Source organism: Paenibacillus sp. YPG26 (assembly GCF_023704175.1).
Classification (GTDB): Bacteria; Bacillota; Bacilli; order Paenibacillales; family Paenibacillaceae; genus Fontibacillus.
Map to the genome: position 1 here is coordinate 3,813,700 of NZ_CP084530.1, position 56,976 is coordinate 3,870,675.

Annotated in this window: 58 protein-coding genes (2 of these 58 cut by a window edge); 16 read left to right on the forward strand and 42 right to left on the reverse strand. The window is 49.5% G+C overall.

All coding sequences use genetic code 11. The annotated features are described in order from the left end of the window. The 4 genes from LDO05_RS18080 to LDO05_RS18095 form a co-directional block, all read left to right on the forward strand. On the forward strand, positions 1-172 hold the final stretch of the coding sequence (locus tag LDO05_RS18080) for a helix-turn-helix transcriptional regulator (protein ID WP_251376694.1). 791 nt of this gene lie to the left of the window's left edge; the window shows 172 of its 963 coding nt (coding positions 792-963); its start codon lies off the left edge, out of view; it ends in the stop codon at positions 170-172. 22 nt (positions 173-194) lie between these two features. Next, on the forward strand, positions 195-947 hold the full coding sequence (locus LDO05_RS18085; RefSeq protein WP_251376695.1) for an SDR family NAD(P)-dependent oxidoreductase: 753 nt from the start codon (positions 195-197) through the stop codon (positions 945-947). A 186-nt stretch (positions 948-1,133) separates the two neighbouring features. Then, positions 1,134-1,571: a VOC family protein gene (locus LDO05_RS18090; RefSeq protein ID WP_251376696.1), complete on the forward strand. Its 438-nt coding sequence runs from the start codon at positions 1,134-1,136 to the stop codon at positions 1,569-1,571. 14 nt (positions 1,572-1,585) lie between these two features. Next, a complete protein-coding gene (locus tag LDO05_RS18095; RefSeq protein WP_251376697.1) occupies positions 1,586-2,170 on the forward strand; it encodes a TetR/AcrR family transcriptional regulator in 585 nt (194 codons plus the stop codon). Positions 2,171-2,198: 28 nt separating this feature from the next. Here LDO05_RS18095 and LDO05_RS18100 read toward each other — a convergent pair whose 3' ends face one another. The 3 genes from LDO05_RS18100 to LDO05_RS18110 all read right to left on the reverse strand — a co-directional run bounded on the left by LDO05_RS18100 (position 2,199) and on the right by LDO05_RS18110 (position 4,864). Then, positions 2,199-3,188, reverse strand: coding sequence for a BtrH N-terminal domain-containing protein (locus tag LDO05_RS18100; RefSeq protein WP_346657598.1), 990 nt, complete (start codon positions 3,186-3,188; stop codon positions 2,199-2,201). After that, positions 3,185-3,742 (reverse strand): helix-turn-helix transcriptional regulator, encoded by a 558-nt coding sequence (locus LDO05_RS18105; RefSeq protein ID WP_251376698.1) that lies wholly within the window; start codon positions 3,740-3,742, stop codon positions 3,185-3,187. Before LDO05_RS18105 ends, LDO05_RS18100 begins: the two co-directional genes overlap by 4 nt. A gap of 159 nt (positions 3,743-3,901) precedes the next feature. Further along, positions 3,902-4,864, reverse strand: coding sequence for a helix-turn-helix transcriptional regulator (locus LDO05_RS18110; RefSeq protein WP_251376699.1), 963 nt, complete (start codon positions 4,862-4,864; stop codon positions 3,902-3,904). Positions 4,865-4,974: 110 nt separating this feature from the next. Here LDO05_RS18110 and LDO05_RS18115 point away from each other — a divergent pair, with 110 nt between their 5' ends. Together LDO05_RS18115 and LDO05_RS18120 are read left to right on the forward strand one after the other, a co-directional pair. Next, on the forward strand, positions 4,975-5,454 hold the full coding sequence (locus LDO05_RS18115; protein WP_251376700.1) for a GyrI-like domain-containing protein: 480 nt from the start codon (positions 4,975-4,977) through the stop codon (positions 5,452-5,454). Positions 5,455-5,497: 43 nt separating this feature from the next. Then, on the forward strand, positions 5,498-5,962 hold the full coding sequence (locus LDO05_RS18120; RefSeq protein WP_251376701.1) for a phage tail protein: 465 nt from the start codon (positions 5,498-5,500) through the stop codon (positions 5,960-5,962). Positions 5,963-6,055: 93 nt separating this feature from the next. Here the strand turns inward: LDO05_RS18120 and LDO05_RS18125 are convergent, their stop codons facing one another. From LDO05_RS18125 to LDO05_RS18135, 3 genes are all read right to left on the reverse strand, one after another. After that, positions 6,056-6,829 (reverse strand): SDR family NAD(P)-dependent oxidoreductase, encoded by a 774-nt coding sequence (locus tag LDO05_RS18125; protein ID WP_251376702.1) that lies wholly within the window; start codon positions 6,827-6,829, stop codon positions 6,056-6,058. Positions 6,830-6,901: 72 nt separating this feature from the next. Beyond that, positions 6,902-7,471: a TetR/AcrR family transcriptional regulator gene (locus LDO05_RS18130; protein ID WP_251376703.1), complete on the reverse strand. Its 570-nt coding sequence runs from the start codon at positions 7,469-7,471 to the stop codon at positions 6,902-6,904. 42 nt (positions 7,472-7,513) lie between these two features. Beyond that, a complete protein-coding gene (locus LDO05_RS18135; protein ID WP_251376704.1) occupies positions 7,514-8,554 on the reverse strand; it encodes an NAD(P)-dependent alcohol dehydrogenase in 1,041 nt (346 codons plus the stop codon). A 225-nt stretch (positions 8,555-8,779) separates the two neighbouring features. On the opposite strand from LDO05_RS18135, the gene LDO05_RS18140 reads away from it, so the two are divergent. Beyond that, complete coding sequence (locus tag LDO05_RS18140) at positions 8,780-9,193, forward strand: MerR family transcriptional regulator (protein WP_251376705.1); 414 nt, start codon at positions 8,780-8,782, stop codon at positions 9,191-9,193. A 253-nt stretch (positions 9,194-9,446) separates the two neighbouring features. Here the strand turns inward: LDO05_RS18140 and LDO05_RS18145 are convergent, their stop codons facing one another. From LDO05_RS18145 to LDO05_RS18190, 10 genes are all read right to left on the reverse strand, one after another. Then, positions 9,447-10,358 carry an ATP-binding protein gene (locus LDO05_RS18145; RefSeq protein ID WP_251376706.1) on the reverse strand — a complete coding sequence of 304 codons (912 nt, stop codon included), beginning with the start codon at positions 10,356-10,358 and terminating at the stop codon, positions 9,447-9,449. Positions 10,359-10,420: 62 nt separating this feature from the next. Beyond that, the gene (locus LDO05_RS18150) at positions 10,421-11,086 is read right to left on the reverse strand and encodes an AlbA family DNA-binding domain-containing protein (RefSeq protein WP_251376707.1); all 666 of its coding nucleotides are present in this window, start codon (positions 11,084-11,086) and stop codon (positions 10,421-10,423) included. Between the two features lie 243 nt (positions 11,087-11,329). Continuing rightward, positions 11,330-11,752, reverse strand: coding sequence for a VOC family protein (locus LDO05_RS18155; protein WP_251376708.1), 423 nt, complete (start codon positions 11,750-11,752; stop codon positions 11,330-11,332). Between the two features lie 12 nt (positions 11,753-11,764). Then, positions 11,765-12,190 carry an SRPBCC family protein gene (locus tag LDO05_RS18160; RefSeq protein ID WP_251376709.1) on the reverse strand — a complete coding sequence of 142 codons (426 nt, stop codon included), beginning with the start codon at positions 12,188-12,190 and terminating at the stop codon, positions 11,765-11,767. Positions 12,191-12,265: 75 nt separating this feature from the next. Further along, entirely contained in the window at positions 12,266-13,306 is a 1,041-nt protein-coding gene (locus tag LDO05_RS18165; protein WP_346657599.1) for a sigma-70 family RNA polymerase sigma factor, read from the reverse strand. 17 nt (positions 13,307-13,323) lie between these two features. Beyond that, positions 13,324-14,331 (reverse strand): alpha/beta hydrolase family protein, encoded by a 1,008-nt coding sequence (locus LDO05_RS18170; protein ID WP_251376711.1) that lies wholly within the window; start codon positions 14,329-14,331, stop codon positions 13,324-13,326. After that, positions 14,328-15,137: a GNAT family N-acetyltransferase gene (locus LDO05_RS18175; RefSeq protein ID WP_251376712.1), complete on the reverse strand. Its 810-nt coding sequence runs from the start codon at positions 15,135-15,137 to the stop codon at positions 14,328-14,330. Before LDO05_RS18175 ends, LDO05_RS18170 begins: the two co-directional genes overlap by 4 nt. Further along, positions 15,134-15,931 carry a helix-turn-helix domain-containing protein gene (locus LDO05_RS18180; RefSeq protein WP_346657600.1) on the reverse strand — a complete coding sequence of 266 codons (798 nt, stop codon included), beginning with the start codon at positions 15,929-15,931 and terminating at the stop codon, positions 15,134-15,136. The genes LDO05_RS18175 and LDO05_RS18180 overlap by 4 nt, the downstream gene beginning before the upstream one ends. 125 nt (positions 15,932-16,056) lie before the next feature. After that, positions 16,057-16,728, reverse strand: a complete 672-nt coding sequence (locus LDO05_RS18185) for a DUF4386 domain-containing protein (RefSeq protein WP_251376713.1) — start codon at positions 16,726-16,728, stop codon at positions 16,057-16,059. Positions 16,729-16,883: 155 nt separating this feature from the next. Beyond that, positions 16,884-18,941: a winged helix-turn-helix domain-containing protein gene (locus LDO05_RS18190; protein ID WP_251376714.1), complete on the reverse strand. Its 2,058-nt coding sequence runs from the start codon at positions 18,939-18,941 to the stop codon at positions 16,884-16,886. Between the two features lie 274 nt (positions 18,942-19,215). Between LDO05_RS18190 and LDO05_RS18195 the strand changes: the two genes are divergently transcribed. Then, positions 19,216-19,869, forward strand: coding sequence for an NADPH-dependent F420 reductase (locus LDO05_RS18195; RefSeq protein WP_251376715.1), 654 nt, complete (start codon positions 19,216-19,218; stop codon positions 19,867-19,869). Here LDO05_RS18195 and LDO05_RS18200 read toward each other — a convergent pair. From LDO05_RS18200 to LDO05_RS18255, 12 genes are all read right to left on the reverse strand, one after another. After that, positions 19,866-20,714 (reverse strand): LysR family transcriptional regulator, encoded by an 849-nt coding sequence (locus LDO05_RS18200; RefSeq protein WP_251376716.1) that lies wholly within the window; start codon positions 20,712-20,714, stop codon positions 19,866-19,868. The two genes, LDO05_RS18195 and LDO05_RS18200, sit on opposite strands and share 4 nt — an antisense overlap. Positions 20,715-20,834: 120 nt before the next feature. Then, positions 20,835-21,215 carry a VOC family protein gene (locus LDO05_RS18205; protein WP_251376717.1) on the reverse strand — a complete coding sequence of 127 codons (381 nt, stop codon included), beginning with the start codon at positions 21,213-21,215 and terminating at the stop codon, positions 20,835-20,837. Next, positions 21,212-21,676 (reverse strand): SRPBCC family protein, encoded by a 465-nt coding sequence (locus tag LDO05_RS18210; RefSeq protein ID WP_251376718.1) that lies wholly within the window; start codon positions 21,674-21,676, stop codon positions 21,212-21,214. The genes LDO05_RS18205 and LDO05_RS18210 overlap by 4 nt, the downstream gene beginning before the upstream one ends. A gap of 39 nt (positions 21,677-21,715) precedes the next feature. Further along, entirely contained in the window at positions 21,716-22,285 is a 570-nt protein-coding gene (locus LDO05_RS18215) for a TetR/AcrR family transcriptional regulator (protein ID WP_251376719.1), read from the reverse strand. A 125-nt stretch (positions 22,286-22,410) separates the two neighbouring features. After that, positions 22,411-22,605 (reverse strand): Mas-related G-protein coupled receptor member D, encoded by a 195-nt coding sequence (locus LDO05_RS18220; RefSeq protein WP_251376720.1) that lies wholly within the window; start codon positions 22,603-22,605, stop codon positions 22,411-22,413. 21 nt (positions 22,606-22,626) lie between these two features. Further along, positions 22,627-23,361, reverse strand: coding sequence for an ABC transporter permease (locus LDO05_RS18225; RefSeq protein WP_251376721.1), 735 nt, complete (start codon positions 23,359-23,361; stop codon positions 22,627-22,629). After that, positions 23,345-24,097, reverse strand: a complete 753-nt coding sequence (locus tag LDO05_RS18230; protein WP_251376722.1) for an ABC transporter ATP-binding protein — start codon at positions 24,095-24,097, stop codon at positions 23,345-23,347. The genes LDO05_RS18225 and LDO05_RS18230 overlap by 17 nt, the downstream gene beginning before the upstream one ends. Before the next feature lie 181 nt (positions 24,098-24,278). Further along, positions 24,279-25,631: a sensor histidine kinase gene (locus LDO05_RS18235; RefSeq protein WP_251376723.1), complete on the reverse strand. Its 1,353-nt coding sequence runs from the start codon at positions 25,629-25,631 to the stop codon at positions 24,279-24,281. Next, a complete protein-coding gene (locus tag LDO05_RS18240) occupies positions 25,628-26,302 on the reverse strand; it encodes a response regulator transcription factor (RefSeq protein WP_251376724.1) in 675 nt (224 codons plus the stop codon). Before LDO05_RS18240 ends, LDO05_RS18235 begins: the two co-directional genes overlap by 4 nt. A 170-nt stretch (positions 26,303-26,472) precedes the next feature. Continuing rightward, positions 26,473-27,654 carry an amidohydrolase gene (locus tag LDO05_RS18245; RefSeq protein WP_251376725.1) on the reverse strand — a complete coding sequence of 394 codons (1,182 nt, stop codon included), beginning with the start codon at positions 27,652-27,654 and terminating at the stop codon, positions 26,473-26,475. A gap of 18 nt (positions 27,655-27,672) precedes the next feature. Next, positions 27,673-28,164 (reverse strand): DinB family protein, encoded by a 492-nt coding sequence (locus LDO05_RS18250; RefSeq protein WP_251376726.1) that lies wholly within the window; start codon positions 28,162-28,164, stop codon positions 27,673-27,675. 24 nt (positions 28,165-28,188) lie between these two features. After that, complete coding sequence (locus LDO05_RS18255) at positions 28,189-29,211, reverse strand: aliphatic sulfonate ABC transporter substrate-binding protein (RefSeq protein ID WP_251376727.1); 1,023 nt, start codon at positions 29,209-29,211, stop codon at positions 28,189-28,191. A 116-nt stretch (positions 29,212-29,327) separates the two neighbouring features. On the opposite strand from LDO05_RS18255, the gene LDO05_RS18260 reads away from it, so the two are divergent. From LDO05_RS18260 to LDO05_RS18275, 4 genes are all read left to right on the forward strand, one after another. After that, positions 29,328-30,245: a LysR family transcriptional regulator gene (locus LDO05_RS18260; RefSeq protein ID WP_251376728.1), complete on the forward strand. Its 918-nt coding sequence runs from the start codon at positions 29,328-29,330 to the stop codon at positions 30,243-30,245. Positions 30,246-30,348: 103 nt separating this feature from the next. Further along, positions 30,349-31,119, forward strand: a complete 771-nt coding sequence (locus LDO05_RS18265) for an ABC transporter ATP-binding protein (RefSeq protein ID WP_251376729.1) — start codon at positions 30,349-30,351, stop codon at positions 31,117-31,119. A gap of 24 nt (positions 31,120-31,143) precedes the next feature. Next, positions 31,144-31,917, forward strand: a complete 774-nt coding sequence (locus LDO05_RS18270) for an ABC transporter permease (RefSeq protein ID WP_251376730.1) — start codon at positions 31,144-31,146, stop codon at positions 31,915-31,917. 248 nt (positions 31,918-32,165) lie between these two features. Next, on the forward strand, positions 32,166-38,144 hold the full coding sequence (locus tag LDO05_RS18275) for an S-layer homology domain-containing protein (RefSeq protein WP_251376731.1): 5,979 nt from the start codon (positions 32,166-32,168) through the stop codon (positions 38,142-38,144). Positions 38,145-38,312: 168 nt separating this feature from the next. Here the strand turns inward: LDO05_RS18275 and LDO05_RS18280 are convergent, their stop codons facing one another. Continuing rightward, entirely contained in the window at positions 38,313-38,990 is a 678-nt protein-coding gene (locus LDO05_RS18280) for a TetR/AcrR family transcriptional regulator (protein ID WP_251376732.1), read from the reverse strand. A 138-nt stretch (positions 38,991-39,128) separates the two neighbouring features. Between LDO05_RS18280 and LDO05_RS18285 the strand changes: the two genes are divergently transcribed. Next, entirely contained in the window at positions 39,129-40,481 is a 1,353-nt protein-coding gene (locus LDO05_RS18285; protein ID WP_251376733.1) for an MATE family efflux transporter, read from the forward strand. Positions 40,482-40,727: 246 nt separating this feature from the next. Here LDO05_RS18285 and LDO05_RS18290 read toward each other — a convergent pair whose 3' ends face one another. From LDO05_RS18290 to LDO05_RS18310, 5 genes are all read right to left on the reverse strand, one after another. Beyond that, the gene (locus tag LDO05_RS18290) at positions 40,728-41,135 is read right to left on the reverse strand and encodes a DUF3021 domain-containing protein (RefSeq protein ID WP_251376734.1); all 408 of its coding nucleotides are present in this window, start codon (positions 41,133-41,135) and stop codon (positions 40,728-40,730) included. Next, positions 41,125-41,583: a LytTR family DNA-binding domain-containing protein gene (locus LDO05_RS18295; protein ID WP_251376735.1), complete on the reverse strand. Its 459-nt coding sequence runs from the start codon at positions 41,581-41,583 to the stop codon at positions 41,125-41,127. The genes LDO05_RS18290 and LDO05_RS18295 overlap by 11 nt, the downstream gene beginning before the upstream one ends. 339 nt (positions 41,584-41,922) lie before the next feature. Beyond that, positions 41,923-42,900, reverse strand: a complete 978-nt coding sequence (locus LDO05_RS18300) for a diaminopimelate dehydrogenase (RefSeq protein WP_251376736.1) — start codon at positions 42,898-42,900, stop codon at positions 41,923-41,925. A 34-nt stretch (positions 42,901-42,934) separates the two neighbouring features. After that, entirely contained in the window at positions 42,935-44,206 is a 1,272-nt protein-coding gene (locus tag LDO05_RS18305; RefSeq protein ID WP_251376737.1) for a Glu/Leu/Phe/Val family dehydrogenase, read from the reverse strand. A 529-nt stretch (positions 44,207-44,735) separates the two neighbouring features. After that, entirely contained in the window at positions 44,736-45,974 is a 1,239-nt protein-coding gene (locus LDO05_RS18310; RefSeq protein WP_251376738.1) for an acyl-CoA dehydrogenase family protein, read from the reverse strand. Between the two features lie 135 nt (positions 45,975-46,109). Between LDO05_RS18310 and LDO05_RS18315 the strand changes: the two genes are divergently transcribed. Further along, positions 46,110-46,667: a TetR/AcrR family transcriptional regulator gene (locus tag LDO05_RS18315; protein ID WP_251376739.1), complete on the forward strand. Its 558-nt coding sequence runs from the start codon at positions 46,110-46,112 to the stop codon at positions 46,665-46,667. Between the two features lie 207 nt (positions 46,668-46,874). On the opposite strand, the gene LDO05_RS18320 is transcribed toward LDO05_RS18315, so the two are convergent. After that, positions 46,875-48,509, reverse strand: coding sequence for an S-layer homology domain-containing protein (locus LDO05_RS18320; RefSeq protein ID WP_251376740.1), 1,635 nt, complete (start codon positions 48,507-48,509; stop codon positions 46,875-46,877). 72 nt (positions 48,510-48,581) lie between these two features. Then, complete coding sequence (locus LDO05_RS18325; protein ID WP_251376741.1) at positions 48,582-50,909, reverse strand: family 14 glycosylhydrolase; 2,328 nt, start codon at positions 50,907-50,909, stop codon at positions 48,582-48,584. A gap of 586 nt (positions 50,910-51,495) precedes the next feature. Between LDO05_RS18325 and LDO05_RS18330 the strand changes: the two genes are divergently transcribed. After that, on the forward strand, positions 51,496-52,086 hold the full coding sequence (locus LDO05_RS18330) for a TetR/AcrR family transcriptional regulator (protein WP_251376742.1): 591 nt from the start codon (positions 51,496-51,498) through the stop codon (positions 52,084-52,086). A 16-nt stretch (positions 52,087-52,102) separates the two neighbouring features. After that, a complete protein-coding gene (locus tag LDO05_RS18335) occupies positions 52,103-53,239 on the forward strand; it encodes an FAD-dependent monooxygenase (protein ID WP_251376743.1) in 1,137 nt (378 codons plus the stop codon). Positions 53,240-53,357: 118 nt separating this feature from the next. Here LDO05_RS18335 and LDO05_RS18340 read toward each other — a convergent pair whose 3' ends face one another. From LDO05_RS18340 to LDO05_RS18365, 6 genes are all read right to left on the reverse strand, one after another. Continuing rightward, entirely contained in the window at positions 53,358-53,720 is a 363-nt protein-coding gene (locus LDO05_RS18340) for a DUF6463 family protein (RefSeq protein ID WP_251376744.1), read from the reverse strand. A 37-nt stretch (positions 53,721-53,757) separates the two neighbouring features. Continuing rightward, positions 53,758-53,985 carry a hypothetical protein gene (locus LDO05_RS18345; RefSeq protein ID WP_251378784.1) on the reverse strand — a complete coding sequence of 76 codons (228 nt, stop codon included), beginning with the start codon at positions 53,983-53,985 and terminating at the stop codon, positions 53,758-53,760. Then, positions 53,985-55,169 carry an ArsA family ATPase gene (locus LDO05_RS18350; protein WP_251376745.1) on the reverse strand — a complete coding sequence of 395 codons (1,185 nt, stop codon included), beginning with the start codon at positions 55,167-55,169 and terminating at the stop codon, positions 53,985-53,987. The genes LDO05_RS18345 and LDO05_RS18350 overlap by 1 nt, the downstream gene beginning before the upstream one ends. 65 nt (positions 55,170-55,234) lie before the next feature. Continuing rightward, positions 55,235-55,711, reverse strand: coding sequence for a MarR family winged helix-turn-helix transcriptional regulator (locus tag LDO05_RS18355; RefSeq protein ID WP_251376746.1), 477 nt, complete (start codon positions 55,709-55,711; stop codon positions 55,235-55,237). 131 nt (positions 55,712-55,842) lie between these two features. Next, positions 55,843-56,700: an alpha/beta hydrolase gene (locus LDO05_RS18360; RefSeq protein WP_481857003.1), complete on the reverse strand. Its 858-nt coding sequence runs from the start codon at positions 56,698-56,700 to the stop codon at positions 55,843-55,845. Between the two features lie 116 nt (positions 56,701-56,816). Further along, positions 56,817-56,976: the 3' portion of a DUF4386 domain-containing protein gene (locus tag LDO05_RS18365; protein ID WP_251376747.1), read on the reverse strand. 527 nt of this gene lie beyond the right edge of the window; only the last 160 of its 687 coding nucleotides appear in the window; its start codon lies beyond the right edge, outside the window — the gene reads right to left on this strand; its stop codon occupies positions 56,817-56,819.

Below are 56,976 nucleotides of genomic sequence, written 5' to 3' on the forward strand. Positions count from 1 at the left end.
GGATGGACAGCTTATTGTGCGAACGACCTGCTCAAGCGAACGTTGGCTGATCCGTATGGTGCTCCATTATCTAACCGATGTGATTGTGCTTGAGCCTGCTTATATTGCCGCGAGGGTGAGGCAGACCGCCCTGGATATTGCGCGGCGGTATGGCGCCGTGGATAAGGAATAAATTCAGGGAAGGGGGACTGCTAATGTTGTCTTTAGCTGGAAAAGTGGTCATCGTCACCGGAGGCGCCCGGGGTGTCGGGAGACTGACATGTATTCAATTGGCCAATCAGGGGGCGAAGGTGGTTGTGACCGACCTGGGACATGAGCTGACCGATGAATCCATTACGTCCGAGATTATTACGGCTGGTGGTGAAGCCGTGGCGATCCCGGCGGATGCCCGGAGTCCGGAGCAGATGGAACAGCTCGTGGAAGCAGTTATACAGGAATTCGGACGTATTGATGTTCTTATATGCAATACAAATAATAGGGCCGCAGCCGCGTCCTTCACCGAGCTGACTTGGGAGTCGTTCGAACGGCAGCTGACCGATGAACTAAGGGCAGTGTTTGAGACAACCAAGGCAGTCATCCCGGCCATGATGGCACAGCAATCCGGCCGGATCATCTATTTGTCCAGCACGGAGGGCAAAGACCCCACCCCGCAGTATATCGCTTTCGGTACGGCGAAAGGCGGACTCAATACGTTCGCACGATATATTGCTCAGGAATTCGGCCCCTATGGGATTTCGGCCAATGTCGTCGCTCCCGGCTACATTAGAAATGAGGGGCCTTATATGATATCTGAGGAAGAGAGCCGGGTGGTAGGCAGCTTCACACCACTTGGCCGGATCGCCGAGCCGGAGGATGTGGCGGGGGTTATTTCTTTTCTCGCCGGAGATGGCGCACGCTTTCTGACAGGAACCTACACACCGGTTACCGGCGGGCTTGTCATGGAATGAGTCTTGCCACACGGTCAGCAGCAGTAAGTTTTTGGGCTATCCTTTGCGGGGTGGCCCCTTTTTTCTGAAAAAAATTAGCTTCTTAATGTCAAATAAAATTACTCTACGCATAAGCAATTCTCGTTTACAAACATACAGTATGTATGTTAAGTTAAATACATCAAACAGGAGAGGGGAATCCGCCTTATGAGAGTAAATAGCTTTTACCCCGTTATTTTGACCAAGCAGGTTGAGGAAAGCTCTAGATTTTACACTGAATATTTTGGGTTTGATATCGTGTATCAAGCGGACTGGTATGTTAGTCTAAAGAAATCGGGTGGGAACATTCCTTTTGAATTGGCGCTTCTGGATGCCTCACATCCCACGATCCCTGCGGCTTACCAGAAATCAGTCCAAGGCTTGATCCTGAACTTTGAAGTGGATGATGTGGATCAGGAGTACCACAGGCTCATTATTGCCGGAGAACTCCCATTACAGCTAGATATCCGCAATGAAGAATTCGGACAGCGGCATTTCATAACAAGTGACCCTAACGGTGTTCTAATTGACGTCATCAAGATCATCCCGCCCTCAGATGAGGAAAGTGCTCAATACGTTGAGAATATATGGTCTGATAGCAGATAGGAGTATCCAATTTCGTGAAAAAAACTAAGGAAGAGACTAACGAGACAATCAGCCAACTCAAAGAAATAGCCAGAAAGCATTTTACCGAGCATGGCTACGCTGCTGCTGTACTCGACGAGATCGTTAAGGAAGCTGATTTAACGCGGGGGGCAGTCTATCACCATTTTGGAAGCAAAAAGGGGCTCTTTCTCGCTGTACTGGAATCTGTCCAACGTGAAGTTGCCCTGAAGGTTGAAGCTGAGGCAGGCCAGAGCGAAGACGTATGGGACCAGCTCATTCTCGGATGCCACGCCTTTGTCAGCACTGCCGTTGAACCCAGAAATAAGCGAATCATGCTAATAGATGGACCAGCCGTATTGGGTTGGGAAGCTTGGCGAAGCATGGATGAGCAAGGCTCTATGCGGCTGCTGCACGAGCAGCTCCAATTGATGCAGCAGCAAGGATACTTTCAATCCGTATCCATTGATGCGCTAACCCATATCCTCTCAGGAGCGCTGAACGAATCCTCTCTATGGATTGCACAAATGCCAAATGTAACGGAATCGGTGGAGGATACGATGAACATCATCTCCCAGCTGCTGGAAAGGTATAGATCTTGAACGGAGCTTAGCCAAGCTTCCCTCCACCTTATTTATCGATATCCAAAAGCAGCTCCATAGCCTCCCGTTCCTTCCGGGCGGTCTGCATCAATAACTCGGAGGTTCGTCTCAGCTCGTCCAGGTTCCCTGACCTTCCCGCATGATCTATCGAAGCTGATACCTCATTCCATAGCTGAGCGATCCCGATGAACTGCTGGTACGCCTGTTCTATCCTTGAGTCACCCAGAACCTCCAGGCTCTCCAGCAGAAAGTCTCTGTACAGATTGCGGAACAGCGCGCCGCCTGTCCCTCCTCTCTCCATCATTAAGGCGGTCATACCTAAGTGATGGGCTAAATTGGGGTCATCTGATGTTGGCCACTTAAGGACTGCCTTACTCATGGTCTCGATTCCCCTTATGCCAATATTGCGGATCGGCGGGTTCAGATATTGATAAGCATTGCTTGAAATAGAGGCCCGGAGGAGGGAGTCCAGCTGGGGAAGCGCGGAGGTCTTGTCGATGGTGTAGGAGAGATTCCGGGAGCTCATGGGTCCTCTCTCAGATCTGGCGAGAGCCAATGTAGAGAGGCGTGTCTTGGTCATGTCCCCCTGTTGAGAGGTGTCCGCCACATAAGCATACTCCTCATCGTATCCATACATGGCGATATAATGTGCCGCGAAATGCACTTTACTGTTGAAATAATCCAAGTGGTAACAATCTAATTTCAGACCTACAGGAATGCCGCGATCAATGCTGCCCTTGACATGTAACCATGCTTTCGCAGATGAGGTCGTCTCTGATACATTAAGCTGCAGATTGAGACGCTGTGCAATACGGGTGGTCAGTTCATCGGGCTTAACCCTTCCGCCAATGAACGGAAAGTCCATGCCTTTACTGTTCCAATAAATAAATCCCAGGCCTTCACCAATGCCAAACAACATGGGCTCGGACAGCCGGATGCCCGCATGGGACAGCAGGTTGCCCATCGCCGTAGTCTCACAATGCTCTCCTCTGAACGGTACATAAGGGTCAATGATCACCCTTCCATCTCTCCTTCCAATTCATGTATCACATGATCAATAAATTGCAGTTCTTTCTCAATCAGACTCAGCGGATGAAGAAACAGCACCCGAACATGCAGCGGAAGCCCTTGTCCGCCTTGAGCTTCATATTTCTCCTCTAGCTGGAGTGACGTATTGCTCAAAAAATGATGCCGCTCCCTGAGTGCCTCCTTGGCCTTCTCTTTAGGAATAAAAGGCAGCGCGGCTAGGCCGAGATCAAATCGAATGTCTCGCTCGCGTGTGGATGATAAGCAGTCCATCACTTCACCCTGCATGATTTGCCGCCCGTCCTCAGTAATTGTAAATTTGACGGGTAATGGTCCCTTCCCCATTTTCCCACCCAAGTCCTCGGATCGGATCAGCCGCTTTTCATTCAACTTTTGCAAGCCCGTATAGATAGAAGTGGTCCCAATCTTGGTCCATGCCCGGTAGCCTCTCTGGTCGATGAGCTTATTGATCTCATATCCGGACAATCGTTCTGTCTCTGCAATAATTTGCAGCAGCACTAATTCAACGGTTGTAAGCTTACTCACAAGTCTCCTCCATCCACTCAGACACTTAATATTCCACATGTGTAACATTACATAACTGAAATTAAAAAGCAACCTATTTTTTCCCATCATACAGGTGAGAATGCCTTAGAACTTCCAGGCTCCGCACCAGCTTATCCTAAGGCCTGCGCCATCTTCTGGTTATGGAAGGTACATCCCTACCCTCGCTTGAAGACTTGCCCGAACCTCCTCCGGCATCTCCCTAACCTTGATATCCCCACCCAGAAACAGCAGCCAGCTTGTGATTTCGTTCAATTCTTCGGATCTGTCAACATCGATATAAGTCCTAAGTATGGCTGTGGTTTGGTAGGGATTCGTATAGGAAATAGTGATCTTTAGAGGATGGTACTTTCTAAATTGGGCAATGGCCTTAGGACCAAGCTCAAGGACGAGGTTGATTACCTCCTCCCGCTTACTCAGTTGTTCCAAAATCTTTTTCCTGCTTAATCTCTTCTTGGAAGGGTACGGTTCTACATCGGTAAGATTGTCGACAGGGAAGATCCGCCTCTTCTCTTCCTCCAAATCAAAGCCCTCCACCAGCCATACGCTTTTCTCACGATAGAGGTGCAGGAGATAAATCGGACAAGACTGTATGTCATTTCCCTCCGTAAGGGTCACTTGCAGATAGTTGTCTGAGAGTAGAATCTGGATAAGCCTCTCCAGCATCGGATGTGGAAGGTCCGACAGGTCAAGCAGGTCGGGATTATTGGGGTTGGTGCCTTCAAATAACAGGATTTGATTCAAGACAACAAGATCATCCTGCTGGTTCTCCGAGATCAGTCCAAGCAGCTTCTCAGCCAAGGACTGACGACTCTTGAGATAAGGAAGCTGTTGATTTCTTGTAGCCATGAAGGCTATAAAGAGAGCTTTGATCTCATTATCGGTGAAGCGGACCGAGGGAAGGACGGAATTACTCATGACAAAATACCCTCCATCCCTTCCCACTTCAGCTACCAGCGGCACTCCCATAGCCTCAATCTCTCTAATATCTCTAATCGCGGTTGAACGGGAGATATTGAATTCCCGCATGATTTCAGAAATAGTGAAATGGGCACGGTTGTTGATGTACCGCATCATGATATTGATCCGTTCAACTTTCTTCATCAGGGCCTCCTAAACAGTATCATTTTTTGACACAATTTAAGGTTATTATAAACCCATCAAGTGAATGACACATCATTTAAAATATCTAAGAAAAGGAAGGTTTGATCACAATGGCACAATATAATTTGGTTGAAAAAGACAGCTTTACCGTATTAGGAATCGGAACGGAGCTCAAAAGCGCTTATACCGACTATGCGGGCATCAACAAGGAAAAAGCGGACTTCTGGACGGCCGCCGAACAGAATGGCAGGCTGGACACCTTGAAATCTATTGCGGTAAATGACTACATTTTTGCCGTGAGCGAAGCGGTGAATAACAAGATGATGTATTATGCCGGTGTTATGACCGAAGCGTCAGTGCCGTGGGAATCAAGACTTATCCAGTTCCCTAAGGGGGAATACCTGGTTGTTGAAGGCGAAGCGAAGACAGCAGAAGAGCTCAGCAATCAGCTGGCCGGAATTGCCTTTGGTCAAGTCCTGCCGGAGGCAAGCCACATTGCATATGTTGGAGGGCCGAATGCGGCGGTGGAAATGGGGCGGCGGAACGGCCAGGTATTCGGTGAAATGTGGATCCCAGTTGTAAGAAAATAAACTAGCTGTACCATCAATCACAGAACTCTAAGGAGGAATAGCAGTGTCCGACATCGTTGATTTCAAAAATGTATCTACGGTGGGGCTGGAATCCTCACCCGTATCCGAAGCGCTTGCCGGGCTGCGGGCTAATGAGGCCCGTTACTTCATGAACAAGTACAAGCATGAGTTTGTAGTCGTACCCGCAAGCGAGAGTCAGGAGAACCTGGATTACGTGAATCGGATTTTAAAAGATGAACGTGATATCCAGTTCGCGGCGAAGCCATTACAAACATCCCGTTTTCAGGTGGAAAACATTCAATTCACCTACGTCTTCTACGAAGATGGGCTTGCGATCAATGTGATGTATACGGTGGATGACCCTAAGAAGCGGGCCGTTGGTTTTAAGCTGTCTGAGGGGATGGAAATACCCCGGGAGTTGGAGGGGAAGTTCAAGTTCGCCAGACAGAAGTCCAAATTAGCTGGCACGATCCGGGGCTCGTTCTTTGTAATCAAAGGAGAGTACTAAGGCCTGCCCTCTGCGTGGATGGTGAAAAGTGTCTTCAAATCGCAAACAGCACCTCTCCAATTATGGAGGGGTGCTGTTAGTCTTTTGCAGGAGCTAGCTATGTCTGCCGGCCAATACCCCCCCATCAACAGGCAGGATGGTTCCTGTAATCCAGCTTGCCTCGTCACTCGCCAGGAAAAGAATAGCGGATACCATGTCCCGGGGCTGACCAATTCTCCCCAGCGGATGGAAGGCGTTAAAGCTATCCAGCACCGTTCTCAACTGATCCTCAGGAACAAAGCTCTCGTAGACGGGCGTCTCCACCACAGCGGGAGCAACGGTATTGACACGGATCTGGTCCTTGGCGAATTCAATGGCCAGATTGCGTGTCAAAGCATGTCTTCCCGCCATAGCGGCCGAGTATGCGCTTGAAGGCGTTGCGCCGATGGCCTGCTCCGCCCACATGGAACCTACCGAGACGATGGCTCCCCCACCGCGCTTGATCATCTCCGGTATAACCGCTTGTGCGGCGAAGAAGGTTCCTTTTACAATGGTATCCGTATAAGAGTAGAAGTCCTCCTCCGTATGCGCCAGGAACGGGGTAGGCTTGAAAATGCCTGTACTGGAGATGAGTATGTCGATTCCCCCGAATCTCTTGACGGCTTCCTCTGCGATGCTCTTGGAGGTATCAAGATGTCTTATATCCCCTGCGACAGCAAGAACGTGTTCCCCTGAAGGATCAATCTCCGCCGCCGCGGCCAGCAATACCTGCTCACGCCGGCCATTAATTACGACATTCGCGCCCAGCTTCACTAACTCTATAGCTGCCGCCTTCCCCATACCGCTTCCGCCACCTGTAATGACAGCCACTTTACCTTGAAAATTCATAGTTTTATTTGCTCCTTTTTGTTTTATTTACCTACTAATAGGTAGATTATATTTAGAAAATAACGGCTCTAGTTAAGGAACTAAAGCCGTTATTAATTCTTCGGCGATGACGTCATACTTGCCGATCTCCTTGAAGCTTCGTGCAAGCAGCTGTGCGCCTTGGAGCGCGGCAAGAAATTTATGGGCTTCCGCCTGCGCCGTTCCCTTGAAGGTCAGCGTTCCAGCCTGCAATCCACGATCCATGACCTGCTCCAGCCAGGTGAGATTGGTGGCAAAGTACCCGGTAAGCTCTCCCTGTACTTCTTCAGGCAGCGTAACATAATCGGCACCATACATCACACCCAGACAGAGCCGGAAATCCTGCGAAGGGCCCGCCTTATAGAGCAGTGTGAATTGGCGCAGCCTCTCCAGATCGTCTTGTGTCCCCGCATCAATTTGGGCCAGAGCATCAACGAAGCCGCGATGATACCGCACTACTAATGCCTCTCCCAAATCCGCTTTGTTAGGGAAATGATAATGAATGCTCGCCTTGCGAATACCGATCTCCTTCGAGATGTCGGCATAACTAAATGCATTGAAGCCTACGGATTGAACCAGCAGCTGTGCCGTGTCTAAAATTTGATCCACTGTGTTAGTATTCATACCCACATATTACCTACCAGTAGGTAGAATGTCAAGGATTACTTACATTGTGCTAACATCAATCACAAATCGATACTTCACATCTGAAGCTAACACTCGTGTATAGGCTTCGTCAATCTGGTCAGCGGAGATTACTTCGATCTGAGGTACAATACCGTGCTCCGCACAGAACTCCAACATTTCCTGCGTCTCACGGATGCCTCCGATCATCGAACCCGCAAATGAACGGCGATGACCGATGAGGGACATTACATTCAGCGACAATGGCTCCCCAGGGGCGCCGACGTTCACCATAGTACCATCAAGAGTAAGAAGTGAGAAATAAGCGTCAAGGTCGATACTCGCACTTACCGTGTTAATGATGAGATCAAATCGTCCGGCAAGCTGTTCAAATGTATCCGGTTCGCTCGTAGCATAGTAGTGATCCGCGCCAAATTGCAGGCCATCGTCCTTTTTCTTCAGGCTTTGGGACAGAACGGTTACCTCAGCTCCCATAGCATGTGCAATTTTGACAGCCATGTGACCCAGACCGCCCATGCCCACGACTGCTACTTTCTTGCCTGGACCAGCGCCCCAGTGTTTGAGCGGCGAATAGGTTGTAATCCCTGCGCACAGCAGTGGGGCAGCCGCGTCAAGCTCAATGTGATCTGGAATCCGGACTACAAAGCTCTCTGTTACGACAATGTGAGTAGAATACCCGCCTTGGGTAGGTTCCCCGTATTTGTCCACACCCGCGTAAGTAGGGACGATTCCTTTGAGACAGTACTGTTCTTGCCCTTTACGGCAGCTCTCACATTCGCCGCAGGAATCAACCATACAGCCTACTCCTACCCGGTCACCAACCTTGTATTTTGTAACCTCAGCTCCTACCTCCGTGACAATTCCCGCAATCTCATGACCTGGTACGAGGGGATAATTCACCGGCCCCCATTCCCCGTGAGCTGTGTGGATATCAGAGTGGCATATGCCGGCATATTTAATTTCAATTAGAACATCATGCAAATCAAGATCCCGTCGCTTAATTTCAGTCGCCCGAAACGTTTTGTCCGGACCATCAACAGCTCGTGCTTTGGCAGTTATCATAGTAAGACCTCCAAGAAAATTGTATTTTACGTACCATTTCCACACATGCATTATCCTGCTGCATCCTCATGTTAATCCCTAGAGTTAACTCTAAGTCAAGCGGTGAACAGCCACATTTTATTTTCGAACCAGGTGCCTTTGACTTCCAGTAAATGTCATGGTAGAATTCCTTTTGCGCTATAGAGTTAACTCGAAGTCTAGGATCTTGAGATTAGGAGATGCAGGATGAGAACGTATACGATCAGTGAAGTTGCACGAGAACTGAATCTTACCCCCTATACCTTGCGTTACTATGACAAGGAGGGGCTTATGCCTTACGTGGAACGGACAGCCAGCGGAGCCCGATTGTTCAGAGAATCCGATATTGGCGCCTTGAGAGTAATTGAATGTCTTAAATCCACCGGGATGCCGATAAGGGAAATTAAAAATTTTATTGATTGGTGTTCTGATGGGGATTCCACATTGCAGCAAAGGTACGACATGTTCATCGAACGCAAAGCTATTGTAGAAGCGCAGATGGAGGAACTAAAGAAGACCATGGAGGTCATCGAGCATAAATGCCTGTATTACCGGATAGCATTGGATGCTGGATCAGAGGAGATTCATAAGAATGCGATTGGAGCTCCCGTTGTCAATTAACAAAAAACCACCTGTACACTCAAATGGGTTACAGGTGGTTTGCTTATAGTGTTTGGTCTCGTTTTGTGTTTGTTTTCATAGGGTCAATTGCTCCGTTTGGCAGGATCTACACTGGTAATCAGCTAAAGGAATCGGTCCAAACTCTATAGTATCGGTCCACTATTGGTCCAAAATCGGTCCAAACTTTCATTTATCGGTCCACTATTGGTCCAAAATCGGTCCAAACCTTGTGGGACTAATCCATTTATTGGACCTATGGTTTCAATTTGTATTTACTTGCTCTTGCTCTGCCTTCTAAAACAATTATTTCATCATCTCTTAAACGCTGTAAAATGCGTTTACTGCTTGTAGATGAAAATCCACATAACCTTTCCACATCGGAACGAGTAATTACACCATTTTTCCTCAAATAATCAATAATCATTGTTTTAGCTTGTATTTCATCAAAATCCTTATCTTTTGTGTACTCAATATTATCATCTAAACTTTCATATACTCGATGAGTAAACATATATTTATTTCTAGCTTCCCTTTGGAGGATATTCCTCCTTTGACAAAGTTTTGTTAGAACATTTGCCGCCGATTGAGTTGTAATTTGTGCCACCTCTGCAGCCTTTCCTAGTGTAATAGTTTTATTAGATTTAACGTATTTTAAAATACAGATTTCAGAGACTGAAAACTCGCCGTTATTCTCTTCCTCTTTAGTAATAAACTTGAGAAATTCAATGTCCTCCAAACTGCTTCTTAAAGTTAAACTTACTGCTTCAGAATACAGGTTATATTCTGGAGCTGATTTCCCTAAGGAAAGCATATCCTTAAAAATGATATCTACACCTTGCCCAGAACGTTGTACATATTTTAATTTTTGAAGTGTTTCAGCAATCAATTTATTTCTCGGTGAGGAAGGATGCGTAATAATATTTGTACTATCAACCCCTGTTGGAAATGAACCGGGATTTTCAATGATTATTTCATTAGGAGAAAACTTAACAAAAATGGATGAATTACTTTCATAATCCCGGTGTGAGATCGCATTAAGTAGCGCTTCTTGAAAAACATTAATAGGATAATCTTGAACTTCTAATTTAAATAGCCCCATTTGAATATTTTTTATACCGTTTCTATCTTCAAAAAACTGCTGAATTCTATCTACAGATTGAATCAAAGGCATCTTCAATTCAAGTCGCTTACTATATTCGGTATGCCCATCATTATATGTAAGTAAAATTATTCCGCTTGTGGCATATATTTAGCAATTGCTTCTTTAGTTCCGATAAACAATAATCCTGCTACTGTTAAGTGAATATCATCACCTACAACATCTATCAAACGCAAATCCTTTAGAAAGGTAATATTATCTGATTGATATAAAGTAGAGTCCTTGTCACGGAATTGTATTTTCAGCTTTAAACGTTCCACCTCAGTAAAGTCAATATCATTTCTAGAAGATGGCTCAATAATTTTAGCGGAGTAGTCACCTTTATATCCTTTAATATTGTTTGATGAATATTCCGATGGATAAAATGGCTTTGTATTTTTCCCTAATCTCTTAAATACAACACCTTTTGAAGTAGCTACAATTTCAGGAGACTTAAGGATTGTTATTTTCAAAATATTCTTATCATCAATTTTAATTACCTCTATATCGGTAAAAAGCTTAGGTATAGTTTTGTCATATATGCTCTCAATGATACTTTGTTCTTCGTAATCAGTGCATCCGGTTATTTCGCCATTGTCCTCGACACCGACCAGTATAATACCACCGTCTGTATTAGCAAAGCCTACCGCTTCATTTGTTATAATGTTCAATAACTCTTTCTTATTTGCCTTAACCCAGCTTTTAAACTCTACATATTTAGTTTCTCCCTGTAGTATTACTTCTTTAATATCCACTTAACTACACCTCCTAACTCGATATACTTATTATATCAAGTTTAGAAGACAAAACGGAAATTAATACTTACCTACACAATAGATATAAGTCTCATTTAAGTGTGATTTGGTTCTCTACACTGCCTTTTATAACTGCAAACAGGCCATCCTTTATAAATGGCCTCTTCTTTGCGATATTTATTCAGAAGTGTATACCCTAATAAATCAGATAAGAGCGCCGCTAGCGGCGCTCTTATCGTTCATCTAGTATTGAACTTCCGTATATACCTGGAAGGTTATTCCGTATTTGTCCGTTACATCCCCGAATCCGGGGCTGAAGGGCTCTTCCTTAAACGGCATATTGACTTGACCACCCTGCCGTAAGGCTTCGAAGATTTGTTTGGATTTCTCCACTGTGTCTGTTGTAATACAGATAGTGACTCTTTTACCATTCGCAATAGGGGTACCCGCCGGGGCATCCGACAACATAAGCTCCGAGGCGCCAACTTGTATCTTGGCATGTGCTACAAGGTCCTTTAGATCGTCACTGAATGTACTCGGCATATCCGGCATGTCACCGTACGTGGCAAGCGAGAGCACTTTGGCACCGAGGGCTTGTTCATAGAACTGTATCGCTTCCTTTGCCTGTCCCTCCAGGGTGATATACGGGGTCAGCTGTACCGTCATGGGCTGCACCTCCTAAGACTCTTCCGTATATTTCTTGAAGTTATCCATAATCGCCTGCCAGCCCGCTTGCTGGAATTCAACCGGATGTGAACTTTCAGCGTCAAACGTCTCAACGACCTTCGTCTCGTTGCCTTGGCCCGCGAAGATGATCTCAACCTTTCTTCCGTCCCCCATGGTATATGAGATCAGTTCATGCTCTCTCACTTCGTCATAGACACCGCCCATATCAAATCCCATACTGCCATCCTTCGCTTCCATTCTGGTCAGGAAGCTGCCGCCGGGGCGCAAGTCATTCTCCGCCTTCGGCGCATGCCAGTCCTCGGAAGCCTGATTCCACTTCGTAATGTGCTCCGGCTCGGTCCAATAGCTCCATACTTTGTCAACAGGTGCCTGAATGACGGCCTGAACGGTTACTTTGGTCGGATTACTTGTTCCCATGTTAAAAGATCCCCTCTCACGATATCCTCATTTTTTGTGGTTCTCAATTATATAGACGTTGGCCGGATTCCAAATTCATCGGTGGATTTGCTCTGGCAGCCCGAATCTTATAAATAATTTGGTATTAATAAAATTTTGGACGTGGAGGATCTTCCCGTCTCTCATCTCAATCACGTGAATTCCCCAAGGGATCAGGACCGAAGGGTCCCCGGGACTCGGCATATACTGCGCATAAGCAGGATAGCCCCCGTTCACGGTTACCGGGAGGAAGCGGGAGCCCTCGCAGTGCCCGCGAGTCAGCGAGAAGAATTTGAACAAGTCGCCCGTACCTCGTACCCACATTTCGAATGGCGGCATCGACATACAGCCCTCTTCATGAAATAACGCGACAAGCGCGTCGATATCAAACTGCTCGAAGGCGTCGACATACCGTGATAACAGCTCACGATCAGGTTCTTCCTCCATCCTGCTGAGCTGATCCGAACGGAGCTGAGTTCGGTTCATCGTCTCTCTGGCCCTTTGCAGAGCGCTGTTCACAGCGGCAGGCGACATGCCTAAGGTGTCGGCGATCTGTCTGGATGGCCAGTCGAATACATCCTTCAGAATAAGAACGGCACGTTGGCGAGCAGGGAGGGTCTGCAGAAGTGCGATGAAGCAGAGCTGCAGCGTATCCTTACGAATAAGGGCCTCTTCGGGATTCTCTCCAAAATCAGGAGCAAGCCATATCCATGAGGACTCGGGCAGGGTCTCGCGGGGTTCGAGGATGGAGGCGGCCGGACCCGAGAGATCAACGGGCAGAATACGGCGTTTGGCTTGTCTCAGCTTATCCAGACATAAATTGGAGGCGATACGATAGATCCACGTCTTGTAAGACGATTCCTGCCTGAATGAGCTCCAGCCTTGCCATACACGGATATAAGTCTCTTGAACCGTATCATCTGCGTCATCGATGGATCCTAACATCCGGTAACAGAATGATGTTAACTCCGGCTTTAAATTCTCTAATATCTGCAGATCCATTGCCGTCTCGCTCATATTTGCCTCCTTTTGGCGGTTGAAATAGGTTGGACACATTTGGTCATAGTGTACCATAGCAGGAGGCGGAAATGCAGACATAAAGCCAGTTGCCGTGATTACTCCATTCGTCTGATAAACTGTTCGATTTGATCCATGTAACCCGGCACCGTGATGTGCCTGGGCGCGAATAGACTGATCATAAATGCCCTAAGCTCCGAATCCGCTGTCTTCTTGCTGAGCATCGAATGCTCCGCGTCCGGGAAGACCGCCACCGTCAGCAGTTCCGGCTTTACTTTATCGCGATATACACGCTCTGTCTCCTTCCAATCCACATGGATATCTTCTTCGCCTAGAAGCAGAAGTACGGGCGAATGAAAATGGCGGAGATCATCGGCAGCATCTGATAAGAAATTCTTACTCACAAATGTCCACCTGTCCTTCGACATTACGCTGCTTCCCTGCGCGATCGCAAGATATTCGTCATAGCCGGCCCCCGCGGCCAAAAGCTGCCGTACCTTGTCGTCATACTTCTTCTCAGCTTGAATGTCCTGCTCCGAATAACCGTCCTTCAGCATCTGCTCACGTGTATGATAGGCTCCTTGCCGCAGCCAGTTAATGGCGGGCGAGACCAGGATGCTGAAGGCGAGCCGCTCCTTCGCGGCAAGCTTAGGAATAACCCATCCTGCCTGGCTGGCTCCCCACACACCGACCCTGTCCGGGTCGATCAAAGGGTTCTTCCGGGCCCAGGCAATCGCCTCGCGGGCCTCCTCTACCCGATCATCCATGCTCTGGTCTAACCAGCTTCCCTCGGAGCCGCCGATCCCCCTTTTATCCAGGGACAAGGAGGCATAACCCAGCTTGGCCAGCCGCTCCCATAGCGGCTTGTACCCGTCATCGTGGGTTGCATTAACTGCTCCATCGCCATGGATGAACAGGACGAGACCCAGCTTGCCCGCAGCTTCTCCCGGCAGCACCAAAGTACCCGTCAGCTTACCTCCGGCTGATTGGATCTCGACTCTCTGCTCTTCCATGTCAAATTGGTTCTGGTCCACAATGTAGACGCCCGTACCTCCTATAAGCAGCACAATGATCATCACATAGATCAAAATTTTCTTCCTTCTCATTGAATCTCCACTCCCCCTATCCTCTGCACCATATACTCCCACTTCGATTCGCTGAATAACAGATGCAATAGAAGCCGGCTCTCCCGGGAATGCGTCTGGAATGACAGCTGCTCGTATAGCTGCTTGGCACGCGGGTTGCTGCCAGAGACATGCAGGCTCAGGCGATCCAGCTCCGGATCCAGCTCCACGACCTGCCGTGCCCACTGCACAAGAAGCCTGCCAACGCCCTTGCTTCGCTGGTCCGAACGGACAACAAGATCTGCGATATAGCATTCGCCTGGTCCCGGTTGATGCTCCAGTGCATAGAGGCCGATCATCATCTTGACCAGGCTCCATCTGCCAGATTGGCTGAAAGTCCGCCAGGATGGCAGCCTTTGCTTTTGCTTTTTCAGTTGCAGCTGCGGCTGCTCTTGGCTCTGCTCTTGGCTCTGCTCTTGGCTCTGCTCTTGGCTCTGCTCTTGGCTCTGCTCTTGGAACTGCCCTTGGCTCTGCTCCACCTGCTGCTTCTCCTCTTGCTCCACCTTCAGCCCCAGCTTACTCCTGCCCCCGCTCGTGATATCACTAGCCGGTCTCCATTTCATCGCTATGCTTCCGATCACCTCTCCCTGCCAGAGAGCGATCATTCTCTGAGTGAACGGCTCATCCGGGACGTACTCCAGCACCTTTTCGAAAAATAGAGCCAGATCGTTCTCATGCATGTTCGTCAGCCTATGAAATTTACCATGGAACGCCTGTGCCAATAATCGCCCGACCTGGCCATTATACCGGGCCTGCATGGGCTCTATTGTAATCGGGTATGCGCTCATGCCGGGTTCTCCTCTTCAGGATGTGCAGCTGTCACGATCAAAGCCTGCAGCTCATAGTGCAGCTTGTTGGCACTGAACAGTGATAAATAGGATCTCTCGGTGACAATCAGAGGCCCTGTTAGAGGAATAGATTGTTCAATAGCATAGTCGAAAAACTGCTCAATCCGGGGTTCAAGCTCCTCCTCATGTACGAGACATTGCAGGGTAAGGTACTCCCCTTCCGGCAGGGAAACATCGCCCGGAGTCTGCGCCTCCAGATATAAAGTAACGGTATCCGTGCCGTCATACAGATAGTGGATATCCGATTCGAACAGGTTCGGAATGTGGCCCGCTTTCTCAGCCAGTAGCGCCGCATTCAGCTTCGAAGAGGAGTCAAGCTTAATGAACGGGGTGAGAAATGTACGAGTACGCTTCTGTACTTGGTATTGACCGGGCTGCAAGCCGCTGTTGTGCTGCTCCTGCAGCACCTTGAGAATGAACTGCCGAAGCTCCTGAAGACGCAGCAGCTCCGCTTCGATATCCTGCAAGGAATGCTGCAGCAGCTGCCGGTGCTGATCTGCGGAATAGGAGGTCATGCATTCCCTAATGGACTGAACAGGTACCTCCAGCTTACGGAGCAGCAGGATACGGGCTAGCTCGTAGACCTGATCCATACCATATTTCCGGTACTGATTCGTGTCTGTATAAGCAGGCTGAAGCACACCCTTCTCCTCAAAATAACGGATTTGATGAACCGACACATTCATCAGCTTGGCTAGTTCACTAATTGTAATTTCGCTTCTGATCGCAATCACTCCTATGGGTGAGACCTGGAATATCTCAACGATACACCTTAGGTCTGACCTAAGGTCAAGTTTTATCCAAAAAAATAGACAGCCCATTAATCCAAGGCCGCCTTTGGTTATCTTTATCCATTTAACTATGTTGTAAAAGGAACATCGCCACCGCTCCTTCTGAATCCCTTCACGATGAGCCAGATTGGCAGCACCAGTTCGAATATTGCTCCAGGAATATAGAGGACGCTCCCTATATCCAGACCGGCGATTGACAGCGAGCTGCTTGCGAGCAAGCCCGCATACCCAAGGAAGCCAATGAGGGATAATAACCGCGGAACCAATCTGGACTGGTAAAGGATATAACAAAACAGCAAGCTGCCCAGACTCAGCACGATCATTGCTATCTCAAATAACAAGAAATGAGCTTCCACGGCAAAGCTTCCTATTGTCTGCAAGTAAGACTCAGCGGAGGTTCCTGCGGATAAAGGCTTCTTGCTTACCACCAGGAGAATGAGCGGACAGGTTAAGCTGACGATGAGCAATATAGACTCCATAATCCGGGAAGCGAAGTAGCCTAGCGCAAGCATCTTATGGTGGTTGTGTAACACAGACTGCAGTAACAGGCCTATCCCTACAACAGCCAGGGCATTGATTAATTCCAGTATCAGCCCCGTGAATATACTTGTTCGATTGGAATCGATGCTGTAGAGCAGGTCACTCCGGTGCAGAATAGGATCCAGCATTCCGCTCCCGATCAGGAACGAAGCCGTTGACAACAAGAACAATACCCCTGCCGCTATCTCGATCTTTCTCATACCCTATCTCCTCTTCCGGATGGAATGGACCATGGACCGCATTCACGGATCCATGTCTTTCACCCTGTTTGCTGGTTTATTTGAAGTATAGCTTGAGGAGAATCGGATCTATAGACACTTTAGTGTGGTTTAGGAGTGTGGTTTAGGAGTGTGGCTTAGGAGTGTGGCTTAGGCGTGTTCCCTAAAAGATTTAGTTCGCGGGCGCGGGCGATGGCCTCCGTGCGCCGCCTTACTTGGAGCTTCTCGAAGATCCTCCGGTTGTGACCTTTCACCGTGTCCAGCGCCAGGAACAGCTTCCCGGCAATTTCAGGATTGGACAGTCCCAAGGCTATGAGCTCCAGTACTTCGCTTTCACGTGGGCTAAGCGGCTCGATCAAAGGGCTCTTCCGTTCACCTTCGAGTTCGATACGCATGCGGGCAAGACCCGCTTGAGCCTCTCTTATCGCAGGGTGAGGCAGATCTCCGGCAAGCCTCACAGCCTCACGGTAACGCTCTGCCGCCAACTCGTGCCGCCCTTCCGCCTCCCTGATTTGGCCAATTCCAATCAGGGCTGTTACAGCCATCAGCTGCTGATCTACTTTTCGGCAATTCGCTATAACCTCACTATAGGCTTCACACGCCTCGGCATAATCCCCTCGCCGCTGACAAGCGACACCCAGCATCCAGGATGATGCCGTCCTGGCAGGCAGGTTATCCGGCCTAAGATAGGCGAGCGCACGGCGTGACTCGGCAATAACAAGGTCCAATCCGTCTGTTCCTTGTACCCCGGTATTTCGCGTTGGCTCAATCAATTCAATAAGCTCCTGGGTCTTGTCTTCGAGCAGCGAGCCTTGCATAACCGATTCGGCTAGTCGAAGATTGGGCTCCGCCCCGTCCTGATTATCGCTCAGCATCAGGGATGCCAACGCAGCACGGGTGGCGGCGATGTATCCGATCAAGTCCCGGACCCCCTCATCATGTTCCACGCCTGCCAAAGCCTTCTCCGCGGCCCGAAGCTTGTGTTCAACCTCTGTTGGCTTGCCGGCGATCAACAGGGCAGAACCATAATACACCCATAGCTGTGGTCTGGCATCCAGTTCCTTGGCAGCCAATGAGTCCAGCCACCCCAGCGCCGAACTTGCGGCCCCCCGCAGATGCAGCGGCATCCCGCCGCCTTCAAGCAGACGTGAACTTCGCTCGATGTCCCCGGCTTCCACAGCATGGCGGAACGCCTCGATCTCGAAGCCATGGCCCTCGTACCATACGCTTGCTCGTCTGTGCAATTCAAGGATACTGCTCCCATCCATGCGTTCGAGCAGCCGTCTTCGAAGGATGTCCGCGAACAAATGGTGATACCGGTACCACTGTCGTTCTGTATCCAGGGGAATGACAAACAAATTTTTACGATCAAGATCGATTAACATTTCCCGGCCAGATCTCTCAGGATTCCGCAGAAGGTCATCGCATAACGATCCGCATAAGCGGTCCAGCAGAGATGTCTGCAGCAGGAAATCCTGTACGGCTTCGGGCTGCTGCTGCAGCACTTCTTCTACAAGATAATCCAGCACAAAATGGTGGTTGCCCGAGAAGGACTGCAGGAGCCGCTTGGCGTCATGGTCCTCCTGCAGGGAGATTCCTGCCAGACGCAGGCCGGCAGCCCAGCCCTCGGTGCGTGAGTGAAGCCCGGCTATGTGTTCCGGGGAGAGGTTAAGCTCCATGACATGGTTAAAAAATGCCTCGGCTTCGTTCATCGTAAATCTGATGTCAGGAGCGCGCAGATCGGTGATTTGGTCCCGTACCCGCAGCCGGGACAGAGAGATCGGAGGATCCTCACGAGTCGTAATTACAAGGTGCATCTGTGTGGGAAGGTGGTCCAGCAGGAAGGATACCGCTTCATCAACGGCTATTGAGCTCACGGTATGGTAGTCGTCAAGGACAAGGATGAACGGTGATGGCACAGCCGCGAGTTCATTAACAAGAGCCGTCAGAATCGGCTCAGCTGGTGTCATTTGCGGTGATTGAAGTACAGTAAGGACGCCCTCACCAACATTCTCAACCACGGTCTGAAGAGCGGAGATCATATAAGTTAAGAAGCGCGCAAGCTCGTTGTCCCCTTGTTCAAGGGACAGCCATGCGGCCGGCCGACCGCAGTCAGCCAGCCATTCGCAGACCAGCGTTGTTTTGCCATAGCCCGCCGGTGCAGAGACAAGGGTCAATTTTCGGTGTAAGCCCATACTTAGCCTCTCGGTTAACCGCCGTCGCGGAACCGTCTTGGACCGGGGCACAGGGATATACAGCTTGGAGGAAATGATTGGAGTTCGCATGTATCTATTATACCTATGCCGAATGTCCATCTTCAACGGGGATAACGGGATAATTCAGTATGTTCACAAGTGTGCGGTGTGCGGCAGCCGAAACCAAAAGTTGTATGGCTCCGAAATTACGGAACTTCTGTGATCCCCTTGTGCCTGATAAGCTAAGATCAATAACAAAGAGGAGTGATCAAACATGAAAATTTCGGTAATGGGAACTGGCAATATGGGTAAAGCTTTGGTGAAGCAATTGAGTACGCACAGTACGAATACAATCTATTGGGGTTCACGCCGTCCCGAGGAAGCGCAGCAGCTGGTACAGCAGTTGAATCTCTCCAACGTGATCGTGTGCACGAATGAGGAAGCGCAGCAGGCAGGCCTGATTATTCCAGCTTATCATGTATCCGTATTGAAGGAGTGGGCACTTGCTCATCAGGAAGAGCTTAAAGGAAAGATCATTGTCGATATCTCGAATCCATTCAATCAGGACTTCAGCGGATTCACCACGGCTTGGGGGGAATCTTCTGCCGAACAGCTTCAGTCCTTACTGCCGGAATCGTCTGTGATCGGCGCATTTAAGAATACCTTCTTCAAAGTCGTTGACGAACCTCTGCACCAGGGCCAGGTTAGTGATGTACTTGTCACAGGAGACGATGACGCTGCGGTTCATACATTTATCGAGTACGTTAAGCCGCTCCCGTTCCGGTTCCTTCATGCCGGCAAGCTCGCGAATAACCGGACCATCGAACGCTTCACACTGCTTGAACTTGAGCTGGCTGTTCGATACAACACCTATCCTTATATTTCCCTGCAAATATTCGGGATTCAAGAGCCTGCCCTGGTGAACTAACCAATCAGCCGCAGAATGCGCTGGCCCTTCGATTGATCCAGGCTGGCCACCGCGATGGTCCGGTGCGCGTCCGGGTGATTCAAGGGTCTATAGACCAGCCGGTCCGAGTACATCTGCGAAATAAAGGCTTCCGGCAATACCGTTACGCCTGACCCATTCACTACATAACCGAGGATGACTTCGCTGAAGCCAACCTCGGTTGTTATGTTCATGGGCTTCTTCAGGTCAGCGAACATTTGTGTCAGCGTAGCCCTGATGGTGCACCCCAGGCTATACAGTACAAGCGGCTGACCGCTTAACTCCACCAAGCTGATCTCCTGTTGACCGGCTAGAGGATGATCCTTCGGCATGACCACATAGAATGCCTCCTGGCTTATGTCCCCGCTCCATATGGACGGGTGCATGGAGAAGCGCTCGGCCACCGTTAGATCCGCTTCCCCTTCCAACAGCAGCTTGTATACTTCTTTTGTAGACTGCCGGTAGACGATCTCCACTTCATGACCCTGATCCTGGAGCCTGGACAGCGCAGATACCAGATATCGGGTTGCAATATCCGGCACGGATGCGATCTTGATACGCCCCCATGCTCTCAGGGGCTTGAGCTTGTCTTCCAAATCAGACAACTGATCCAGCAGCTGTCTCGAGGACTCATATAGAATCTTCCCGGCTTCCGTCAACTCGACGCCTTGTGAGGAACGGGTGAACAGCTGAACATCGAACTGCTTCTCCAGGCTCCTGAGCTGCTTGCTTAGAGCCGTATGCGAGATATGCAGAGCCTCACTGGCCTTAGCTATGCTCTTCATGTGAGCCGTCTCTATAAAACCAACCAAAAACTCGGTATTCATTCCTACCCGCTCCTTTTTCTCCGTCAACCTGCCCTGCCTTATGTTATACACTCTAATTTTCCAGTTCAATGCTACCATATTGCAAGCCGACTAACATCTATCCGTCTACTAAAGTAAGCATTAATTCAGCCGATGCACGATCTCATACTTATTCCCGCACGGATCTTCGAAGTATACGGCGTAATAAGTCGGACTGATCGGGAACAGCCGCGGGCCGTCGTTAATCGTCCCCCCCGCTTGAGTGACTACTTCGGCGATGTGGTCGACCTCCGCCTGATCGTTCGCCCAGAATCCAATCAAATTGGCATTAGGCTTGTGCTCCCGGTCTTCCGTAATCGCAAAGTACGCGGCGCCCGGCAGTTCCCCATCCGCGGCAAATACCCGCCAATCCGCACTATGAAAGGTTCTCGTAAATCCGAGCTCAGGCAGAAGCTTCTCATAAAAAGGCAGGGCAAGGGCCAGATCATTGACCCGCAGATCAATATGACTGAATCTGTTCATTGGGATTCCTCACTTTCAACGTGATTGAAATGGCTGGCTTGATCCTGAATAGCGGCCAGTACGCCTTCCCAGTGCAGCTTCATCTGCTCCCGCGTAGCGGGATGATCCAGGTTCTCCTGGTGAAAGCTAATCGTCGTCTTGCCAGGTTGACTGGACAGCAGCCGGATCTGCAGAGTAGAAGGCTTCTCCCACTCCTTCTTTCCCCACCTTAAACGGAGCTGTGCGGAAGGTCTGACGACCCGGAATTGACCCGAGATTCCTTCCGCGGCATGGAAGGTCTCCCCCTCGCTGAAGGATGGTCTCGCTAGGGTGCCTATCCACAGCTTCAACCCTTCGGCAGAGGTCAAATACGCCCATGCCTGTTCTGGGGAGATCGGCAGTGTTCTTCGAACGCCTATCTGGAAGCCTGCCGAAGCTGTCTGACCGACAATCTTGTTCGAAGTGGATGGTCTACTTCTCATTATGGTCCCTTCTCTCATTTGTAATAGAAGCTAGCAGATTTATGGACTGAGCGCCTTCACGAATAAATCTGTACTTGACTCTATAAATGCTGGCAGGGTGACCTTCGTAATGGCCGAGACTCCGAACAGCTGTGAGACGAACGCTCCGTAATTCATCCACATGAACGTAATTGCCTGAGTCTCCGCATCCGTCTGGATCATGAGGTTCCTGCTCTGCATCTCGGTAAAATAACCTGTCAGCAGCTCCAGCAACTTGCGGGGATGCTTCTGTGCCTTCTCACGGATCCCGGCCAATTCGTCATCTCTTAAGACGATAAGAAATAACTTGCGATTGCGGTCCATCATCTCATGATACATCCGGCTGATGGTCAGCAGGTCCGTCCTCAGATCCCAGGTCACATTCTCGCTGAAGACCTGGGTCATCTCCACCGAATAGTGATAACGTTCAACGGCTTGCTCAAGCAGATTGAACTTGGTGCCGAAGTTGCGGAACAGCGTCATCTCACTGACCCCTGCCGCTGAGGCGATCTCCTTCGTAGCCACACTCTTGTAACCCTTCCCGGCCATGAGGTCAATGGCCGCCAGCATCAGCCTGCTTTTACTATCCATTGTTATCTTATCCTCCAAATCATCACCTCTCAGCACTAATCTGATTGCAAGCGAACGGTAGTTAGTACCCACTAACGTCCTTATTAAGATCTTACCGTTCTGCGCTTCAAGAGTCAAGATTAGATTCAAGAAGCTTTACTCACAAAGATATAGACTCCAAAGCTAATCATATAGATTAAAAAGCTGCACAGCATGATTTTAGATGGCTTGCCTTTCCAATCAAACGCTTTATTCAACCCGTCCGTAAGCACTTTGCCGATGAACACAATCAGAGCAACGGCAAGAGAAGCAATAGATATAATAAATATGATCTTTTCCATAGGACACCTCTTTCTGAATGATCAGCTAAGCCGTGGATTCCGTACCGTTATATATAGAAGCAGACTGGAAATTCCCGTGTATCCAAGTAGAATCACAGCTCCCCATAGATACCACTGTATACCGGGGTAACCAAACGAGGAGTCATACAGCCGAATTGTGACCCGGTAGATATAAGAGAAGGGATAAGTGATAGACAGATTAAGCCCAAGCAATATCGTTGTGATGAATATGGAGGCCACACCGGTGAGAATCACCCCGACAATATTTCTTGTTATAAAGGCCAAGACGGCAGCTATAGGTATGCTGAATAGACTCAGGAATGCAAAGCTGAACGATCCTGCGAACCAGGAGGCTAATTGTATGATCGTTACACTTTCCGCATAGGCTGTCCACAACGTCACAAATAGAGCAAGCTGATTAAGCAGGGAGAACGCCATAAGTAGAATGAACGTAGAGATCATTTTGGACAAAATCAGCCTGAAGTTCGAATGGGGGTATGACATCCACTGCATCAGAGTCCGGTTCTTGAATTCCATATAGAAGGCATACCCTGTGAAAATGAAGATCAGGGTAGGGAACAAGATCGCATACTGGTTAAAGACAAAGAAGTAATAGTTCCCCGCGTCTCTGCTGCCCCGCATAAGCAATAGACCAATGGTATTGATAATGTAAGGGAGAAAGCTAAGAATCAGGACAAGATACATGGACTTTAACCGCTTCAGCTTCATTAGCTCATTCTTAATTAGCGTATTCATGCGCCTGGCTCCCCGATATTAGTTGCAAATACAGATCTTCCAGTGAATGGACCGGTTGGTTCTTCTTCATATCGCTGGTCACAAATACGACCCTGCCCTGATTCATAATGATCAGCTCATCGGCCATCAGATTAATTTCACTAAGAATATGGCTGGATACGATGACGGTCATTCCCCTGCTAAGCACCTGGCTGATCAGGATATCCCGGACTTCTCTAATCCCCTGCGGATCCAGCCCGTTGGTCGGCTCGTCAAGGAGCAGCAGCTGCGGCTGATGGGCCATGGCTCTCGCAATGCCGAGCCGCTGCTTCATTCCAAGTGAGGTCTGGGAGAACAGCTTGTTCCTGTGACCATACAGACTGACGAGCTTCAGCAGGGCGTCAATCTCCGGTGGGGATGAGGATCCCCTCTGATAGCGCAAGTGCAGATCCAGGTTCTCAAAGAGCGTCAAATTCTCATAAAAGCCCGGGAACTCAATGATGCTTCCAATCGTTCCTCGAACCTCCTTGTTCGAGCCTTCGTACAGATCCTGATGGCCAAACATGACTTTGCCGGATGTCGGCTTGTAAATGCCCAAGAGTACCTTGAGCAGCGTTGTCTTGCCCGCTCCATTCGGGCCGAGCAGTCCATAGATTCTACCCTTCTTGAACGTCAGATTGACCTGATCCAGTATGGGGACGCCTCTCATACTAACGTTCAAACTCTCTACTTGAAGCAGATACGGTGAATGGGTCATAGCCTTGCCGCCTCCTTTTACTAAATTAGATTTGTCTATCTTAATCCCAGTTACAGTATAGGAAGCGAAATTTAGAATCAGGGTACAGCTGCGGTTAAAATCAGATTAAAAAAACACCGGTTCTGCAGACCGCCTCCACATTGGATTTAGTCTGCAGCACCGATGCTGGTTGATCCGCAGCTCATTCGCCGCCGGTCTTTATTTTGGGATAAATGATAGCCCTGGTTCCTTCATCATCGCTCTTCAGGTTGAATGCTAGATCCATCTGTTCCAGCATCAAAGATACTATGGATAAGCCGATTCCATGTCCCTTTCGCTCCGAATCCGTCAGAATCCCCGGCCCGTGGTCTTCGATCATTAAGGCGGTGTATTCAGGCTCCTTAACTGTACGAACCGATACGTATTGTCCGTCTGCGGCATGGCGAATGATATTCTGAAGCAGATTATCCAGCACTCGCATGAACCAGGTCTTATCCACTTTCCAAACGACCGAGTCCGGCAATTCCACCTCAATCTTAAAGCCTAACTGCTCAAACACAACATACCAGGAGGACAATGAAGATCTGACCAGCTTACGAATGTCCGTCTCTTCAGAGTGCTTCGGTAATTTCCCGTTGCTGAGCAGGGTGTAGGAAGAGAGATTATCAATCAGTGTCCCTAGAAAATCCACTTTATCCTGAATGACCTGTACGGATTTTTTCCCATCCAGAGGCAACGTCTGCTGTTCCAGCCTGAAGGCATGCCAGCGGATAACGGTAAGTGGAGTCCGCAGATCATGAGACAGGTTCGCAATCAAGCTCTTGCGAAGCTCCATCTCATACTGCTCGGCCTCCTTACTCTGCTTCAGCTGCCCCACCATCCGGTTGAATGAATGCTCAAGCTGTCCTATTTCATCTTCGTATCTGACCTCCATCATCTCAGGAACTGCTTGATCCCCTTTGATCTCCATCTTGCTTTGCATCTTAACCAGCCGCTTGCGCAGCTTGTTGAAGAACATCCATGAAATGAATATGACCAAGGACCAGACTAGGAGCACCATGGCAAGCCATACCGGAACATAGTTGCTGCGCATAACATCCCACTTGGAACCGATAAGATGCTGAGGAACCTTGAGGAATACATACCCTTCGTCTTCAGCCCCTTTCAGGTACACTGCCACCGTATACATCCCGTCATTCTCGTCCTTCCGCATATAGCTGATCGCGTCCGTAATGTTCCACGCCTGCTCCTGTACCGACTTGTCAGTGATTGTCCACACGGTTCCGGATGAATTCACCCATTCCACGTAGGCGTTCAGGTAGGTATTCGCCCGCTCCAATCCATGAAGCACTTCCTCACTTGGCTGGCTCCGAAGCTCTTCAACCTTTCGCGTCCACTCCTTCTTCAATTGATCAGGATCGTAATGGACTTCTGTAGAATGCTCGCTCAGACCCGTTAACAGGAAGTAGTAAGCAAGGTTCACCCCTATAAAAGTAAGCGGAAAAATAAATATCGATAGCGCAATAATTAATAAATACCTGGTTGACAGCTTCATTGCTTCACTCTGTATCCAATACCGCGGACCGTCTCTATAATTTCGGGATTTTGCGGGTCGAGCTCCAGCTTTTGCCGCAGATAGCGAATATGGACGGCCAGTGTCTTGTCACCTTCTATGTAATCCTGCTGCCAAATTTCCTCGTAGATCTGCTCTTTGGTCATAATTTGATTCGGATGCCTTAGGAAGTAGAGAAAGATCTTGAACTGCTTCTCGGTAAGTCTGATTTCTTCCTGGGACATTAGATTCGTAATCTGCTGAGTCCTTCTGTCGAACTGAATGTGTCTGATCTGAATGATGTCGGAATGGGTTTTATCGAACCTGCGCAGCAGCACCTCTAACCGGGCCGCCAGCTCGTCGGGATGAAACGGCTTGGTCAAATAGTCATCCGCATACTCCAGTCCCTTGAGCTTATCTTCAATAGCTGTGCGGGCAGTGAGGAACAGGATCGGCAGATCGCGCCGGCTCGCCCTGATCCGCTCCCCGATAGTGAACCCGTCCAGTCCCGGCAGCATGATATCCAAGATTACGAGGTCGATCTCGACAATACCATCATGATACTGCTCAGATGAGGTCTGCCAGTTCACACTGTATCCCCTGCGCTGCAAGTCTTCGGTCACAAGCTCCCCAATCTCCAGATCATCCTCTATGTACAAAATTGCCCCTTTCATCCGGCACCCTCCCCAGGTTGAATAATACATTACATCCATAATTAACATTATTATACCAATATCCGGGCGCGAGGCGATCCTTTATCATCCTCCAAATAGGCAAAAGAGCACCGGCTGCAGATGCAGCCAGTGCCCTTCTTGCTTCTATATAACAGCTCTGTCTTGGTTATCTACTTAGCCAGCAGCTTCAAGGCTGAGGAGATGAATACCTTCATTCCGATCAAGAGTGCTTCTTCATCAATCGTAAACTTCGGATGATGGTGGGGATAGATAATCCCCTTCTCCTTGCGGCCAGCACCGATGTTGAAATAGGTACCCGGCGCGGAGTTCAAGTACGCGGAGAAGTCGTCTGCCGCCATGCTTGGCTTGATGGTATACAAGGCTTCCTCCCCGTACAGCTCCTGGATCGTCTCCGCAATCGTCTTGGTGACAGACTCATGATTAATAAGAGGACGATACCCATATTCGTAACGGAATTCGAAGGTTGCCCCATGGGCCGAAGTAATGCCCTCAATGATCTGCTTCATGCGCTTAGGCACCTCGTCGCGCAGCTCCAGATCCATGCAGCGGACCGTGCCGCATAGTTCCACACTTCCTGGAATCACGTTATGCGTGTGCCCGCCAATAAACTTCGTGACCGAGACCACCAGTGGATCCATAGGATTGACGTGTCTTGAGACAATATGCTGCAAATTATTAACCACCTGGGCACCGATTGCGATACTGTCAATGACCCTGTGCGGTTCTGCCGCATGTCCACCTTTGCCATTAATCGTAATATAGAATGTATCCGGGGAAGCAAGCATCGGGCCTGCTACAACACCGACCTTGCCCACCTCAACGGGGGATTGCAAGTGCGCGCCGATGACCGTATCCACGTCAGTCATAACACCGGCGGCGATCATCTCTTCGGCTCCTCCGGGGGGGAGCTCTTCCGCATGCTGAAATATAAAGCGGATCTCCCCTTCCAGTTCCGCTTGATGCTCGGCCATGACTTTGGCCACGCCAAGCACCGTCGCTGTATGACCATCATGCCCGCAGGCATGCATCACACCTGGATTTCCGGAGGAGTAAGGAAGACCCGTATCCTCTTCAATAGGCAGGGCATCAATGTCCGCGCGGATGGCCAGCACCTTGCCCGGGCGGGAGCCTATAAGCCGGGCCATGACACTGGTTGGAGTCGGGCGTGACACCTCCATGTGCCCCATAGCGCAAAGAGTTTCTTCTATATAATACGCCGTTTTACTTTCCTCAAAAGACAGCTCCGGATGCTGATGTAAGTAACGTCTCCAGTCGATGACTTCAGACTGTATCTCTTCTGCTCGTTCAAGCAGGCGTTGTGCCAGCGTCATAAGAGTCTCTCCTTCCGCCTACTGCTGAACGCAGTGCGCGTATTCCGACTTATTTCGTTCAATCTGTCCCAGATGCTTATCCACGTGATTACAGATGAACTTGTCTATGATATGAGCAACGGTTATAGGCTCCTCCTGCTTCAAGCCATATTTCTCCCATTCCTCTTCAGAAAGCTTGCTGAGCAGCAAGCCGTTATAGCGCGTTATGGCCTCATAAGCATTCAACATTTCACTGATATCCGTGTCGCCAAATTGCTGGTTGCTCACCCAGCTCTCATGCTGGAAGGTAACAATTTGAGTGACAGGCTCCGAGATGATCTTACGAATACGGTAGGAATTAATAATGTTGGAATCAATCAGATGACCCACAATCTCCTGAATGCTCCAAGCTTTCGCATCTGGCTTCCATGTGAGCAGATCTCCAGGTAAGCCTTCCACACTTTGTCTAATCTTCACGGCCGTCTGCTGGTAGTTATAAATGGAATCTGCTGCTTTGCTGATCCTGTTCATGCTGTCTCACCCTCTCAGTTGCATTTATTTTAGGGCTTTCTCAATATATGAGTTATCAAATACTTTACTGATATCAACCGCTTCTCTAATTGTGCCGGACTTGAGCAGAACATCAGCTGTGGATTGCATAGCCGCTTGAACTTCTCCGGTAACCGGGGTATTAATGTACTCCGTACGGTTGACCAGAGTCTTGACTAACTCAAGCTCCATCTTTTTCTCTTTGGCCAGAATCGCTGCAGCCTCATCTTTGTTGGCATTGACCCATTTCACAGTCTTCTCGTAGACCTTGAGGTATGCTGAAGTCAGATCAGGATTGTTCTTAATAAATTCGTCGCGGCCAATCATGACGGCTGGTGCAACAATGCCCAGGGAGTCAACACTTTCCACAATTCTTGCACGCTTCGCCTGAACTTCTGTAGTTACGAACGGATCCCAGATTGCCCAAGCATCCACCTTGCCTGTCTGGAACGCGGGATTGCCTTCACCAGGCTGTAGATCTACCAGTTTCACATCGGCTTCTGCCATGTTGTTCTTTTGCAGCGCTTTGATCAGGAAGATATGGCCGGATGAACCCTTCGCGACTGCAATGGTCTTGCCTTTCAGATCGGCAATGGATTTAATCGGACTATCCGGCTTGACAATCACACTGTTCTGATTGCCCTGCACGCCTGTTGTCGAGATCACCGTGAACGGCATTTTGGCTGATTTGCCTGTTACCACGGTTCCGTCACCGATAAAGGAAAAGTCCACACGGCCCGATACAAGTCCCTCCAGAAGAGGTACGCTGCTCTGGAACTCATGCCACTGTACTTTGGCATTCACTTTGGAGAATTCCTCTTCAAACCAGCCTTTCTGCTTGGCGATCGTAAGAAGGTTCAATCCTCCGTTAATCGCAATATTCACTGTGGCTTCCTTCTTGCTCGAACTGCTATTAGATGCCCCATTACTTGTAGATCCAGTGCTGTTGCAGGCAGATAGAATCAGGGCAGTAATCATAGCCATTAATAGCACGGTGATTTTGGGTTGTCTGGTTGACTTCGTATTCATTGGTCAAAACTCCTTTTTCTCGTATAATCCTATTCTATTATTCCCTAGTAATGTAGTGAAGATACTATGAATTATGGTATTATAACTATTAGTTATGTTAAAAAAGGAGACTTAATATGAATATTGAACAGTTTGAATATATAGATGCCATTTCCCGGACAGGCTCCATATCCCTGGCTGCCGAACAAATCCATGTCAGCCAGGCCGCAATAAGCAAATCCATCTCCAAGCTGGAGCAGGAGCTGGGGTTCAAGCTGTTCACCCGCTCACGCACAGGCACGGAGGCAACCCCCCGCGGCAGCATCATAATCGAGAAGATTCGCAGCATCCTCTCCACCATTGAGGAGATCAGGGAAGAAGCACAGATAGAGAAGCAGCTCATCGACGGGGAAGTCCGCTTGTCGATTGGCCCGAACTTTATGGCGGTGCTTACCCAGTCTATCATTTCTTTCAAGAAAGCTTATCCCAATGTGGATCTGTCCATAGTGAGCAGAAGCACCGAAGAGGTTATTCAGGATCTGAATGAGGACCGCGCCGACCTCGGTCTGATCTATATCCACAATCTGAACAAGAATCACATGAAGGATCTTACGATTAACAAAATACTGGATTCCAGAATTGTGGTATGTGCCGGACGGGGAACAACGCTTGCTTCAAGAAAGAGCGTATCCCCGCAGGACCTGCTGTCCCATACGTTCGTCAATATCGATGGCGTGTTCTCGAATTGGTACCTGGAAGACTTCACTAACAAGTACGGTCCTGTCAATCTCATCTTCAAGTCCAACAATATTGAGCTGCTCAAAAGAACGATTGCCCAGGGCGCCGCTATCGGCATGTTCATTGAGTACAGCATGGTGAATGACCCGCTGATCCAGAACGGGGATATTGTCATTATCCCCCTAATTAATCATGAGCCTCTTCATATCTCTCTAGGCTGGGCACGCACCAACTATAAGCATTTTTCTATTGCCCAAAGGGAGTTTCTAAAGTATTTGATTCATGAATATCAAAATACGAACCCGAGTTCAGTATGAGATAAGCCCGTCTATTAATCTATTGACAATGAACTTCTGCGTCTGTTAGTATCCGTAATAAATTCTAGAACGACACAGGGTATCGTTACAGGGGGAGACCGGAATGACATCAGCCGCATTAGAAATCAGCCACTTGACCAAGACGTTTCGTACAGATAACAAAGAAAATCAAGTGCTTGATCATATTGAATTCACTCTGAGCGAACAGGAATTTGTGTCGATTATCGGACCGAGCGGCTGTGGGAAGAGCACGCTGCTAAAGATCGTCGCTGGCCTGGATATGCAGTACGAGGGTCAGGTACGGCTTAATGGCAAGGATAATGTTGGACCGAGCAAGAATAAAGGATTTATTTTTCAGGAGCATCGTCTATTTCCATGGGCAACCGTTGAGAAGAATATAGCCGCGGAGCTATCCCTCAAGAACAAGGAGGTTCGGGAGCGGGTAGATGCCATGATTAATCTGGTCAGGTTAACCGGATTCGAGAAGGCTTATCCGAAGCAGCTCTCCGGAGGCATGTCCCAGCGGGTCGCTATTGCACGGGCTTTGATGCGCAGCCCCGAGATTCTGCTGCTGGACGAGCCCTTCGGTGCCCTTGATGCCTTTACACGTAACCATATGCAGGAATCCCTGCTGGATATCTGGCGTGAGAACAAAACCTCCATGCTGCTTGTGACCCATGATATTGACGAAGCCATATTCTTATCGAACCGCGTTATCGTCATGGATGCCAAGCCTGGACGGATCAAAGCGATTATTCCCATCGACCTGCCATTTCCAAGAGACCGGCTCAGCAGTTCATTTCAGGAGCTGCGAACTCACGTAATTAGCGCACTCGCCGACAAGGAGCAGACGGTCGAAGATTGGTCTGTCTAACATCATAAGAAAGGTTGTTCCCTCATGCAGAAAAAAGAATTCTCGCACCACCTCGTACGGGGAAGTCTCATTCCCGCAATCGTACTCATCTTATGGCAGACAGCCTCCTCGCTCGAGTGGATTTCGGCCCAGCTATTCCCGCCTCCTCTCACTATTCTGCACAGCTTCTACGAAGTCACAGTATCCGGCGAACTATGGCACCATCTGAAGCCAAGTATCATGCGGGCTATGTCCGGATTCCTGATCGGCGGCGGGTCCGGTCTGTTAATAGGTCTATTAGTTGGACTATTCAAGCGTTCAGAGCAGCTGCTTGATCCGACCATTCAAATGCTGCGGACCGTCCCTTTGCTGGCGATTACGCCTTTGTTCATCTTGTGGCTGGGATTCGGTGAGGTGTCCAAAGTGCTGCTAATATCTATGGGAGCCTTCTTCCCCATGTATGTCAATTCGTTCCTGGGCGTTCGCAACGTGGATGCCAAGCTGTTCGATGTGGCCCGCGTGCTGGAGTTCAGTCGCATTCAACAAGTGACCAAGGTCATTCTGCCGGGGGCTATGCCGAATGTCCTGCTAGGGGTTCGCTTATCCCTAAGTACTTCCTGGCTGTGCCTGGTGGTTGCTGAACTAATGGGTGCAGACCGGGGCATCGGCTATTTGATTCAGGACGCGAGGGCTTATATGCGGACAGATATCGTATTTGTCGGGATCATCGTCTTCGCTGTGGCCGGTAAGCTGACCGACTCCTTCGTGCGTTTCTTGGAGAAGCGGCTGCTGAAATGGCAGGATATTTACCGCGGATAACTCTAATTGATTGTAAGCCAGTAATGGCCGCATTGCTATATGCGGTTGTTACTGGCTTTTCTTTTGCCATTATCGTGGGGTATGTCAAACCAAAGTTAACTCCACGTATACCCGAATGAGCGGATTAACCCCCGCTTAACCCTGGCTTTATGCCTCTGTAACATAGATTGCCTAGTATGGAGAAATGTCCATGCGAAAATTTTGTCGAAGGACTAACAAAGGCGTCTATTTGGAGAGGGAGAGTTGCTTTGAACAGGAATCTTAAATTACGAAACTGGTTATCTATACTGATGATCAGCAGCATGGTGCTTGGCTCAGCTTTGCCTGCGGCAGGGGCTGCAGAGGAGACAGGCGCCATTCCGTCCCCAGTGACCGCAACCGGTGGAACTGCTGAGGGAGCATCCGCTACAGGAACAGGGGGAGAAGCTCCTGTGGAAGAGAATTCAGAGCAGGCGGCCCGTGATGAACAGACCGAGCCTGCTCTGACGCCTACATATACGGCACCAACTAATGGCAGTCCGAAGCTGCTTACGGAGCAGGTGAACACGCCGGCGCTGCTGATTACGCAGATCGTGCCGGATACAAGCAACATTCCGGAGCTGCTTCCCGATGGAACCCCATCCAGCACCGGCTCCGTGGATGGTTATGAGTCCATTGAGGTGTATAACAACACCACTAAGGAAGTGGACTTCGAGCAGTATGATTTCTATTACGTCAACGGCTCTACAGAGACAAAGTGGGCAGTAAATTCAGGTTCAGCTGTAAAGATTCCACCCCGCGAAGCTGTTGTCTTCTGGGTGCAGAACAGCAGCAACCAGGAGCTGGCCGCGGACTCCTTCAATACCAATTATACCCGGGCGGATTACACCTCTTCTCTGGTAGAAGGCAAGAATCTGTTCCGCCAGCAAGGCGGCAATGGCATGGCCAATACGGGGACCCGTTCCCTGATCATCCGGACCAAGCAGGGAGCCGACCTGGTGAAGGCTGAATATACGATTGCCTCAGGGAAATCCAAGGCCAATCACGGTATCCGCTTCGGTTATCCCGTAGATGGCGGCTTGAAAATGATCATGGAGGCTCAGCCTGAGTCCCTGCCCGCCACTCCGGGACAGCTGCAGGAATCGCAGATTCCTCCGCAGCCGTCTACTCCGGAAGAGCCGGGTACTGGCACACTTCAGATCACGCATGTGCCTGCTGCCCAAGCACAGGGCCTGAAGGATCTGCCTATCACGGCCCAGATCCAGAATCCGGATAATACGTCTGGAAGCAGCCTGTCGGCAGAGCTGCTGTATAAGACGCCTTCCCAGGCGCGATATAAGGTGATTCCACTTCCCCAGAAGGGCGGCAGCGAATACTCCGCTGTCATCCCGGCTGCTGCACTCGCTGAATCCAAGCTGGATTATAAGATCCGGGTGAATTCGGTTGAACAGGCATACTCGGTTGATGTGGACCTGCCTGCGTTCGACCCTGTGAAGGCACCAGTTCTGCTTGTGACCAAGGTGGTACCTAATACCACTAATGTGCCAGGGACATCGTCAGATGCCTATGAATTCATTGAAGTCTACAACAACACGGATCAGCCGGTTGATTTCAACAACTACAAAGTTTATTACCGTTATCCCGACTCCGGCATACAGGCCGATGCCAAGTGGCCGTCCAATAAAGAACAATTCATAATTCCTGCCGGCAAGTCGGTTGTCTTCTGGATTAAGAATGGGGCCAACGCCAGTTATACGGCCGCTGATTTTAACGCATTTTACCAGACCTCCCTTACCCTAGACAGCAACCTGTTCACCATTGAGAGTGGAGGGCTGGCCAACTCCGGCCGCCGTGCCGTTGTAATCAAGACGAACACAGAGAAAGAAGTCTCTGCCGCTTATTATGACGCGGATACGCTATATGAGGGCGGAACTAAAGGAGATGAGACGAAGGAAAATACCGCACTTCTATACAAATATCCGGTCAGCGGCACCACGATGATCAAGATGAGCTCCGGACTGGTGAAGGCTGTTCCGGGTGTGGACAACGAGGCTGTACCTTCCACCCCTGTACATGTTGAGCCGGATCTTCAGGCGCCTACTGTGAAGGATCTAACCGGAATAACCACCGTGGATCAATCCAAGAGCATCGACCTCAAGGTGGATGCCAAGGATGACAAGCAGGTCGTCTCGGTCAAAATCTACACCAAATCCGATAAACAGCAGGATTTCGTGGAACACAATCTCGCCGAGGACTACGGAGACCGTCTGTACCATTACCCTCTGTCCTCCGCAGATTTGATCGGTAGAAAGTCTCTAACTTACTATTTTGCCGCTTCAGATGGAACTCAAGTTATCAAGTCTGAGACCAAGATCATATCCATTACAGGAGGACCTAGCGGGGAGGATCTTCGCCTGAACTTCAAGGATGGAGACTTGGTCAAAGATACCCGTACACTCAAAGGAGCTGCCCGTAATACCGCACCGGGTTCACTCAAGCTCAGCATTGATGGCAAGGAAATCTCTAAGGAAGCGTATGCCGCCCTTGAGCATGATGCGTATTTCGTCTTTGACGCCAAGAATGTCGATTACTACTTCAAGAATGCGGTGACGATGGGGGAACCTGCCGCGGGCAGTGAGGATAAGACGATCCTGTACACGTTCCTCGACCCTATTCCCACTTATACGACCCTGTCCTATCCGATTGACGCCGACCGGCTGCAGCTCGGGACGGACAATGTCATTTATATCCGGGCTGGCTCCAAGTCATCCCCGTTCGATCCGAGACCGGGCGAGAATAAAGATGATTTCGAGATCAGAAATGTACGTCTTCTGTTAGCCGACGGAACCGAAATATGGGACCCTGCGTACAGCACCCCGGACAAAGAGATTAAAATGGGAGACAGCTCCGGGAAGTCGGAATCCATTGGCTTCCGCTTTAATCTGACCTCATCCATGCTTCAAGCCCAAGCCTACAGCTGGGACACCAAGAATTATGAAGATGGAGTGCATCAAGTAAAGGTTGAGAATCAAGAGAAGTCCCTAGCTGCCAAGGTCACTGTGGATAATACGCCTCCATCCATTACACCGAACTTGGAAGAAGGCAAGGAATACCGGGGTGCCTTTACGATTAATGCCAAGATTGAGGATAAACTGGCCGGTGTGGATCAAGTAGAAGTGAAGCTGGATGGCGAGGTCATACACCTGCCTTATGCTGCAACCTCAGGGACCCTGAAGCCGGGACCTCATGAATTGTCCATTCAGGCTGCGGATACAATTGGCAATACCACACAGACAAAGGTAACCTTCAAGGTTCCCAATGAGAACCCCTTGAATCCCGAATTGGTGGCACCAGCCCAGGGGCAGAGCAGCCTTGGGAACAACGCCAAGCTAACTGTCAAGGTGCAGGATCCTACGGGCGACCCTCTTAAGATCAGCTTTTATAAAGGATTCAAGTATGATGGCAGCCGTGCGGAAGGATTCGCAGGTTATAAGAATGCGTCTGTAACCGAACCCCCGAGGGAGAAGGTTCCCGCTGGTGAGCTGGCCCTGACGGAGGAAGAATATGCCCAAATCAGCAAGCTGGATGGCAAATACCTGGTCAATGACTCTGATGAGAAATTCCCATACCAGCGGTTCGAAGTGAAGCTTGATCCTACCGTGAAGTCAACGGATCAGGTGGAGATCGAATGGAAAGGCAAGTCGCTCGAGGGACGGAAGGTGAGCCTGTACGCGTGGAGCAAGTCCTCAGGTGTGTGGGAGCTGCTTGATCATGTGATTGCTGGAAGTGAGGACTTCCAGTTACATGCCAAGGTAACCGCAGGCAAATATGCGGATGGACAAGTTATTCAAGTGCTGGTACAGGACGAGATCGCTTCTCCTGCCGCCGCTAAGTCAGGCCCTATTACAGAAGATCCGTATGACTTCTCATTTATATGGATGTCCGATACCCAATATTATTCACAAAGCTTCCCATATATTTACCAGAAGAACGTGAAGTGGATTGCGGACAACAAGGACAAGCTTAACCTGAAGTATGTGATCCATACCGGAGATATTGTAGATAAATCGTATCAGGAATATCAATGGCAGGAAGCCGATAAGAACATGAAGGTGCTTGAAAATGCCGATATCCCTTACGGGGTTCTTGCGGGAAATCATGATGTGAATCATCAGGAGAACGACTATACGAAGTACTGGGAGTATTTCGGCGAGTCCCGGTTCAAGAATATGCCTACTTTTGCCGGCTCTTATAAGAACAATCGCGGGCATTACGATCTCGTGTCCGCCGGAGGAAATGACTTTATCATCGTCTATATGGGCTGGGGACTCGGAGACAAGGAAATCGAATGGATGAACGAAATTGTATCCAAATATCCGGAGCGGAAAGCCATACTCGCTCTGCATGAGTACATGCTTGTATCCAACAACCGGGCACCTATCGCGGATAAAATCTACGAGAAAGTCGTTCTACCGAACAAGAATGTGTTCGCCACGCTCTCGGGCCATTACCATGATGCCCAGTTAAAAGTGGATGAGATCGACGATAATGGCGACAAAGTGCCTGACCGCAAAGTCTATCAAATGCTGGCCGATTACCAAGGCGCACCGGAAGGCGGGCTTGGATATATCCGCTTGATGCAGTTCGATATGAAGAACAACAAGCTTCACATGAAGACGTATTCTCCTTATCTGGATAAATACAACTTCTATGATCCGGCCGAAAATCCTAAATATCAGGGCAAGGACGAATTCTCCCTCGACCTGGACCTTCAGCCGCGTACCAAGCGAGTGGCCACCGACTATTTCGGTGTGAAAGTCTACACAGATCAGCTGATTGGAAGCAGTCTGAATGTGAAGAGTGGCAGCCAGACTTCGGTCCAATGGAACTCTCTTCAACCGGACAGTTACATCCAGTGGTATGTGAAAGCGGAAGATGGATTCAGCGGCAGCAAGCTGTCTGACATCTGGGGCTTCTATAGTGGTAAGAGCACAGATGGTGGAGGAATGCCGGGCAATCCGGGGAACAACCCATCCGAAGGAAGTTCACCGGCTCCTGTGCAGCCAACTGTGCCGGGAGCTAAGCCAGGCGCAATTGAGGTGAAGGCATCTGGCGACGGGACTTACACAATCACTGATGAGGCCATGAAGAAAGCCGCCTCCGAAGCCGCTGACGGGAAAGTTCAAGTCGAACTGAAGGGTTCAACTGGCGGGCAGCAGAATTCGAGATTGGTCATGGATACCGCGGCTCTGCAGAGTGTCACAGACCGCAAGCTGACGATGGAGATTATCTCACCGACAGCAGCCCTGACACTACCGGGATCCTCCCTGCCTAAGGGCTTGGCGGAAGCAGATAAGCTGGTTGTGGACATCGACACAACCTTGGATTCAGACATGAAGGCTCGCCTGACCGCTGCCGCTGGCAGCCGTGGGGAGCTCACCTCAAACGGATTGGTCTTCAATCTGGGGATGACGCTTGCCAAGGGGCAATCCGCGGCAGCGATTCATCAATTGAGCGGCCCTGTTACGATTACCCGGACGCTGACCGATGAGCAGAAGACGCAGCTGAATCGGGATTATGCCGGCGTGTATAAGCTGAGTGCTGGACAAGCCGAATACATCGGTGGACAATTTAGCGGATCAACAGTAAGCTTCACCACCGATCAACTCGGGGAGTTCGCCATAATGGAGTATCATAAACGGTTCGCGGATCTATCAGGAGGATGGGCGGATGAATTCATCACCAAGCTCGCCGCCAAGCACATCATTACAGAAATAGACGAGAACCGGTTCGGGCCGAATCAGGATATAACCCGTGCGGATTTTGCCATCCTTGCCGTAAGGTCCCTGACAGAGCAAGCTTCGGAATCCACGTCTGCCTTTGAAGATGTGACCTCGAACGCCTATTTCTCAGGATATATAGCTAAAGCTGCAGAACTGGGCATTATGCAGGGAAGCGGCGGGCAGTTCCGCCCTATGGACCCGATTACCCGGGAAGAGGCGGCCGCTGTACTGATGAATCTGGCTGGGAGAATGAACAAAACACCACAAACAAGTGGATCTTCAGCTGCATTCACTGATACATCGGAGATCTCCGGCTGGGCCAAATCAGCCGTGGTCCAAGCCCAGGCGCTGGGCTTGATCAATGGCAAAGGCGGTAACCGGTTTGATCCGAAGGATCAGGTAACCCGCGCAGAACTGTCCAAAATGCTCTACAAGCTGCTTGCATATCCTTCAAGCTCGAACTAATCTCAGATCGTACCAAAAGAGACCCCGCGGGGTCTCCTTGGTACGATTTTTTTATTTAGTTGGGTAGCCATCTATGTCTGGTCATGTGACCGAAGCTGCATGTAAGCGATCATCTAATCCCAACAACTATGCTGGAAATAGCATCTTACTTTTTGCAACCTCTATACCTTACTCCTGCTCCTTGATCACCTGCTCAACCCCAAGCAGTATCAGCTTCAATCCGAACTCAAAAGCCCTGTCGGTCCCCATCAGCTCGAACAGCCCGTTCGTGAACATGTTTCGGAACAGTCCCGCTTCCGACTCGCTCATGGAGCCCAGCAGCCTGTTCATCTCCTCCCCCGGAAGCTCCTTCTGTTCCTTAAGAATAGCAGCGACATTACGCTGGTGCTGATAAGCATCCAGAACAAAATAGTAGACGTAGTTCACAAGGGTGACAACGACTTGCATCTTCTGTTCCTGGTCAAGTGGAGTCGATTCCACACACAGCAGCATACGGTTGGTGAACCGAATGATGTCAGGTTCGTGGGGCAGCGTCATCATCATGAGCTGCGTGGAGCAGGGATACCGGCTGAGCACGCTTCGTACCGTTACTGCGAGCTCCGTCAGCTGTTCCTTCCAGTCTCCCTCGGAACTGAACTCTTCCAGAATGTTTTTCGAGACCTGGTTAGCAAGACGCTGGTAGAGATCCTGCTTACTCTTGAAGTACCAGTACAAAGAAGGGGCCTGAATCCCCAGCCGGTCGGCCAACCGCCTCATACTGAATTTTTCAATGCCCTCCTCACCAAGAAGCTCCCATGAAGCCTCCAGAATTTTATCCTCTGAGATCTGAGGCTGCTGTTTTCTCATCGTTATCCGTCCTTTTATCTAACAGTGTAAGTTTATGCTTTACAGGTTCATAGGTTCATGATATCATCTAACACTGTAAGGTTCAAACTAACACTGTTAGATGGTGGCTCGAAAATAAAATAGAAAGTGGTGATCCACATGGATTCGGAAAACCTTTATTACTTTGAGAAAGCACCGATTGCCAAAGCCGTAGCTCACTTCGCTGTACCCATGATGCTAGGCACATCAATGAGTGTCATCTATTCCATTCTGAATGCCTATTTCCTTGGCACACTCCACAACACAGCCATGCTCACCGCACTTGCGCTAACCTTGCCATTATTCGCTGTCATCATGGCGCTTGGGAACTTGATTGGCATCGGCAGCGGCACATTCATCTCCCGTCTGCTGGGAGAGAGACAGTACGATGAGGTCAAGCACGTGTCTTCGTTCGCTTTTTACAGCAGCTTAGTTCTCGGTCTTATTGTGATGGCTGTAGGACTTCCGCTGATCGATTCGATCGTACATGGCCTGGGAGCAACGCAGGACTCTTTCGGCTTCACGAAGGATTATGTGACAATCATGCTTATCGGTTCACCCTTCGTCGTATTATTCTTCACAATGGAGAATATGGTGCGCTCGGAGGGATCAGCCGTCACATCCATGGCCGGCATGATGCTCAGTGTTGTCGTGAACATTATTCTCGACGCGTTAGTCATCTATGTGTTCCACTGGGGCGTGATCGGCGTTGCGTCTGCTACGGTCATTTCTAACATAGCTGCGAGCACTTTCTACGCCTTCCATATGGGGTATAAGAGCCAATTCTTAACGATCTCCGTCCGGTGGTTCAAGGTGACCAGGGACATTCTGGGCAATGTATTCAAAATTGGAGTTCCCGTGTTTATTATGAGTATCTTCCTCGGTGGGATGTCACTTATTTTCAACCATTATCTTGTTGAATACGGGGATCAGGCCGTGGCCGCTTACGGGATTTCTTCACGGCTTCTGCAATTTCCTGAGTTCATTCTGATGGGGTTGTGCGAAGGGGTCGTGCCGCTCATTGCTTTCTCTTTCACAGCGAATAAACTGCGTATGAAGACCACCATTGGATTTACGATTAAAGCGATAATGACGCTTGCCGCCCTCTTCGGGGTCATGGTCTATTTGATTTCCGACCACCTCATTGGCCTGTTTACGAATGACCCGCAATTAGTCGAAATGGGCAGCTACATTCTGCATGTGACGTTCTTATCCTTGTTCATCACCGGAATGACCACTTTGTTCACGGGGATCTTTCAGGCCACAGCGCAAGGAACGGCCGCGTTCATCATGTCCGTTATTCAAGGAATTACATTGATTCCTGTACTCTACATCGCAAGTCGCATGAACGGCTTCCACGGAGTGGTCTGGTCACTCGTCATTGCGGATGCCGCCGCGTTCCTTGTTGGCGCCATTATGCTGTATGTTCTGCGGGGCAAATTGCAGCCGGACCTGGATAGTTTGGTGCATTGAATTATAGGTAACACGGGAAAAAGGCAGGATAAGGGTACTCCCTGATCTGCCCTCTTCTCGTACAAGGACGGGGAACTAGCTGTTGCCCTGTTCAAAAAATACGCACGGACCTGTACATTCTCTCTTACTCAGCACATATCTCCGAATTACAAGGTCACCGATTGCTCTGAGGCCGCTGTGATATTGCCTCCTGAGTTCTTATCTTCAATCTGCCACAGACCTTTGGATGCCATGCCAGCCGCCCTACTATTTCCTTTTCACCGTGCTGTTCAACCCTGCAGCCTGCCTCATCAGAATCGCCCGGATCACGAACCAAAACAGGATATAGGTGACAAGAAATATTCCTGCGCCCATCAACAGCGGCGTAAGCCTCACCGGGAACCAGCCTACGCTTACAGCAAGGGGAAAGAACACTACGAGCGACAATAGAAAGTGTATAACAACCTGCTTAAGCGGACTCCAACTCTCCTTGTCAAAGATAAATGAGGCCGCCCCAAAATACCCGCCCATGACCATACTCCCCATCAGATTAAGCCAGATACTTGTTACCGTAGCCTCAGTATCAGTAATAACAAGAATTCCAATGGCAATCAGCGACAAGACGGCAGCTGCGCCGAACCCTGTCCATACTCGTCTTATAATATTACTGACCATCAGATCCACCTCCAAATATTAATTTCTTCTTCAATTCCGATACATAACCCCGGGATACATATTCCTTATTCCCTGATTTGAAATACACGCAGAGGTTCCCGTTGAACGATAATTCAAACCGCTCGATCTGATTCAAGTTGCCGATCACCGATTTCGAGAACCGTGTGAATTCATCCGCAAGAATCTCCTCCACTTCATACAGCTTCATTCTCAGCTCTACCCGTTGATTCTGAATGGATGCGAACACCTTCCGATGTTCGGAATACACATAGTCAATTCCACCCGGATCAAGCAGAATCGATTGTTCATCCTCCACTCCAATTAGCCGTTTCACCGTCTTCCCCTGCAGCTTATTCATCAGCAGCGCAAGTTCCGCATTCCATTCCTTCGCTTTGACGGTGATGGTTGTCTCCGTATATTGCTCGTTAATTTCCACTTCAACTTTCATTGTACTCTCACTCCCCGGCCGGTATATGTTCATTATCGCTTATGGGTTATTTCCAAATCTATAGCTTGTGAGCAACCTGTCGATTTCGACGCCTAACCTGCCAATTTACTGTACGAAGTGAATCAAATCAACGCAAAGAAACCGTTCTTCGTCCGAAATGGAGGGATCACCCAACCATTTACGAAAAGAACGGTCTCTATGTCATTCATTATAACTACGGAGCAGTCCAGCATCCGCTTATTCAAGTGAGGGCTGTGACAGCCCTCACCTATAAGAAATTCACGGTATGCCCTACCGCAGCTTACAGCGAACCAGCGGCAAGCCGCTGGATCGAATCTGCTACAGCAGTTCTTTGCGCAGCTGCTCCGGTGACTTCGGTGAGAGCAGGCCAAACGGGATATCGAAGACGGTGTACGCACCGGACTCTCCCTTTTGTGCCAGGCGGTATGCCGCACGGGCATAGGCAACCAGCACGCTGGCCGTGAATTCCGGATTACTGTCCAGCTTCAGGCCGAACTCGATGATCTGGGTATTCCCCTCACCTGTCCGTCCGCTCCGGATAACATGGCCGCCATGCGGCATAGTTCCATGCTCTGCGGCTAGTGTCTCTTCACTTACAAAGTGAACCACAGTCTCATAATCGGCAAAGTAGTTCGGCATAGTACGGATGGTCTCCGCAATCGCTTCACGATCCGCGCCTTCTTCAGCCACTACGTAACATTCACGCAGGTGCTTGTCACGGGTAGACAGCTCCGGGTTCTCCCCACTGCGTACCCGCGCCACCGCTTCCTCACGAGGAATGGTGTACTGGATGCCGTTCTTGACGCCTTGAACACGGCGAATAGCATCGGAATGGCCCTGGCTTACGCCTTTGCCCCAGAAGGTGAACTCGTTACCTTCCGGCAGCACGGCTTCCGCGAGCAGACGGTTCAGGGAGAACAAGCCCGGATCCCAACCGGTAGAAATGACGCTGACCGTTCCCGCCGTACGGGCACTTGCCTGTACTTCCTCATAATACTCGGGAATCCGCGCATGGGTATCGAAGCTGTCAACCGTATGGAACAGCTTCGCCAGAGCCGGACCTTGCTCCGGCAGGTCTGTCGCGGAGCCGCCGCACAGGATCAGCACATCGATTTTTCCTTTATAAGACTCAATATCGTTAATGGACACCATCTGTGTGCCCGACTCTAGTGTTTGGGGATCGCGGCGCGTAAAAATCGCTTCCAGTCGAAGATCAGGATTCTGCCGGATTGCCGCCTCGACGCCACGTCCAAGATTGCCGTAGCCAACGATGCCGATAGAAATAGGTTGGGTCATGGTTATCGTGTCCTCCATTTCAAGTTATGCGGGATTAGATCCAACCGCGTGCGCTCATTGCTTCGCTGATCCGTTTGATGGAGATCATGAAAGCAGCCGTACGCAGATCGGTGCCATGCTCACGGGATAGGGCACGAACTTCATCATAAGAAGCGTACATCCGTTGTGACAGGCGCTCCAATACTTCTTCTTCCGTCCAGTAGAAGTTAGCCAGGTTCTGTACCCACTCGAAGTACGATACAGTAACGCCGCCTGCGTTCGCCAGGATATCAGGAATAACGAGCACGCCTTTCTCCTGCAGAATCTTGTCTGCTTCTGGAGTTGTAGGTCCGTTAGCCGCTTCAGCGATGATGCGGGCTTTGATGTTAGATGCGTTGGCGCCAGTAATTACGTTCTCAAGTGCCGCCGGGATAAGAATATCAACATCCAGCTCAAGCAGCTCTTCATTCGTAATCAGGTAGGATTGACCGTAGTCTGCCAGCTTGGCGTTGTCTTTGAGCTCGTACACTTTCTGCAAGTCAAGACCTTCCGCCTGATACAAGCCCGCTCTGGAGTCGCTGACTGCAACCACTTTACAGCCTTGTTCAGCCAACAGACGGGCAGCAATACGTCCAGCGTTACCGAAGCCTTGTACCGCAACTGTTGCGCCTTCTGGAGAAATGTTAAGCTCCTTGAGTGCAGCGAGTACAGTATATACACAGCCTTGTGCTGTCGCTTCATTCCGTCCTTTGGATCCGCCAAGGATAAGCGGTTTGCCTGTAATGATGCCTGGCGTGTTAACGCCTTTCAGGCGGCTGTATGTATCCATCATCCAGCCCATAATCTCTGGTGTTGTGTAGACATCCGGTGCCGGGATATCTTTGTCCGGTCCGATGAAATCAGCGATAGCTTCCATGAAGCCGCGGCTGACGCGTTCCACTTCGCCCTTGCTCATTGTGCGCGGGTCACAGATTACTCCGCCCTTGCCGCCGCCGTAAGGAAGGCCAACAACGCCGCATTTGAAGGACATCCACATGGACAATGCCTTAACTTCGTCCAGTGTAACGTCCGGGTGGAAGCGGATTCCGCCTTTGCCTGGACCTACAGCATCATTGTGCTGGGAACGGTAGCCTTCGAACACGACCACGCTGCCGTCATCCATCTTCACAGGGAAGTTCACGGTCAATACACGTTTAGGTCTTTTCAGGATATCGGTAACATGCTTCGGAAGATTCAAATAAGAAGCTGCCTCATCAATTTGTTTTTGTACAATTTCAAAGGGGTTTAAGGTCTCTTGTACTTGCTCTACGTTCTCTCTAATGCTCATAAGCTATCAGCCCTTTCATCCATCTAATTTTTTCGATTCACCGCTTTAAAGAGGTCAAAATACATCTTACATCATACGTTAGTTTAGTAAAAGACTTTTTTCGTTGAAATCAGTGAATCTTTTCCATCAGGTTGATACAAAAGATTTATCAGTTACTTGAAGGAATAGTGCACGGATACTTAATTTCAATGTTAATTCTACCCTAATAAGGGCCAAGGTAACGGTTTTTACAGTTGATAACCCGGATATATGATTGTTGATTGGATCGGTGCTCGCAAGAGTATCACCATCGTGATTAGCGTATTTGCTGTTATATTGTGTTTATTACCATTAACAACTTCTTAATCTTCTTATTCATTCTAATGATGATCGTTGGGGAGCACTCACTCAGGTGGAGCTTGGCGCCCCCTCAACAAAGCTATTTGTTGGTATTTCACTTTGGGTCAGCAATTGGCGGATTGGTATTAAACCAAACTGGCTTGTATTCCAGTACAGCTTGGTTTGGGAGTGGAATTGTCATAATTGCGTATCAAGAGAGCACAAGGCTTCGGGCTAGGATAGGGAAAAACTGTGGAGGCACACCCATCAGTACTCGTCCGTATAGCTCTAGTCCAGTCGACGCTGTAGTCAGCGCATGATTGGAGCCGCCTCTGATGTCCCGGAATATTTGAGATAAGCGGTTGGAATCGGCAATCACACTTCCTCCGCTCTCTGCCATTAGCATATCTACGGCTTCCCAGCACAGCATGGCTGCATAGGTCATATCTGTCTGCACCTGTGCCGATTCCTTTAGACTAAACGGTGCTGTATTCTGCACATGACGCTCCAAATTGTCAATGGTTCGACTGATATGAAGATGAGCGGATTCGACCTTCATAGCCGCAAGTCCCACTTTATATTGGATATGGCCCACTGCAGCTTGAGAGCTATGGACAGTCATCGCAATTCCCTTGTGAGGTGCTTTCTGGGCAAAATACTCGACAGCCCCTCTAGCGAGTCCGAGAATCGCGCTTATTCCCGTTGTGATGCTGAGAATGAGCTGTGAGTAAGGCTTGTATCTGTCACGTCCTGCCAGTTCGGCGGGCTGCCAGTCTCCCTGATGGGTGATGGTGATGACATGTCTATCAGGTATAAACACATTTTTGAGTTCCAGACTATTACTTGCGGATCCTTTCAGACTCATCGTATACCAATCGTCAACGATTGTGACCTCACTCATGGGTACAACGGCCAGCATCTCCTCCAAAGCCCTGCCTTCTTGCATGGATTTGGCGTCCTTGAGGCTTAACAGGGCATGGGTTGCATGCTCTGAACCTGAACCGAACCCCCAAAAGCCCTCCTCTACCAAATACCCTCCTTCTACTTTCTTCACGACCGCTTTACGTGCTAACAAGACAGAACAGAATCGCATCTCCTCTACCTGGTTATAGATTGACTCTAATACGTCCGAAGCTAATGATAGGGATGCGTTATAGTTATTTCCGTTAATAATTTGAACGACCCAGCCAACAGAACCATTCCCCTTAGCCACCTCGGAAATAATCTCGACCATAGCACGAATGCTAACCTCATGCCCCCCGTACTCCTTCGGTGTGCCAAGCTTAAACAGCCCCGCATCCGATATTTTCTGAATTACTTCATCAGGAATACGTCGTTCTTCATCGATCATAGTGCCGAACTTCTGCAGATAGGGAACTAACTCGGTAGCACTCTGAAGCAATTGCTGTTCAAAAGCAGTAAGTTGGCATTCAGTACTTAAATTGGCCATTGAAATCCACTCCTTAATTATACATCTGTATATTTAAGATGCATTTATACAATAAATGGTATAATGTATAATTAATTTCAACAACCGATAAAATCTTAAGTTTGTCGATAAACGATACAGAAAGAGGAATCTGTCATGGACAATACAACAACTGAAGATCTTCGGGTCCGAAGAACTCACAAGCTGTTATACAACGCTCTGTTAGAGTTAATGGAGAAACAGCCGTTCGGGAATATAACGGTGAAGCAGATCTGTGATCTAGCGATGGTACATCGAACTACTTTCTACACGCACTTCCAGGATAAATTCGACTTGCTTTCACGCGCTATGCAGCAAATTGCGGAGGAAGAATTTAAGGGCATTGCCGATATATCCTTTTCTCCATCCGATAATTTTAGAGAGTTATTCTCTTTGGCAACGAAACATAAGAAGCTTTTCTCCATTCTGTTAGCCGAAGAGAGGGATTCTTTGAGAAATCTGTTACGAAGAGAGATGGGGAGGGGTATCAGGGAATACTTGACCAAGCATAATTCGATTGAAGAGAATTCCATCGATATGCAAATTAAGATAGAGGCTTACATCGGAGCCGTGCTTGGTGTGATCACCTGGTGGATTGAGAGCAACATGCCGATCGACCACGAAGAGTTGTATGAAAAAATGAATATCTTCTCAGAGTGGAAGTTTGCAGATTAACTTCGTATTTTCTCACCGTGAGTGACTGTTCTATCCTCAGTACTTCAGTGAGTAGTGGCAGCCTATGGGGGCCGGCTGCCGCTTTAGAAGGATTGACTTAGAGCCGGTCGCTCGTATTCGGACTACCATCTTCGCAATCGGTTCGGTAGATGCAACTTGAAAAGGACTCCCTGAGCAATAGCTCAAGAGAGTCCTAGACGTTGAAGCCTATTCGTTAATAAATTTAACCACTTTCAGCATTCTTTCCAGCATAACCGTTCCTTCGGCGCGAGTCGCAGGGGCTCCAGGATGGAGCAATCCGCGCTCATCCCCTTTCAAAATCCCGAGCTGAACTGCCGCGGAGATCGATGGAGCGGCCCAAGCTGAAATGCTGTTCTTATCCGCAAACGATAAAGTCGTTGTCGAATTCGGTACGGAAGCTCCGGCAAATTTCAAAGCACGTTCAAAGATAGCAGCCATCTGCTCACGGGTAATGCGATCTCCAGGCTTGAACTGATCACCTTCGCCTTTAATCAACCCCGCGGATACAGCAATACCTACTTCTTTGTAGAACCAATCCGTCTCCTTCACATCCTTAAAAGATGTAGTTCCGGTACTATCCGATAACCCGAGTGCTCTAACTACCAAACTAGTAAATTCGGCACGAGTTATGTTCAGTTGAGGCCCGAATTTCGTATCCGTTATACCATTAACAAGTAAATGAGAGGCCATCTTGGAGATATTTGCTTCGGCCCAATGACCTTTAATATCAGCAAAAGATTTGGTTCCTGACACCACCGCATACGTGCTGTTGCTCGTGCGATTAATCACGGCTGAGAAACCTGTTGCATCCTTGGTAAAGTAGGTTGGAACCGGAATCAGACTGCCATCCTCATTCACCTTAACAGCTACAGCTTGAGAAGTATCGATCGTTCCACCGATATGAATAGAACGCTGCACATAGATATTGTTGAAGTTGTCGATTTCTTGTCTGGTTCCGTCAGCCTTTACCAGCTCCACGGTGAAGGTTGTCGGCGAACCAAGCAGCGCTAACCCTTTGCCAACAGTCTTCTCGCGAATTTGGTTCTGCTTCTCATCATTGACCTGAGATACGGTTACCACAATCGTATCGAGTTGGCTGCTGCCCAATGCTTTGAGCGGCAGATGATATCCACCAAATGGAGTTGCAACCAGGATGGAGGCCTCGGTGCCCCCCTTCTCTACAATGGCCTTCGACACATCTGCAGGAATGGACACAGCCACCGCCTTAGATTCTTTCACCTCTGGAATGGAGATAACAAATGCCTTAGCGTTCTCTTTGCCGCTTTGAATACCGGCGATTGCCTTCTTACTATCCAGTACGACTTGAGACAATCCGGCAGCAGCCGGTTGAACAGTCACTGCTGAGGAGAGATCGTTAACAACCGTGCCCGCTGGAAGCATTGGATTATTCAATCCTACAGCGGGCGGGTTGGTACTTCCCCCCGGATTCGATGGTGTGGTAGTTGAACCACCTCCGTCACCGCTTCCACCTCCACTACTAGGTGGCGCAGTCACGTTAAAGCTGGCTGTCTTCACATTGGTTCCCTGTCCCGCTACGACCGTATATTGTCCCGCAGGCCACTTCGAATCATTGGCCGGTATGGTTATCGTGTCCTGATAGGCTCCATCCACCACATCCACGACATCGAAGAACAGGTTCAATTGGTTCGGTCCAATGACTTTGATACTGACCGATGACAACGTGGAGACGCCGGAGATCACCAGTGAACTTCCCTGAACCACACTCGCCGGAACCTGTACGCTAAGGTCCATTACCGACTGCTGGACTGGGGCGGCATATGCCGCCGAGGCGCCTGTCATAGCGACCGCGAGGGATATTGATAGAGTTGCTAATATTTTTTTGGGCACGGCAGAATTCCTCGACTTTCTATATTATTTATTCTGAAGCACTAACGGTTCTGCCAGCACATTGCCAATATTCGTGGTGCTGCTGATATCATAAGCATCCACAACGAACACTTTCAGCTTGTAGTTGCTGCCGCCGGCAACATTGAAGAATGTCGAAACGTCCTGAGCCGCTGAACCGGATGCGCCAACCGCATTGATGCCTACAGGCTTATTGCCGTCCATCAGCATGAAGATAACGACCTTATTCGCAATGTCTGATCCAAGCGGAGTTGGCGCTACATTTACGGATGCCGATACGCCGGCTGTGGTGCTGAACGACTTTTTCGTAACTGTGAATGCGTCACCGAGCTGCAAATCCGGCACGTTATCGATGAGAAGATTCTCATCAGAAAGCGTCTGGGAATTCGCCAGAATGGTCAGTTGGGTCGTATGGTTCCCGTTAGCAGCTTTCAGCGTGTAGGTACCTCTTGGTACTTCGAAATAGTAATGTGCTTTGTCAGCATCCGCAGCCGCAATTAGTCCATAGTTGCCATGCTCCGATTGCTTTTCCTCGCCGAAAGCCGCAGTTAACACGTTACCATTGGCGTCTGTCAAGCTTACCGTTGTACCCCCTGGCTGAGATCCATTTAAGGTTACATCCCCAGTGATGTAGTGTTTGTGCTGCTCGTCTTGCCCTTCTCTCTGCAGATCTGCCTTAAATACCGCTGTGCCGCCTGGAATGTAAGGTACTGTCCAAGATAAGTTGGGATCTGCTCCCCATACAGGCTTATTCTTATCATCCACCCGGTTAGCCTTAAACTCATAAGTTGCGGTTGCTGTCAAATTCAGAGTTGTTTGCCAATGGCCATCGCCCAGATACTTCATAGCTGCACCGGCGGTAGGATTCCAGTTGCCCATTGCTCCAGTGTTGCCCACAAGAGATACCTTTGCATTTGGGTCCTTCTGTGGATCATAGATATTAATCGTGACCCGCTGCTGAGGCAATTCGCCTAGCCTGAGCGTTGTTACAAATGGATCCAGCAGGTTAGTGGGTGTACCATCTGCTTTTACAACGTTCTGCAGACGCAGTAATGTGAAGATGCCATAGTTATAATCATTTACAACATCATAAATCGTCTTGAATCCCTCGGCATTGCCCACCGGCAGCGCGTTCTCGCCTTCCAGTGCAATACCTTTCTCTCTTGCCAATTCCGAGACCTTAGCGATCAGATCCTGAGGTCTGCTATAATTTTCAGGCTCCCCATCCTTTGGCTTGTTCCCCTCATTCGTCATTTCCAGCATGGTAAAAGTGAGATCGACCCCCTTTTCCTGGTACAGGTCAAGCAATCGGGAATAATCATACAGCCCAGCCGCATGTTCAGCAGAATGAGGCGCATCGGGATTGCTGTACTGCCAATGGATTCCCGGAATCTTCGCGCTCAATGGAATTTCGTCATAAGATTTAAGCGCTGTTTGAGCTGCTTCGATAACTTTCGTGAAATGGTTCTCCAGCGTGGACTGATACCAACTCAGAAAGTCCTTACCGTAAGTTGTTGTATCTACCTTCTTGGCATAAAAATCATCGCCATTCGCTGGAGGCTGGACTTCAGTGAAGGATGCGAGATTAGTTCCCCATGCACTGTTAAGTGCTTCAATATCTGTGTATTTCACCTGCATCTTCTTCTGGAAATCGGCAACCGCCGCTCCGGAATAGGCTTGGAACAAGCCGCGCGATGGATACTGCCATTTATCAGCAAAATTATAACTTGGATATCTGAGCTCGCCGGCTGGTCCAAGTCCGATATGGAGTTTTTCAAAAGAAGATTTGAATTCCGTCATGTTCGCAGCAAACGATGCGAAAGCGCCTGCATATAGATCAACTGCCCCGTCGTACCAAGGTGCTATGTATTCATTGTCATAATAGTCCGATTCTGACTTGTACTGCATTTGCTCTTTGTCGTCAAGTTCCCAGACCCATTCAGGAAGCGGATAAAAACAGTCATCCCCTACGTTCCCGCCGCACTGATGGAAGGAGAAGATCGGAGAGATTTTCAATCCGGCTTTCGTGATGTGCCCAAAGAGCTCCTTATAGTAGCTCCAGTCATACTCCCCTTGCTTCTTAGGTTCGAAGTGATGCCACCACATGTCCACCTCTACCCCGTAGACCCCCCTGCTCTTCAAGGTAGCCATCTGTTTATCGAAGGCCGTAAAGTCAGTTACATCCTCCAAATTAAGCATGACAACAATCTTTGTATCGCTGCTTGCGTTAGTAACCGGTGTTGGCAGAATGCTGCCAAAGAACATCATAAAGGTTAATAGGAAGGCCACAATAAACTGAACAGGCCTTAAACGCCGGGTATTTTGAAATAACACTCCATCATCTCCTCATTCATTTCAATTGTCTGACTGATCTAAGAGCAGCCTGCTTACTGGAAGTAATCACACGGCCTAGTGGACGTCATACGATCTACTTCAGCGAACGCAATCGTTTGCATTTATAGGCAGCCCAAATGATAACGCATTCAAAAAAATGATTCTGCTTACTTATCTAACTCGCAATTCCTCTATGGTACTCGTTGAATACGGTTCGCTGTTCCCCCCTTAGACATTATTTGAGCACCCTATTTGTTGGAACAATCACACTGTCTACTGGCTGCAGCTTATCTTCTCCGAGAAAAGTGCAATCGTTTTCATGAATAGGTGGCCTTAGATAAGTCCCTCTTAAAAATAAGCTGATCTGTGTAAACGCATTCAAAACATACAGCATATAGCGTTAGTAGGGACAGGAAAAATCTTCCCCTATGAACCGAATTATATGAAAACTATTTTTCTATGTCAACGAATATTCTTAAGCCGACTTAAATCTATGACTTCTCTCCTTGACATCAGCGTCACGGCGGTAATATGATGACTATGGTCAATAAATGACCAGGGTCACAATAAGTAAGGGGGTGACAGCATGTTAAGAGAAGCGCGTAAGAAAGAATTAAAAGAACAGATTTTTCTACAAGCCCTCCAGCTCTTTAGTGAAAAGGGATTTGAACAGGTTACAGTGCAGGAGATCACATCCAGGTGCGGCATTGGCAAGGGAACCTTCTTCAATTATTTTGCGAGGAAAGAAGATATCTTGCTGTATCTTGGGGAATCCCAGATCGACTTGTTACAGCAGAGTATGGAGAAGCACCGGAATGTGGAGCATCCCAAAGCGCAGATTGCGAACGTGTTATGCGATCTGCTTCACAACTTCTCCACACACAGCGAGCTTATGAGACTGGTTACGATGGAGATTCTGAAGTCGGTACATCTGACGGGCCAAGAATCCGCAAGCGTTCTTCAGTTGCATCAGCAGCTGGCAGGCATGATCGGCAGTGCCAAGGACAGCGGGAAGCTGGACAGCCGCTGGGCACCGGAAGTGATCGCTTCGACGGTTGTCGGAGTGTACTTCCATACCATCCTGTCATCGACACTGCTGGAAGGTCAACATACAACCTTAACCGACGCATTCAGACAACAGCTGGATGTCGTATGGGACGGTATTGATGGTACATAGGAGGCTGAGCTAATCCATGTCACAGACCATTCTGATCATAGGCGGCGGGATCGCAGGTCTATGCGCCGCGGTCACCTTGCAGCATATAGGCATGAAAGTGAAGGTATACGAGAGAAGCCCTGAACCAGCCGCTGTCGGCGCGGGGATCATTATCGCCCCCAATGCTCTGCAAGCACTAGAGCCCTACGGAATATCAAGCGAGATCATTCGTCAAGGCTGTCCAAGCGGCGGCTTCCAGCTGTTATCCGATCGGGGCCGGCCTATCTCGAAGCTTGCTGTACCCCCGGAGTACGGCAGCTTATATTCCCTCCACCGCAAGGACCTGCATCATATTCTATTATCTGCGCTTCCTCCCGGCACTGTTGAATGGGGCAAGTCATTAGTACAGCTTGAGCAGAAAGATACCCACGTACAGGCTGTGTTCCATGACGGCAGTCAAGCGGAAGGTGATCTGGTAGTCGCTGCGGATGGCATTCACTCCAGTATTCGCAAGCAGCTTGTTCCCAAGGACACCTATCGTTATGCCGGCTATACCTGCTGGCGTGGTATCGTACCCGGTGACGGCCTGCCGGGTCTATCCGATCACTTCATTGAGACGTGGGGAACGAAAGGCCGCTTCGGCATTGTCCCGCTTCCCGGCAACCAGGTCTATTGGTATGGACTCATCAATGCCCGCCAAAATGACCCCCGCGTAGCGAAGTATACTTCAGAGGACTTGCATCACCTGTTCAAGGACTATCATGATCCCATACCAGATCTGCTGCTAAGAACGGCACCTCATGACATCATCCATCGGGATATCGTTGATATTACGCCAATGGAGCGCTTTTACTCCGATCGGGTTGTTGTAATCGGCGATGCGGCTCATGCGATTACACCGAATATGGGACAGGGAGCCTGTCAGGCCATTGAGGATGCGCGTACTCTCGCGGAATGCCTTCATGTACAGCCTAATTACCAGCAGGCATTCGCCGATTACGATGCCAGACGCAGACAGAGAATTGAGCACATCTCGAACCAATCCTGGAGAATTGGACAAATGGCTCAATCGCAAAGCATCTTATTCACCCGGATTCGAAATCAACTAATGAGGTATGCCCCCAAGAGCGTAGGCCGAAGCCAAGCCCGGAGCATATACCAGTTCCGTCTCTAACTGGATCCCGAATGACCTGACACCGGGTGCAGTTCAGCTATCGGCTCTCATCGACGAAGAAGGCGCCCAAACCGGGCGCCTTCTTCAATGCATTCATCCTCCACCCTGCCTCTATTTATCATTTCCGTATGAGGATCCAAGCCTGCGGTATGCACAGCCAGAACCCCGAGGCCGGCATGGCCGCGGCTCCAACCACACACAACAGAAGCAGCATCCAGCCCAGAGCCGGGGGCGGTGAAATCTCTCTTTTCCGGACCAGCCAATCCGTTATATAGCCGAGCATAATTAGCAAGAAGCCGAACATCAAGAACCAGAACGAGGTCAGCCGCTCCCACTGTCCCTCTTGAACCGTGTTCCATATCCCTTCGGAGAAGATTGGAGTTAGAAGCTTCATATAAATGGCCAGCCCCACTCCTGTATGAAGCAGTCCGGTCAATATTAAGAGTATGCCGACTTGTCGTTTGACTCTGTTGAATGTCATTACGTTCCTCACCCTTATCCTATTAGTCTACAAGCTGTTACTCCTTGGAAATTGTGATCTTACGGGCGGCGGGAGAACTTGGCTCCTCCTCCAGCGTATCAATCACACTGTCTATCACAGCCCGCGAAGCCAGCAGCCATTCCTTCATGGCGTTCCGCACATGCTTCTCGGGTTGGTGCTGCTCCAGTTGATCCAGGAACCGCTCCATGGTGGCCAGACCCTCCAGTGTCCGCCTCAGACCAAAGCCGCTTGCCCTCATCTTCATCACCCCTTTGCTTGAATATCCCGCTCACCGAAACGAATGATTAACCGGTCCTCAGTGTACTTCGCACCTGTTACCTGCCGTCCCATCAGCAGCCTGGGCAGAATCACCTTGCGCTTGCAGGCCCCCGCATTCACGGTCAATTCGTCACCCGTCTGTGTCAGATCCAGATCTGCCTTATCGATAAAAGGAATCCGGAGCTCGAGCAGCACCTCCCCATCCTCCTCCCGGATCGTCTCCGTTCTGCCGCGGTACAGCATTGCGGAGGGATCCAGTGTCCCGAACACGATATCCGCCAGCTCCTCAAGAACCGGCATGCCGACTACCTCCTGCCGCATCATAGGCGCCTTGAGGATAGGCAGCGGCTGGAAGTTCACTGTAATCTCCTCCTCATACTTCTTCTGAATGTTCCGCCAATCTGCCAGGAAGCCCTCTCCCGCCTCATCCGGCAGCACCCGGTTGACAATCACCGCATCTGTATTGAATCCGAACAGGTTCAGATAAGTGAAGGAGCGCTTGGCTTCAGCAAGCACCATTTTCTCAGGATTGAGCACGATTCGGACCGAGGTGGTCTCCGGGTCCAGCACAATCTGCTGCATGTCTGCAAGGTCCCTTGCAAAACGCTCAATGCTGTCCATGACGTGATCGGAAGGGAGCTCAATATGGTTGACCAGCTTCGCTACAGGCCGGACGAACTTAACCAGCTTGCGTTCATAAGGGAATATCTTCTCCAGCCACCAATTCAGCACGTTGGGATAGCTGAGCAGGCGCAGCGTCTCTCCCGTCGGAGCGCAGTCCACCACCAGCACATCATAGCAGCCGCTGTCGGCATGCTTCTTGATCTGAAGCAAGCTGAACAGCTCTTCCATACCGGGAAACACCAGCATTTCCTCTGTTGTAATATCCTTCAGCTGAGCCTTATCGAGCATCGCCGACAACCAGCCCTGCACAGCTCCCCAATTATTCTCCGTCTCCCTCAGGCTGTTCACCTCCTGACCCCACAGGTTCGCGCTAATTTGTACCGGGTCAGGCCCAATAGGGACGGCCAAAGAATCCGCCAAGCTATGCGCGGCATCCGTGCTTAGGATCAGCGTCCGCTTCCCCTGCTGTGCCAGCTTGACTGCGGTTGCCGCCGCGATACTTGTCTTCCCGACGCCGCCTTTACCCGTATAAATAATAATTCTCATCCTGATCGCTCCCTTTTAGTACGATTTCGTAGTATTTACTTGTAAAAAAACCGGTGGGTAACCGGTTATTCCTCAATATTAATTTTTCTCGCAGGGCTCTTCGTCTCATAAGGCTTAACAGGCCCTTCGCTCTGGAATACCTTGGCCGCCTTAAGCAGGAGTCTCGTTAATTCCTCAAGCTCCTCGGGGGTAAAGGCTGTCTCCAGCCTTCCAAGCATCTCTTGCATCATGTGCTCCGATTCCTTGGCCAGCCGCCGTCCCTCCTGGGTCAGCGTGACGAGTCTTACCCGCTGATCCTGCGCGGATACGGCCCGGGCGATGAGTCCCTTGCGTTCAAGCCGCGTGGCAATGCTGGTCATTGAGCTCAGCGGCGCTCCCATCTCGGAGGCAAGCTCCGACATCGTCTGGTCGCCCCGAAAGAGCAGGATCAGCAGGGTGGACAGATCCGAACGGGTTACCTTTTGTTCCAAATGCAGGGTGTCAGTCAGGAATGCGAACGGACGTAAGCCGGTCTTGAGGAAGAGGTCATACAGCTGCTGCATACCGGCAACTCCTTCTAATACGATTTCGTAGTACTTCTGTTTTTATAATAATACGAACTCGTAGTAATGTCAACGGTGTGGAAATTTGGGGCTCGCACAGTGTAACCCAGCCAGCTGATTATAGCAGCAGGTTAGTCATTATATCGGTCCAGGAACGAAATCAGGGTATCATCATACTCAGCGGCATGCTTACCCATCCAGATAAGATGACCCCATGAGTCCAAAATGCACATTTGAGAATTGGGTATCCGTGCCTTCGCATAGCTTGGGTGACTTAAAGATACGAGGCGATCGTTGTGACTGTGCATGATCAGCGTTGGTGACTGAATACCCGCAAGCTCCTTAGAGTAGTCTTGTTGAGTGTGTTCCATATCGATAAAGAAACCTGAATAGGAGCGTTGGCGATTATTCATCGCCCGGAACATTTCATAGGATCGGCTGTCCAGCCGCTCTAGGATTTCCCGGTAGGATAATGTTGAAAAAGAGGACGCCATCATCTTGAACGTGAGCTTTGGCAGTAGATTGTTCATGGCGGCAAGCATGCTCCATGTTCTTTTCTCCCTCTCCGGGCTAAAGATCCGCTTCGCGACCTTGTATTCTTTATCCTCAGGCGTAAGCCATGGCTGTGTTACCGCAGATTGAAGTGTGAAGCTAGTTACTCTATCAGGGAACATAGAACAGAACACAATCCCGGTGGGGCCGCCTGCGGACACAGCAATGACATGGACTTTATCCAATGCCAGCTGATCCAATAACAATTTGTAATGAGCGCATGCTTGTCTTAAGTCCTCACTGGGTGAGGTGCGACCGTACCCTGGGCGCGAGGGAGTAACGACAGAGTAACCTGACTCTGCCAGCTTAGTATATCCGAACTCCTCTTGGCAGCCCGAGTGCCCGCCATGGAACAGTAAGATGGGGGTGCCCTTGCCATAGACCGAGTACTCAACTATGCTCTCTCCACATTTCATCACATGAACTTCCCGCTGCACGTGTTACAACCCCCTCTTCAAATAATCACGTATCTTCCCTTATCCTCTTATAGCACATACTCTTTCACAAGAGTACCGTATCGCACAACTTCGTCTCGCATTCCCCACGCTAACAGCTACTTAGCAACAGGGACACGGAAGCCTTTTACGATAAGCCAGCCCGCCAGGATCATCTCATTGGCGAAGACCGGAAGCGCCAGGATTCCACCCCACACAGAAAGTTGATCGATAACCCCGAACATTTCCAGCAAGGCAGCTAGCAAAATGAGTAATGAC

What these genes read in the sequence shown, in the direction of transcription:
- LDO05_RS18085 (WP_251376695.1), top strand. Translation starts at nt 195, where the DNA reads ATGTTGTCTTTAGCTGGAAAAGTGGTCATCGTCACCGGAGGCGCCCGG.
- LDO05_RS18090 (WP_251376696.1), top strand. Translation starts at nt 1,134, where the DNA reads ATGAGAGTAAATAGCTTTTACCCCGTTATTTTGACCAAGCAGGTTGAG.
- LDO05_RS18110 (WP_251376699.1), bottom strand. Translation starts at nt 4,864, where the DNA reads ATGAAGAAAGTTGAACGGATCAATATCATGATGCGGTACATCAACAAC.
- LDO05_RS18115 (WP_251376700.1), top strand. Translation starts at nt 4,975, where the DNA reads ATGGCACAATATAATTTGGTTGAAAAAGACAGCTTTACCGTATTAGGA.
- LDO05_RS18125 (WP_251376702.1), bottom strand. Translation starts at nt 6,829, where the DNA reads ATGAATTTTCAAGGTAAAGTGGCTGTCATTACAGGTGGCGGAAGCGGT.
- LDO05_RS18130 (WP_251376703.1), bottom strand. Translation starts at nt 7,471, where the DNA reads ATGAATACTAACACAGTGGATCAAATTTTAGACACGGCACAGCTGCTG.
- LDO05_RS18135 (WP_251376704.1), bottom strand. Translation starts at nt 8,554, where the DNA reads ATGATAACTGCCAAAGCACGAGCTGTTGATGGTCCGGACAAAACGTTT.
- LDO05_RS18140 (WP_251376705.1), top strand. Translation starts at nt 8,780, where the DNA reads ATGAGAACGTATACGATCAGTGAAGTTGCACGAGAACTGAATCTTACC.
- LDO05_RS18155 (WP_251376708.1), bottom strand. Translation starts at nt 11,752, where the DNA reads ATGACGGTACAGCTGACCCCGTATATCACCCTGGAGGGACAGGCAAAG.
- LDO05_RS18160 (WP_251376709.1), bottom strand. Translation starts at nt 12,190, where the DNA reads ATGGGAACAAGTAATCCGACCAAAGTAACCGTTCAGGCCGTCATTCAG.
- LDO05_RS18165 (WP_346657599.1), bottom strand. Translation starts at nt 13,306, where the DNA reads ATGTCTGCATTTCCGCCTCCTGCTATGGTACACTATGACCAAATGTGT.
- LDO05_RS18170 (WP_251376711.1), bottom strand. Translation starts at nt 14,331, where the DNA reads ATGAGAAGGAAGAAAATTTTGATCTATGTGATGATCATTGTGCTGCTT.
- LDO05_RS18175 (WP_251376712.1), bottom strand. Translation starts at nt 15,137, where the DNA reads ATGAGCGCATACCCGATTACAATAGAGCCCATGCAGGCCCGGTATAAT.
- LDO05_RS18185 (WP_251376713.1), bottom strand. Translation starts at nt 16,728, where the DNA reads ATGAGAAAGATCGAGATAGCGGCAGGGGTATTGTTCTTGTTGTCAACG.
- LDO05_RS18190 (WP_251376714.1), bottom strand. Translation starts at nt 18,941, where the DNA reads ATGGGCTTACACCGAAAATTGACCCTTGTCTCTGCACCGGCGGGCTAT.
- LDO05_RS18195 (WP_251376715.1), top strand. Translation starts at nt 19,216, where the DNA reads ATGAAAATTTCGGTAATGGGAACTGGCAATATGGGTAAAGCTTTGGTG.
- LDO05_RS18200 (WP_251376716.1), bottom strand. Translation starts at nt 20,714, where the DNA reads ATGAATACCGAGTTTTTGGTTGGTTTTATAGAGACGGCTCACATGAAG.
- LDO05_RS18205 (WP_251376717.1), bottom strand. Translation starts at nt 21,215, where the DNA reads ATGAACAGATTCAGTCATATTGATCTGCGGGTCAATGATCTGGCCCTT.
- LDO05_RS18210 (WP_251376718.1), bottom strand. Translation starts at nt 21,676, where the DNA reads ATGAGAAGTAGACCATCCACTTCGAACAAGATTGTCGGTCAGACAGCT.
- LDO05_RS18215 (WP_251376719.1), bottom strand. Translation starts at nt 22,285, where the DNA reads ATGGATAGTAAAAGCAGGCTGATGCTGGCGGCCATTGACCTCATGGCC.
- LDO05_RS18220 (WP_251376720.1), bottom strand. Translation starts at nt 22,605, where the DNA reads ATGGAAAAGATCATATTTATTATATCTATTGCTTCTCTTGCCGTTGCT.
- LDO05_RS18225 (WP_251376721.1), bottom strand. Translation starts at nt 23,361, where the DNA reads ATGAATACGCTAATTAAGAATGAGCTAATGAAGCTGAAGCGGTTAAAG.
- LDO05_RS18230 (WP_251376722.1), bottom strand. Translation starts at nt 24,097, where the DNA reads ATGACCCATTCACCGTATCTGCTTCAAGTAGAGAGTTTGAACGTTAGT.
- LDO05_RS18235 (WP_251376723.1), bottom strand. Translation starts at nt 25,631, where the DNA reads ATGAAGCTGTCAACCAGGTATTTATTAATTATTGCGCTATCGATATTT.
- LDO05_RS18240 (WP_251376724.1), bottom strand. Translation starts at nt 26,302, where the DNA reads ATGAAAGGGGCAATTTTGTACATAGAGGATGATCTGGAGATTGGGGAG.
- LDO05_RS18245 (WP_251376725.1), bottom strand. Translation starts at nt 27,654, where the DNA reads ATGACGCTGGCACAACGCCTGCTTGAACGAGCAGAAGAGATACAGTCT.
- LDO05_RS18250 (WP_251376726.1), bottom strand. Translation starts at nt 28,164, where the DNA reads ATGAACAGGATCAGCAAAGCAGCAGATTCCATTTATAACTACCAGCAG.
- LDO05_RS18255 (WP_251376727.1), bottom strand. Translation starts at nt 29,211, where the DNA reads ATGAATACGAAGTCAACCAGACAACCCAAAATCACCGTGCTATTAATG.
- LDO05_RS18260 (WP_251376728.1), top strand. Translation starts at nt 29,328, where the DNA reads ATGAATATTGAACAGTTTGAATATATAGATGCCATTTCCCGGACAGGC.
- LDO05_RS18265 (WP_251376729.1), top strand. Translation starts at nt 30,349, where the DNA reads ATGACATCAGCCGCATTAGAAATCAGCCACTTGACCAAGACGTTTCGT.
- LDO05_RS18270 (WP_251376730.1), top strand. Translation starts at nt 31,144, where the DNA reads ATGCAGAAAAAAGAATTCTCGCACCACCTCGTACGGGGAAGTCTCATT.
- LDO05_RS18280 (WP_251376732.1), bottom strand. Translation starts at nt 38,990, where the DNA reads ATGAGAAAACAGCAGCCTCAGATCTCAGAGGATAAAATTCTGGAGGCT.
- LDO05_RS18285 (WP_251376733.1), top strand. Translation starts at nt 39,129, where the DNA reads ATGGATTCGGAAAACCTTTATTACTTTGAGAAAGCACCGATTGCCAAA.
- LDO05_RS18290 (WP_251376734.1), bottom strand. Translation starts at nt 41,135, where the DNA reads ATGGTCAGTAATATTATAAGACGAGTATGGACAGGGTTCGGCGCAGCT.
- LDO05_RS18295 (WP_251376735.1), bottom strand. Translation starts at nt 41,583, where the DNA reads ATGAAAGTTGAAGTGGAAATTAACGAGCAATATACGGAGACAACCATC.
- LDO05_RS18300 (WP_251376736.1), bottom strand. Translation starts at nt 42,900, where the DNA reads ATGACCCAACCTATTTCTATCGGCATCGTTGGCTACGGCAATCTTGGA.
- LDO05_RS18305 (WP_251376737.1), bottom strand. Translation starts at nt 44,206, where the DNA reads ATGAGCATTAGAGAGAACGTAGAGCAAGTACAAGAGACCTTAAACCCC.
- LDO05_RS18310 (WP_251376738.1), bottom strand. Translation starts at nt 45,974, where the DNA reads ATGGCCAATTTAAGTACTGAATGCCAACTTACTGCTTTTGAACAGCAA.
- LDO05_RS18315 (WP_251376739.1), top strand. Translation starts at nt 46,110, where the DNA reads ATGGACAATACAACAACTGAAGATCTTCGGGTCCGAAGAACTCACAAG.
- LDO05_RS18320 (WP_251376740.1), bottom strand. Translation starts at nt 48,509, where the DNA reads ATGACAGGCGCCTCGGCGGCATATGCCGCCCCAGTCCAGCAGTCGGTA.
- LDO05_RS18330 (WP_251376742.1), top strand. Translation starts at nt 51,496, where the DNA reads ATGTTAAGAGAAGCGCGTAAGAAAGAATTAAAAGAACAGATTTTTCTA.
- LDO05_RS18335 (WP_251376743.1), top strand. Translation starts at nt 52,103, where the DNA reads ATGTCACAGACCATTCTGATCATAGGCGGCGGGATCGCAGGTCTATGC.
- LDO05_RS18340 (WP_251376744.1), bottom strand. Translation starts at nt 53,720, where the DNA reads ATGACATTCAACAGAGTCAAACGACAAGTCGGCATACTCTTAATATTG.
- LDO05_RS18345 (WP_251378784.1), bottom strand. Translation starts at nt 53,985, where the DNA reads ATGAAGATGAGGGCAAGCGGCTTTGGTCTGAGGCGGACACTGGAGGGT.
- LDO05_RS18350 (WP_251376745.1), bottom strand. Translation starts at nt 55,169, where the DNA reads ATGAGAATTATTATTTATACGGGTAAAGGCGGCGTCGGGAAGACAAGT.
- LDO05_RS18355 (WP_251376746.1), bottom strand. Translation starts at nt 55,711, where the DNA reads ATGCAGCAGCTGTATGACCTCTTCCTCAAGACCGGCTTACGTCCGTTC.